This is a genomic window from Novosphingobium chloroacetimidivorans, assembly GCF_014204535.1.
GTDB lineage: Bacteria > Pseudomonadota > Alphaproteobacteria > Sphingomonadales > Sphingomonadaceae > Novosphingobium > Novosphingobium chloroacetimidivorans.
In genome coordinates, this window is record NZ_JACHLR010000009.1 from 1 (window position 1) to 55,553 (window position 55,553).

Below are 55,553 nucleotides of genomic sequence, written 5' to 3' on the forward strand. Positions count from 1 at the left end.
CCACCCGCTACGACAAGCGAGATGATAACTTCCTCGCGTCAGTCCAACTTGCATCCATACGGATTTGGCTGCGACATAATGAGTCGGTGGCCTAGAGCGCCTTCACCATGAGTGCAGACGCTCTAGTTTTTTTGATGCCGCATTTTCCGAGTCACTGACGTGAACGGTCAACTTGAAAATGCTCTAGCCGGAAACGTCGCGTTCTGACGAGAATCCCCTCCGTCACGCGCTACGCGCGCGCCACCTCCCCGGCTCGGGGAGGACAGCTAACCCGGAGCGCCCTCGGCGTCCTCTCCCGGAGGCGTCTCGATCGGCGCTTGCGGCCGCCTGGCCGTGCGCTTCAGGCCGATCAGCGGGCGCAGCGGGCCGATCGCGCGTCCTGCGAAGTAGAACGCCAGCGACCCTGCCGCAGTGCCGAGCACCAAGGCCGCGAACTCGACGAGAGGTGACGGACGCAGCGCTCGCAGCCAATAGCCGATGAGCAGGATCAGGCTCTGGTGGACGATGTAGAAAGGGAACACCGCTTCGGCCAATGTCGTGCGCCATCTGCCCTCGCGGTTCCAGAAGCGGTCGGCTATGCCGAACAGGGCGATGATCGCGCCCCATGACTGCGTCGCACGCGCGATGCGGAACGGGTCCTGCCATTGGTCGGGGATGGGCGTGTCCCCCGGATAGCTCCACTCGTACGCCGAGACGCCCAGGTAGCCGAGCACGGCCAACACGGCCGCCAGCTTCCATTGCCGGGCAATCGCCAGCCGCACCCCTTCCGACTTGCGGAGCAGCACGCCGAACAGGAACATCGGCAGGTAGGCCGCATGGGCGTGCAGATCGTTGACGAAGTCATGGTTGTCAGTCCAGCCACCCGGCAAGCGGCGCGCCAGATAGATCCAGCCGATCCCAAGTGGCAGCAGCCACCAGCCCTCCAGCGCTCGCTCGACCGTGTCGTGCAGCCAGGTTCGCGCCCTCGCCGGCAGCAGCCTCAGCAAGCCGAGCACCAGCGTGTAGGCCAACAGGTAGACCACGAACCACAAGTGCATCCAGCTGGGCACGACGATGCCGTCGAGGTTGCGGAAGGTGAAGTAGTCGTGCGCGAGGAACCACAGGTACGAATGGTCGTAGCCCTTGGCCATCGTCAGCCAGACCCACGGCTGCGGCGGCACGATCACCGCCATGCCGAACAGCAGCGGGATGCCGAGCCGGGCCAATCGGCCCCGCAGGAACCTGGCCGTCCCCCCCGCCCGCGCGAACACCGCCGCGCTGGCATAGCCCGAAATCGCAAACAGCAGCGACAGGCGCCAGGCGTTCAGCGCGAGGAGCGGATAGGCCACCCACTCGAACGTCCGCAGCGCCTTCAGCTCGTACGGCCATTTCGAGAAGACGAGCCCGACATGGTACAGGATCAACAGCGCAAAGGCGCCGATGCGCAGCCAGTCCATCCCGTAGTGCCGTGACGACATCGGGCCTGCAGGCGTCGCGTAGTGAGCTGACATCGCGCTCCGATCCCGGGCCGGTTCAATCGTGGGCCGCCCAAATCCTGAAGCGGCGCTGCTAGCAGCGCGCGCCCGCTGCTGGAATAGCGTTTCCGATCAGCCGTGCCGAAGCCGCCGCGCCTTCGTTCCGGAGCCGGTCACTGGCTCAGCCAGCGCCGGGGCTGCCCGCCTCGCCGCTCCAGCTTGGGTATGCGCGGAGCCCGAACAACAGCAGCGAGCTCAGCAACGTGATCCCGAACCCGCCCCAGAGCAGCACCTCGTAGCTTCCCCAGGTGTCGTGGATCCATCCGCCGAGGACTGGGCCGAGGCCCGAGCCCGCAGCGATCAGGCTGGCCATGGCGCCGAAGATCGTTCCGAACTTGCGCATGCCGGTATACGCGGCGGTCAGGTAGCCGACGAGCTGGAGCTTGGTGCCGCCCGCATAGCCGTTGATCATCATGGCGAGGACGATCACCGCCGTCGGCGCGCCGGGCCAGAGCAGCAGGACATACGTCATCGATGTCGCCGCGATCGTGATCCCGCCAACCCAGCGCGCCGGATAGCGGTCCAGCAGCACGCCGGTGACCAGCTTGCCCAAGATCCCGACCAGCCCCGCCAGCCCTGCGTAAAACGCAGCCGTGGTGCGACCGACGCCGACTTCCTCGAGAATGGGTATCTGGTGGACGATCAATGCGACCGTCGCGGTCATGATCACGAAGGTCGAGATCGCGATGCGCCACAAGTCCGGATTTCGCCAGGCTTCCGACACACTCAGCCCGGGCACATCGAGCAGCGACGCGCTCGCACTGCAGGCGGGTTCGGCCATGCGCTTGCGCCGGCTGATGTCGTAGCCATCGCGCAGCCAGACGACGCTTAGCAGCACCGCCAGGGCGCCCCAGCCGAGCCCCAGCCACACGTAAGCACCGCGCCAGCCGAACGCGTCGATCAGGTAGTTGGTCAGGGGCGGCACAATTCCCTGCGCAAGCGCCGAGCCGGACAGCACGACTCCCAGCGCCAGCCCGCGACCGGCATCGAAGGTGCTGTTGACCGCCGCCGTCCACACGGTCGACTTGGTGGCGAGCGCCGCCAGCGCGTAAAGCGTCCAGATCGCGAACCACTGGATGCGCGAACCGGTGAGCAGGCTGAGCGAGGCGATCACTCCGGCCATCAGGATCAAGCCGGGGATCGCCATGCGCCGCGTCCCCCACTTGTCGATGAACACGCCGAACAGCGGCGAGCCGAGGAAGGTCAACACGGCCGTAATCGACACGCCGGACGACACCAGCGTACGGCTCCAGCCGAACTCGCGGCTGAGCGGCTCGATGAACAGGCCGGTGGAGGCAGTGATCACGGCGGTGAAGGAAAAGCCGATCGACGCCGCCGCCATCATGCGCCAGTGCTCGCCGAATTCGCGCCGCGCACCCTGGTTCCCGACCGCCAAACCCTGCTCCTCGCACCTTGCGCTCTATGCGGCGCCGGCAGGGCTTATCCGGATTTTGGGCGACTGCCAAATATTGGAGCCGTGGTCAGACCCGCTCGCGTGCCCCTCCCAGCGCATCACTCCCTGACGCCATCCCCTCCCTTCGTCATTCCCGGGAAAGCGGGAATCCATCTCCAACGCTCGCTGCTTCCGCAGGTATGATGGGACCATCAAATCCTTCGCATTCGGCATGCTGCCAACTGGCATCGAGCTAATCGCATCTTACGCAGACGGATGCCTGCCTCAGCGGGAACGACGAGGAACAGGAACGGCCCGGCCATCCGCGGCGCGGACGACCGGGCTGTTCTTCACGGTTGCGTCGCGCCAGCCTTTTCCTTGGGCGTCGTGACCTCGTGCTCCCTGGAGATCACCGGCTTCTCGCCCCGCTCCTTGTAGATCGACATCGAGTGCGACGTATCCGCGCCGTTCTTGCTGGCGCGGCTGCGAGACATGGCGCGGGCGCGTTCATCTTCGTCGCGCGCGGTCGCGGTGGTCCGCTGGCTCGCGGTGTTCTGGTTGAAGGTGGCGCTGCCCTCGGTCGTCGCGGTGCCGCCGTTCGCGGCGCGCGCATCGCCGGTTCCCGAAACGCCGACGCTGTCGGGCGTGCCCGTGGCGCTGCCGCTCGTCGAGGCGGATACGTCGCCGGTGGTCGGAGTGGACGCGGAAGTGCCGGTAGTCGGCGCTTGCTGCGCCTGTGCCGCCGCGCAAATGCCGAGCGCGAGAGCGGAAGCGGTAAGGATGAGCTTGTTCATGGCGATGTCTCCCATCGATGTTTTGTTATGGACCGGCGGGCGAGCGCCGCTCGTCGATCAAGATCGTGCAGCCACTCTCGTCGCGGTTGACAGTGATCGAGCGCTGTCCGTCCGAGGACGATGCGCTGCTGGACCGTGTGCTGCCGCTTCCCCGTGCCGAGACGGAGCTATGCGAGTTGACGCTGACATTGCCGGCGCCAGTTCTGCGCACGCTGCTCGCGTGCGTGGAGCCGTCATCCTTGACCCACGCCTCCTGCCGCGTTCCATCGGCAAGATAGTGAATGCGATGACACTGCCCGGCCGGCGCCGGACCGTTCGCGGACGCTGCAGTTGCAAGCATGAGCAGGAAGGCCGGCATGACTGTTCTCCGCGAAAGCTCGGGGGCGGGCAGACCCGCCCCCTGCTCTTCGCCCCTCGTTCAGCGAGGCGTGGTCGTGCCGGTCGGCGCAGTGGGCGCGGTCGGGGTGGTCGAGTTCGCGGTCGCGTCTCCGTAGACTTCACCGGTAGAGCCGTTGCGATCGGTCGAGCCATACGCGTCGACGGTGGTCGAGGTGGACTGGTCGCCCGTTCCGGTCGCGGTGCCGCCGGCGGTCACGCCGCCTGTCGCGCGGTTGCGATCGGTGTAGACCGTGCCCGAGCCATGCGTGCTTGCAGAGTTCGTCGCGTCGGAGTTGGTGCCGCGCTGGCGGTCTGCATGGTTGCGGTGCTTGCCGCGGGTCTGCGCACCGGCAGAAGCGCCGCCTGCGGCCGACCCTGCGGGCGTGGACGCACTTGCCCCACCGCTTGCCGTGCCAGTCGTATCCTGCGCCATTGCAGGAACTGCCGCGAGACCAAGAGTCGCAGCCGAAACAATCAGAAGCTTACGCATGGGTACTCTCCAAAATACGCCGCCTTATGCTGGCGATGAGAGCCGCCTTCGTTGGCGGCTGCGGAGAGTAAGCGTATGGCCGAGCACTAAGTTCATGCGCTCGTCGACCGCCAATACCGTCTCGACCCCGTCTTTCACTCGGCTGAACGGAAGTGCCGACAAGTGTTCAGCGATTTCGCGATTGCAGATCGGCAGGGGTGTGTCTTCGGCCGACACACCCCGCCTATATCAACCCTCGTCAGGCTCGACCCATTTGGTGCGCGTCACGCGGGGCGAGAGATACTTCGTCGCGGTCCACCCGCCGTCCACCACGATCGACTGCCCGTTGATCATCTCGCTGCCGGGTAGGCACAGGAATGCGATCACGCTGGCGATATCGTCAGGCTGCGCCAGCCGCGGATATGGCGTCGTCTCTACATTGGCGCGCTTGAAGCCCTCGTCCTCGAAGCGATGCGCGACCATGTCGGTCATGGTGACCCCCGGGGCGACGCAGTTCGAACGAATGCCACGCGGGCCGTACTCGCACGCCATGTGCTCGGTCAGCGACTTCAAGCCGCCCTTGGCCGCCGAGTAGGCGCCGCCGCGACGACCGCCGATGTGCGCGAAGGTGCTGGTGACGTTCACCACGCTGGCGCCGGCGCCCAGGTGCGGGATGACATCGCGGCAGAGCCGGAACGGCGCCACCAGCATGATGTCCAGGAAATCGTCCAGCGTCGCGTCGTCGGTTTCGTCGAGCGGCTTGGGGCTGCCGACGCCGGCATTATTCACCAGCGCATCGATGCGGCCGAAGCGCTCGATCGCCTGGCGTACGATCTCGCCCGGCGCTCCAGGATCGGTCAGGTCGGCGCTGATCGCCAGGACGTGGTCCGCATGGCCGATCTCGGCCTCGAGCGTCGCCAGCTTGTCCTTGCTGCGTCCAACGCCGACAATCGACCAGCCCTCGGCATGGAGCAGCTTGGCGGTGGCGAGCCCGATGCCGCTGCCCGCGCCGGTGATGATGGCGACCTTGCGGCCGTCTGCGTGCGTGTCGGTCATGCGTCTCTCCTGATCCTTGTCGAGCGGCGTGATAACGGCAGCGGGGTGCAGCGTCGAGACGGCAGTGAACAACAGCGTTGGGTAGCAGCCCTCTTCACCCGCGCCTCTGCTGCGATTAGGGAGTAGGCGAATCCGAACACAGGAATGGCGGCGGGGATCGATGATGGACGGCAGCGCAGGCTCGGCAACGACAGGATCGAAGATCGCGGAACCGACGGGTGCGGAGCCGAAAGGCGCTCTGGCCGGCATCCGCGTCATCGATATGAGCCGCGTGTTCGCAGCGCCCGTCGGCGCGCAGATCCTGGGCGATCTTGGCGCAGACGTCATCAAGATCGAGCGCCCGGGCGTGGGCGACGACGGGCGCGGCTACGGCTTCAGCTGGGTGCCCGGCAAGGACGGGATCGAGACGCGCCACTCGAGCTTCTTCACCGTCTCCAACCGCAACAAGCGATCGCTGACGCTCAACCACTCCAAGCCCGAGGGGCAGGAGGTGATCCGCAGGCTGGTCGAGACGGCGGACGTCCTGATCGAGAACTACAAGGTCGGCGACCTGAAGCGGTTCGGCCTCGACTACGAGAGCCTCAAGGCGATCAACCCGCGCCTGATCTATTGTTCGGTGACCGGCTATGGCCAGAGCGGACCGATGGCGGCGCTGCCCGGCTACGACGGCCTGTTCCAGGCGATCGGCGGCATGATGGCGGTGACCGGCATCCCCGAAGGCCAACCCGGCGCCGGACCGCTCAAGACCGGGCCCAGCCTCGTCGACTTCGTCACCGGCCACAACACCGCCCTCGCGATCATGGGCGCGCTGATGTACCGCGAGCGCACCGGTGAGGGGCAGTTCATCGACATCGCCCTGCTGGACAGCTCGGTGGCGATGGTCAGCCACATCATGCAGGACTACCTGATCAGCGGCACCGCGCCCCCGCGCCTGGGCAACGGGGGCAACGGCGGCGGTCCGGCCGACCTCATCTACTGCAGCGACGGGATCATCTACCTGACCGCCGGCACCGACGAGCACTATCGGCGCTTGACCGTGCTGATGGAACAGCCCGAGCTCAACACCGATCCGCGCTTCGACAGCAACTTCAAGCGCGGCAAGACCAACCGGGCCGAGCTGATGGACATCATCAACACCTGGAGCCGCCAGTTCACCGCCGACGAGGTTCAGGCAAAGCTCGATGGCGCGGGCATCCCGGCCGCGCGCTACAACGAGCTGGCCGACGTGTGGAACGACCCGCAGGTCCAGCACCGCAACTTGCGCGCGACGACCCCGCACGCCTTTGCCGAAAGCGGGACGGTGGACCTGATCCAGAGCCCGCTCGCCCAGATGTCCGCCAGCCCGGCGACGATCCGCATGGCGCCACCGATGCTGGGCGAGCACAACGACGAAGTGCTGCGTGAGCTGGGCTACGACGACGCCGCGATTGCCGCGTTGAAGGACGCCAAGGTGGTGTGAGCCCTTCCACCTTCCCCCGGGTCGGGGAAGGATAAGCAGGCTTGCGAGCCTGCTCGCTAGCCGGAGTTGGATGGGGGTGCAGGCGCCTGCCGGCCAGCTCCGGAAACCGCCATCCAAGCTACGCTAGCGCCTGACGGCGCATGCTGGGCTATCCTTCCCCCGGCCCGGGGGAAGGGGAACTTGCCGGGCAAGTCGGACGCCATTAGGACAGCGCGACCATGAAGCGCACCCACCTGCCCCTGAACGCCCTGCGCGTGTTCGATGCCGCAGCGCGCCACCTCTCGTTCACGCGCGCCGCGGACGAGCTTGCCGTCACCCCCGCGGCGGTCGGCCAGCAGATCCGCGCGCTGGAAGACGTACTGGGCGTGGTACTGTTCCGCCGCACCAGCAAGGGCCTTGAACTGACGGAAGAAGCCGGCGCCGGCCTGGAAGCGCTGCGCTCTGGCTTCCTGCATTTCGAGGGCGCGGTCCAGGCGATGCAGGCCGGCCAGTCCAGCCACGTCTACACCATCGCCGCCCCGCGCGAGTTCTTCGCCGCCTGGCTGGCGCCCCGGCTCGCGGCTTTCCGCAAGGACAATCCACAGGTGCGCTTCATCATCGTCGACGGCGAGATGACCGACTTCACCGAGGCGAACCTCGACCTTGCCGTGCGCTGGACCGAGGGACCAGGCGACCTGGAAGGCGTGGCGCTGGGTGCGGCGGAGCAAGTCGTGGTGGGCACCGGCGACTGGATCGGCTGGCCGGGCGACATCAACCCTGGTGATGACACCGAAGCCCCGGCTATCGTCGTAGGCGATGCCGGACAGGCCATGTCCGCCGCGATCTCCGGACTAGGCCGCGCGCGCGTTCCGCTGTTGCTGGCGCAGGAGATGCAGCAGACCGGCCGCATCGGTGCGCTCGATGCACCCGAACCGGCCCGTCGCGGCTACTGGCTGGTCGCTCCTGCCCCGCAATGGCGGCAGAAGAAAGTGCGCGCACTCGTCGCGGCGCTGACCGGCGAAGGCTGACAGCTTGCACCACGTCGTCCCGGGCTTGACTCGGGACCGGTCACGCAAGTGACGAGCCTTTCGTCGGGGCAGAAGGAAAACGAGCTCGCAAGATGGGCAACCGGTCCCGGGTCAAGCCCGGGACCGGTTGCCGTCAGCTAGGTACGGTTCGGCTCAGAACCCAAGATCCTCAATCTTGCCATCGAAGTTGCCGCCCAGCAGGTTGTTCGCCTTGGCCAGGTTCTCTTGCGGCACGCCGGCCAGATAGCCGTCGATGATCCGCTGGTAGTTGCTGATCAGGCCTTCGACATTCTTCGACAGGCGCATGAACTCGAAGCCCTTGGCATGCACGCCCTTCTGCTGGAGGGGAATGTTGGCATAGTCCTGCCGCGGGATCGGCGGGAAATCCTGGCTGTCGAACGGCAGCACGATCGGCTCCATGACCGGATCGGGCTCCTGGCCTTCGGGGAAGAAGGTGAGCGACCATAGCTCGAAGAAGCAGCTCTCCGGCCCGAGCGGCCGGATGCGATAGGCCGACATCGAGCTGAAGTACGGCAGCAGGAAGTAGTGCGGGAACAGGAACTCGACCGCATGGATCGGATCGGTCTGCGCCACGGTGCAAAGATCGGGGATCGGCTCGCCCTTGGCCTTCAGCCGCTCGGTGACCTGGTGCATCACCGTGCCCAGCCACATCATGATCGCCATGTTCTTGTCTTCGGGCAGCCCCTCGGTCGCATTCCGAAGCGTCTTGGCAATCTCCACCTCCTTGGGGTGGAGCATGCCGGCCATGCCTTCGCTCAACAGTTCCATCGACCGGATCTGCATGTCGATGTTTTCCTGCACCGTCAGGTTCGGGTCGGCCAGCATAGGTCCGCCGGCCGAGGCCGTCACGCCCTCGGGACGCGCGACCTTGTACATCGTATCGTACATCATCGGCGTGGCGTGTTGCAGCTGCGGATGCGTCTGCATCACGTGGTAGCCTTCCATGAAGGCCTCCATCGCGATCTTCCAGTTGGCCGGCAGCACCGTGCCGTAGCACCATTCGGCCTTGAGATGCTGGACGTTGTGCGCTTCCAGCCGATCGGCGACCGGACCCAGGCTCTCCTTGACGGACGGCGCATCATCGTCGTGATTGATCCACACGCAGCCGCCCCAGACTTCGGCGCGGCACGGGATCAGGTTGATGTCGTCTGCGTCGAGCTGGCGATCGGAGAACAAATGTTTGCCGTAGACCAGCGTGTTCTCGCCATCCATGTTCCAGCGCCAGCCGTGGAACGGGCAGACGAAGCCGCTCTTGGCGCAGTTGCCATGGGCGACCGCGTGCGAGGCGCCGATGGTGGTGCCCCCGGCGATCGGCACGCCGCGGTGGCGGCATGCGTTGTGGAACGCCTTGACGCCGGAAGTCGTCTTGACGACGATGACCGACTTGCCGACGTTCTCGTACTCGATCCAGTCGCCGATATCCTGCAGCTGCTCCTCGCGGCAGGCCATCTGCCACACGTGCGGCCACAGATGCTCGACCTCCGCATCGTAGAACGCCTGGTCGTAATAGCGGGGCGCCGGGATCCGCTCGGGATCCTCGATCGGAAAGGGCACGGACCGCAGCCCGCCTTCAGGTGATTTGAGCACTCCCGGACCTCATCGTTTGCGAGTCATGTTTTGCTGGACGACTGTATAGCACGAGTGCCGCGAAACAACGTGTCTTCGCATGGATCATCGCCCCCGCGCTCGCTTCCGACCCGCAGGCATGCCCGGGGGCGCACCGACCGAGTTCGGGCTTGCAGCAGGGCCATGCTGCGGACAAAGGCTGCCGGACGGCGCGTAACCGTGGCGAGGGAGGCAAGAAGCACAATGGCGTTCAAGACCCGCATCACCGAGCTGCTCGAGATCGAGCATCCGATCGTCCAGGGCGGCATGCAGGGCGTCGGCTATGCCGAACTGGCCAGCGCGGTGTCGAATGCCGGTGGCCTCGGCACGCTGACCGCCCTCACACAGCCCAGCCCCGAGGCGCTGCGCGAGGAGATCGAGCGCTGCCGGTCGATGACCGACAGGCCGTTCGCGGTGAACATCACCGTGCTGCCCACGATCCTGCCGCCCGACTACGCCGGCTATGCCCGCGCGGCGATCGACGCCGGCGTGAAGGTGATCGAAACCGCCGGAACGCAGCAGGTCCGCGAGATCTGGGAGATGGCGAAGCCGCACGGGATCAAGATCCTGCACAAGTGCACCGCGGTGCGCCATGCACTCTCGGCCGAGCGCGGGGGATGCGACGTGATCTCGATCGACGGCTTCGAATGTGCCGGGCACCCGGGTGAGGACGATATCCCCGGCCTGATCCTGATCCCCGCCGCCGCCGACAAGGTGAAGATCCCGCTCCTCGCCAGCGGCGGCATCGGCGACGCGCGCGGCTTCCTGGCCGCACTGGCGCTCGGCGCCGAGGGCGTGAACATGGGCACCCGTTTCTGCGCCACGCAGGAAGCGCCAATCCATCCCAACGTGAAGGCCAAGTACGTCGAGAACGACGAGCGCGGCACCAACCTCATCTTCCGCAAGTTCAAGAACACCGCGCGCGTCGGCAAGAACTCGGTCTCGGACAAGGTGGTCGAGATCTCGAACCGGCCGGATGCGACCTTCGAGGACATCCGCCCCTACGTCGCGGGTGCGGTGGGGCGCGAGCTGCTGCAGAGTGGCGATCTCGACAAGGGCATTTTCTGGGCCGGCATGGTCCAGGGCCTGATCCACGACATCCCCACGTGCCAGGAGCTGATCGACAGTATCATCGGCGGCGCCGAGGCAATCGCGCGCGAGCGCATTGGAGGAATGCTGGTCTAGAGGCAAGCAGCCCCATCTCCGTTCGTGTCGAGCGAAGTCGAGACACGCCAGCGCTGTTTGAGCGTGTCTCGACTTCGCTCGACACGAACGGAGCTAAGGTCATAGAGCCTTTTCGAGTAAACAGGAGCCGAAATGACCTACCAGCACATCCTGTTCACCATCGAGGACGGCGTCGCGCGGCTCTCGCTGAACGACCCCAAGACCATGAACGGCGTGACCGAAGCGATGGGGACCGAAATGGTCGACGCGCTCGACATCGCTGCGGCGCAAGCGCGCGCAGTGCTGATCACCGGTGAGGGCAAAGGCTTCTGCTCGGGCGCGAACCTCTCGGCCGCGCAGGACATGCTGGCCGATCCGCGCCGCGATATCGGCGGCCAGCTCGACCGCGTGTTCAACCCGGTGCAGTTGGCGATCAAGCGCATGGAGCAGCCGGTGATCACTGCCATTCGCGGCCCCGCTGCCGGCTATGGCGCAGGCCTGGCCGCAGCGGGCGACGTGGTGCTGATGAGCGACAACGCCTTCTTCTTCTGCGCCTTCGCCCATGTCGGGCTGGTGCCGGATGGGGGCGCGACCTGGCTGCTTGCCAAGGCGGTCGGCCGGGTGCGGGCGATGCGCATGATGCTGCTGGGAGAGAAGATCGACGCGCAGACCGCGCTCGATTGGGGCCTCGCGACCAATGTCGTGCCGGACGATCAGCTCGATGCCGAGGCGATGAAGCTGGCGCGGCAGCTCGCGAACGGGCCCAAGTCGCTCGGGCTAATCAAGCGCATGGCGTGGGATGCACTCGATTGCGATTACGAGACCGCATTGCAGGCCGAACGCCGCGGCCAGCGCGATGCGGGCCGGACGGAGGACTTCCTGGAGGGCGTCGCCGCGTTCGTCGAAAAGCGCAAGCCGAGCTTCAAGGGGCGGTAGTTCCCTACCTTCCCCCGGGTCGGGGGAAGGATACGAAGCCTTGGTCGCGCAGCGGCCTAGGCGAAGTTGGATGGGGGGCCATGGCTATCGTGCGCGCGAGAGGCCCTTACCCCCACCCCACTTCGGCTAGGCGGCAAGCCGCCAAGCCTGCGTAACCCTCCCCCGACCCGGGGGAGGGAGTAGCGCTACTCCCCGCAGTCCAGCGATAGTGCAGCAGTCTTCACCTGCATGCGGAACCGCGCATGGAAGGTCAGCTTGCCCGCACAGCCTACATCGCGCAGCCACAGCGCGTTGTGCAACGCGCCCTGATACGGCACCAGCAGGTTCGTGATCGTCCGCTTGGCCAGCGTCTTGCCGGCCTTGTCGGTCACCCAGATCTCGAGCGGATCGTCCACCGATTGCTCGTCGACACCGCTGCCGGTGAGCTTCACATCGACCAGCAAATCCGACGCCGCATCGTCGACCGGCCCTTCGCCGATCACCGTGTTCCAGCCGACGAACGGCTCCTTGCGCGCGAGGAGATCGTCCGACAGCTTGCCACTGGTCTGGTAGAACAGCCGAGCCTCGATCCCGCCGATGCGGACGGGCCTGGCAGGTGGCCCAGCCGCGCTGGCGGAGGCAAATAGCCCCAGCGCCAGCGCGGCGAGCACTCGCATCAGTATACGCGGGCCTTGGGCTTGATGTACTCGACGTCGTCGGTCAGCGTGTATTCGTGGACCGGACGGTAGTCGAGGCGGACTGCGCCGCCCTTGCCGCCCCAGCCATCGAACCAGGCGGCGGTGTGCTTCATCCAGTTGGCGTCGTCGCGGTTGGGGAAGTCCTCGTGCGCGTGGGCGCCGCGGCTTTCCTTGCGGTTGTGCGCGCCGTGCATGGTGACGGTCGCCTGGCTGATCAGGTTGTCGAGCTCCATGGTCTCGACCAGGTCCGAGTTCCAGATCAGGCCGCGATCGGAGACGTGGACGTCTTCCATGCGCTTGTAGGTGGCGGCGAGCTTGTCCTTGCCCTCGGCCATCAGCTCGTCGTTGCGGAACACCGCCGCGTGCTGCGACATGGTGCGCTGCATCTCGGCGCGGATCTGCGCCGTCGGCGAGCCGCCCTTGGCGTTGCGGAAGTGGTCGAGGCGGGTGAGCGCCAGGTCGGCCGAGTCCTTGGGCAGTTCCTCAAAGGCTTCGCCCGGCTTGATGTTGTCCTTGAGGTAGAGGCCGGTCGCGCGGCCGAACACCACGAGGTCGATCAGCGAGTTCGAGCCGAGGCGGTTGGCGCCGTGCACCGAGACGCATGCCGCCTCGCCCACCGCGAACAGGCCCTCGACCGGTGTCTCCGGGTTGCCGTCCGGACCGATCGTCATCACGCGGCCGTTAAAGTCGCACGGGATGCCGCCCATGTTGTAGTGCACGGTTGGCACGACGGGCAGCGGCTGGCGGGTCAGATCGACGCCGGCGAAGATCTTGCCGCTCTCGGTGATGCCCGGCAGACGCTCGGCCAGCACTTCGGGCGCGATATGATCGAGGTGGAGGAAGATGTGGTCCTTGTTCGGACCCACGCCGCGGCCTTCGCGGATTTCCAGCGCCATCGAGCGGCTGACGACGTCGCGGCTGGCGAGGTCCTTGGCCGAGGGAGCGTAGCGCTCCATGAAGCGCTCGCCTTCGGAGTTGGTCAGGTACCCGCCCTCGCCACGCGCACCCTCGGTGATGAGAACGCCCGCGCCGTAGATGCCGGTCGGGTGGAACTGCACGAACTCCATGTCCTGCAGCGGCAGGCCGGCGCGCAGCACCATGCCGCCGCCATCGCCGGTGCAGGTGTGGGCCGAAGTGGCGGTGAAATAGCAGCGGCCATAGCCACCGGTCGCCAGCACCACGGCCTTGGCGCGGAAGCGATGGATGGTGCCATCGTCCATGCACAGCGCGATCACGCCGACGCACTTGCCATTGTCCATGATCAGGTCGATGGCGAAGTATTCGATGAAGAAGTCCGCCGCGTACTTCAGGCTCTGCTGGTACAGCGCGTGGAGCATGGCGTGACCGGTACGGTCGGCTGCGGCGCACGTGCGCTGGACCGGCGGGCCCTCGCCCATGTTCTGCATGTGGCCGCCGAACGGGCGCTGGTAGATCGTACCGTCGGCATTGCGGCTGAAGGGCACGCCGGCGTGCTCCAGCTCGTAGACCGCGGCAGGCGCCTCGCGCACCATGTACTCGATCGCGTCCTGGTCGCCCAGCCAGTCCGACCCCTTGACGGTGTCGTACATGTGCCAGGTCCAGTGATCCGGCGTGTTGTTCTTGAGGCTGGCGGCGATGCCGCCCTGCGCCGCGACGGTGTGCGAGCGAGTGGGGAACACCTTGGTGATGCACGCGGTCTTCAGCCCGGCCTCGGCCGAGCCCATGGTGGCGCGCAGGCCCGAACCGCCGGCACCGACGACGACGGTGTCGTAGGTGTGGTCGATGATCTTGTAGGCGGGCTGGGTGGTGGAAGCAGTAGCCATCTTATGCGCCTCCCAGCGCAAGGCGGATGACGCAGAACAGGCCGAACGCGGCCGCTGCGAAGCAAACGAGGTTGAGGGCGATGAGCGAGGCGAACTTGTTGCCTTCCTCATGCACGTAGTCTTCGATCACCACGCGCAAGCCCTGCTGCGCATGCCAGACGTTGACGACGATGAAGAGCGCCAGCGCCGTGGCCGCGAGCGGCGAGGCCAGCCACTCACGCAAGGCGGCATAGCCGAAGTTCGGCAGCATCAGCAGCGAGGCGCCGAACCACAGTGTCAGCAGCAGGCTGCCCACCGAGGTGTAGCGGAATGACAGCCAGTGATGCGCGCCGTTGTGTGCCGAGCCCTTGCCGCGCACGCGGCCGATGGAAGTTCCGTTGCCCATGTCTTGTCCTTCCTCAGCGCAGCAGCAGCGCGGCCCAGAACACCGCGGTCAGGATCACGCCCAGCGCGGTGCAGATGGTGGCCCAGCGCTTGTTCGTGTCCAGCTCGTAGCCGGCGCCGGTATCGAGCACGAAGTGGCGGATGCCGGTAATGCCATGCGCGATCACCGAATAGCTGATGCCCAAGAGGATCAGGATGCCGAGCGGCGAATCCGCCAGGTCGACGAACTTCGCGTATGCCGCGGGTCCTGCGACGAGCGCGCCCAGCCACCAAAGCAACACGAAGATCCCCACGCTCGCGGCGATGCCGGTGGCGCGGTGGAGGATCGAGGACAGCATCCCCGGGCCCCAGCGCCAGATCTGCAGGTGCGGTGAGAGCGGACGGTTCCTGGTCCCGGCTTGCTGAGCCATGCTTGATCGAGTCCCCTGTGTCATGGGTGTCATGCCTTAGGGCTTCACCGGCCCTTATTGCCCCTCCCCTTAGCCGAATTGCTGCACTGCGCAAGGCTTGCGGACGCGGATTGCGGTCGGGTCCGGCCGCCACTCTGGCCAATGCCGATGGGCGGCCCTAAGGGGCAGGAAACGCACCCCGAAGACAACGATAAAGAAGACACGTGAGTCGCACCCACAAGATGACCCTGCTCGCAGGCCGGCATGCCGTCGAGGCGGCGTTGGTCGCGCACGAGGACCGCGCGGACTGGGATGCCGAGATCGTCCTGGCCGGCACCGAGATCGCGGAGAACCGTCCCGACGACTGGAAACTCGAGGCATGGCTGCCGCGCGAGCCCTCCGATGAGGACCGCGCCGCAGTACTCGGGCTGTTCGCCGGCACCAAACCCGAACTGACCATCGAGCAGCTCGAGGACGAGGACTGGGTCGCCGTCAGCCAGTCCGACCTGGAGCCGATCCGCGCCGGTCGCTTCGTGGTCCGCACGCCCGAACACCCGGCGCAAGAGGTGCCAGGGACAGTCGAGTTCGTGATCCCCGCCAGCCAGGCCTTCGGCACCGGCCATCACGAGACGACCGCCGGCTGCCTCGCCATGCTCGACGCGATGAAGCAGCGCGGCGTGGTTGTGCGCAACCATCTCGACGTCGGCACCGGCACCGGGCTGCTCGCGTTCGCGGCGATGGCGCTCTGGCCGCGCGCCAGTGCGACCGCGAGCGACATCGACGCGGTCTGCGCGGACGTGGTGGACGACAACGCGGCGGCCAACGGCATACCGCTTGGCGCCCGGCCGGGCGCGCTGGTGATGACGGTGGCGGACGGCCTCGACCATCCGCTGATCGCGGCGCGAGGGCCTTATGACCTGGTCATGGCCAACATCCTCGCCGGCCCGTTGGTCGAGCTTGCGCCGGACTTCGGCAAGGCCCTGGTGCCCGGCGGGAACCTGCTCCTCGCCGGTCTGCTGAGCACGCAGGAAGCCGCCGTGCGTGCCGCCTGCCGCCGCGCCGGACTGCGGCTTGCCGCGCGCATCGTCTCGGGCGACTGGTCGATCCTGTGGCTGCGACGCCGGCACAGCGCCTGATCCGGCGCGCCGCCCACTGGCTCGGCTGGGCGATCGCCGGGCTTGCGCTCGCGGTCGTGCTCTATCTGTTGGCGGCCTGGCTCGGCTCGTCGATCCCGCGCAACGGCGACTGGCGGGAGCCGACATCAGGTGGAGTGTTGATTGGCGTCGAAACCAACGGCGTGCACACCGCCCTCGTGCTGCCGCTGGTCACCCCCGCCAAGGATTGGCGGCGCGACTTCCCGCTATCGGACGTGGCACGGCCCGATCGGCCCTATACGCACGTCTCGATCAGTTGGGGCGAGCGCGCGGTGTTTCTCGATACGCCGACGTGGTGGGACTTGAAGCCAAGCACCGTGCTTCGCGTGCTCACTCGCGGTGGCGACGGGTTGGCGCACATCGCCTTCTATGCGCGCCCGGCCGCGTCGGAGGAGCTGCGCCCGATTCGCCTCTCCGCTAACCAGTATGCGCGGCTGGTCGCATCGATCGAGGCACAGTTGCCGCGTTCCCGACCGATGCGGCGCCACGCGGGCTATGGTGCGTCGGATGTGTTCTACGAAGTCGGCGGCCGGTACACGGCCGTTAACACTTGCAACCAGTGGACCGGCAATCGGCTGGCGGATGCTGGCGTGCGGATCGGTCGTTGGACCCCGCTCGCCAGCGGCGTGATGAAGTGGGCCGCGCGGCCTGCCCTACCCGACGCGCTGGTCGCCGATCGCGCCGTCAGCGGCACGGCTCGAGCACGATGGCCTTGACCTGCACCGAGTGACTGGCGAGCTCGGCCAGGCTGCCGGCGTCGAGCGGCTGGTCGAAGGCGAAGCCGATCCGGTCCTCCACGATCCACCGGACGACGCCGCTTACCGCCGGGTTCGAGCTCAGCAGGCACCTCAGTCGACATCCCGACTTGGGTGTCGGTCCCGTGGTGACGAACTGACAACCGTCTTCCGTGACATGGCGCGCTATGCCGTGGAGCGTGCCGGCCGCGTCTCCACGTGTCGCCGCCTCGCCGACGGGAGTCGGTCTTCGCGGGAAGTGGTGGGTGGCGACGGTCATCGATTGCGGTTCCTTGCTGCGGAAACCGGTAATTAGGACAGGTAAACGCATCGTTTACATCTTGGCGGCTTTCCACAGCAATCGCTGCCCGCAGAAATCAGCCGAAAACCGTAAAGACAGTAAACGTGCGTTAACTGTGTGAAACAAGCGCACGTTAACCTTTTCAGCCAATTCTATGCGGGATTTCCAGGGGGCTGGATCTGAGGCTGAAGAGGCATGACAATGCTGGATAGCGCAACCGACAAGCCCGTGTCCGTCATCGGGCCGCTGGGCGAAGAACTGAAGAAGGATGACCTGCCGCCGCCCGAGACTTCGCGCTGGGTGGTGCGACGTAAGGCGCAAGTCGTCGCGGCCGTGAACGGCGGCCTGCTCACCATGCGCGAGGCCTGCGAGCGCTATGGGCTGACGCTGGAGGAGCTGGCGTCCTGGCAGCGCGCGATCGATCGTGAAGGCATGCCGGGCCTGCGCGCGACGCGGGTGCAGCACTATCGCCAGCTGCACGAGCGCGAGAGCCGCAGGGCGTAAAGTCTGATCCTGCGAAGCTGGATCAGGCGCGAGCCGGTGCCGCATCCACGTTAGTGGATCTAACTCGAAAGTCCCCCCGGCGCGCGGCGTGGGTAGGCTGGCAAGGCTTGCCCGCGCCGCCGCAAAGGACTAAGCGCGCGAACATTCCCGTCATTGGGGAGTAGCCGACCGCTGGCGGCAGCGGGCCGCACGTCAACATACTTGGCCGAGAGGTCATGGCGTGCGAAGGGTGGCGCAAAGGTCGAGGGTTCGACCGGCGCCGTTCGGGCGAGACCAATGGCATGGTGCCTTCTGCCGGCCGGGCGGGAGGCGCGATGCCATTGTATTTGTCTCACGCCCGGCCTGGAAAAACGCCCTCCCATGGAAGCCCTCCTCACATCGACCCTGGTGGTCGCCCTCGCCGAGATCGGCGACAAGACGCAGCTCCTCGCCATCGTCCTCGCAGCGCGGTTCAAGCGGCCGATGCCGATCGTGCTGGGCATTCTTTGCGCCACCCTCGCCAACCACTTCCTCGCCGCCCTGGTGGGCGAGCAGGCCGCTTCGTTCCTGGACGGCCTGTGGTTCCGCTATGCGGTCGCCGCGTCGTTCATCGCCATGGCCTTGTGGACGCTGATCCCCGACAAGCTCGACGAGGACGCGGAGAAGCCCGCACGCTTCGGAGCCTTCCTGACCACGCTCGTCGCGTTCTTCCTGGTCGAGATGGGCGACAAGACGCAGATCGCTACCGTGGCGCTGGGCGCCCGCTTCCACAGCGTGCTGCCGGTCATGCTGGGTACGACGCTCGGCATGATGATCGCCAACGTGCCCGCGGTGTTCTTCGGCCACGAACTGATCCGCCGCGTGCCGCTGCACGTGGTGCGCTGGGTGGCGGCGGGGCTGTTCCTGCTGATCGGCGTGTGGCTGCTGGTGCAGACGCTGGGTTGGGTTTGAGGACACAACTTGTCCTCCCCGGCGCGGGGAGGGGGACCGCGCGAAGCGTGGTGGAGGGGAGTCTCGCCATCTCCGGACCTTGCCGGCAAGCATGCGTAAGGACCCGAGTCCCCACCACCCCTCGCTGCGCGAGCGGTCCCCCTCCCCGTGCCGGGGAGGACAAGGTGCTCTTAGACCCTCCCCTGCAAGGGGAGGATCTGCCTCCCCCTCCTGTTCAGAGGAAAAGGCCGACGCCAGTCACCCCGCCGCCGCGACGATCTGCGCCCACTCCGCCTCGTCGATCACGCGAATGCCGAGGTCCGCCGCCTTCTTCAGCTTCGATCCCGCGCCCGGTCCCGCCACCACGAGGTCGGTCTTGGGCGAAACGGTGCCGGCAGCCTTTGCCCCCAGCTTCTCGGCCTGAGACTTCGCCTCGTCGCGGCTCATCGTCTCGAGCTTGCCGGTGAACACCACGGTCATGCCGGCGACTTCGCTGTCCTTGGTCTCCACCACGTAATCGGGCGGAGACACCTCGCTCAGCAGGTCGTCCCAGACCTCTCGGTTGTGTTCCTCATGGAAGAACTCGCCCAGGGCCTCGACCACCACTGGCCCCACGCCTTCGATCGACAGCAGCTCGGTGCGTGCTTCGGCAGCCTGATCGGACGGCAGTTCGCCCGCGGCAACAAACGCCTTCTGCGCCGCATCCCGCAGCGCAGGCAAAGTGACGAAACGCTTGAGCAGGTCGCGCGCGGTGACGGCGCCGACGTGGCGGATACCAAGGCCGAACAGCAGCCGGGCGGCATCCGGCGAGCGCTTGTTTTCCACCGCTGCCAACAGGTTGTCCACAGACTTCTCCTTCCACCCCTCGCGACCGAGAAGCTTTGCCCGGTGCAGGCGCAGGCGGAAGATGTCGGCCGGGCTTTCCAGCCAGCCGAGTGCAAAGAATTCGTCGATTGTCTTCTCGCCCAGCCCCTCGATGTCGAGCGCGGCACGGCTGACGAAGTGCTTCAGCCGTTCGGTTCGCTGCGCCGGGCAGATCAGCCCGGCAGTGCAGCGCACGTCGACCTCGCCCTTCTCGGCCACCGCCTCGCATCCGCACTGCGGACAGTGGTCGGGGAAGGCGTATGCCGCCCGTTCCTGCTCACGGGTGAGATTGTCGACCACTTGCGGGATTACGTCGCCGGCGCGCTGAAGCACCACCCGGTCACCCGGGCGCACCCCCAGCCGCGCGATCTCGTCGCGGTTGTGCAAGGTGACGTTGGTGACGGTGACGCCGCCCACCAGCACTGGCTTAAGGCGGCCGACCGGCGTGAGCTTGCCGGTGCGGCCGACCTGGATGTCGATCGCCTCCAGCACGGTCTCGGCGCGCTCCGCCGGGAACTTGTGCGCCAGCCCCCAGCGCGGCGCCTTGGCAACGAAACCCAAGCGGCTTTGCCAGTCGAGCCGGTCGACCTTGTAGACGACGCCGTCGATCTCGTAGGGCAGCGTTGCGCGCGCGGCTCGGATCGCCTCATAGGCCGCGAGCATGTCCTCCAGCGACTGGCAAAGCCGAAAGTCGGGCGAGACCGGAAGGCCCCACTCCGTGATCTTGCCGATCACCTCGTGCTGCGTCTCACCCGGCACCGCGCTTGCCGCACCCCAACCGTGCGCCCAGAACCGCAAGGGGCGCTTCGCAGTGACGCTCGCGTCCTTCTGGCGTAGCGACCCGGCGGCGGCGTTGCGCGGATTGGCGAACTGGCGAACCTTGCTGTCGTCGAACGCCTCGCCCCTTGCCTCGGCTACGGCGCGAGCCTCGTCCATAAGCGTGGCGTTGAGCGCCAGGAACGCGGCCTTTTCCATGTAGACTTCGCCGCGCACCTCGAAGATCTCCGGCACCTCGCCGGTAAGCTGCTGCGGAATGTCGGCGATGTGCGCCACGTTGGGCGTCACGTCCTCACCCACCTGCCCGTCGCCGCGCGTCGCCGCGCGCACCAGCTTGCCGCTTTCGTAGCGCAAGGAGCAGGACAGGCCGTCGATCTTGTCTTCCGCGGTGACCGCCACCGGCGCGTCCTCGGGCAGCGCCAGGAAGCGACGGACGCGCGCCAGGAACTCGGCCACCTCGTCGGGCGAGAAGGCGTTGTCGAGGCTCATCATCCGCACCTCGTGCCGCACCTTGGACAGCGGCGAGGCGGCGACTTCGTGGCCGACCTTGCTGCTCGGGCTGTCGGCACGGATCAGGTGTGGGTAGGCGGCTTCCAGCTCGGCATTGCGGCGCACCAAGGCATCGTATTCGGCATCGCTGATCTCGGGCGCGTCCTCGGCATGATAGAGCCAGTTCGCCCGCGCGATCGCCTTAGCCAGGCGCATCAGTTCGTTGGCGGCTTGCGCCTCGTTCGCTTCGGCCATCAAGCCCGCTCCAGCAACCGATCCGCCTGCGCCCGTGCCTCGTCGGTGACTTCGGCGCCGGACAGCATGCGGGCGATCTCTTCCTTGCGCTGCGCCTCGCTCAGCAGCGTGACCGAGGTGCGGGTGACGGTGCCCTCGCTCGACTTGGCGATCATGTAGTGCCGGGTGCCGCGTGCGGCGACTTGCGGGCTGTGGGTGACCGCCAGCAATTGGCCAGCCGATGCGAGACGAGCCAGGCGTTCGCCGATGGCGCTGGCGACCGCGCCGCCGACGCCGCGGTCGATCTCGTCGAAGATCACCGTCGCCGCGCCGCCCTCCTCGGCCAATGCCACCTTGAGCGCCAGAATGAAGCGCGAGAGTTCGCCGCCGCTGGCGATCTTGGCGAGCGGGGCGAAGGGTGCGCCGGGGTTGGTGCTGATCAGGAACTCGACCTGGTCCATCCCGTGCGCGCCCCAGCGGTCTTCGGGCATTTCAACAACCGCGGTGCGGAACCGGGCGGCATCCAGCTTCAGTGGAGCGAGCTCGTTTGCGACCGCCTCGTCCAGGCGGACCGCGGCGGCGACTCGCGTGGCGTGCAGCGCCTCGGCCTGGTCGCGATAGGTCTGGCCGGCAGACGCGGCGGCGGCTTCGAGGCGCGCGAGTTCCTCGCTGCCGCCCTCGATCGCGTCGAGCGCCATCCGCATCTCGGCAAGCTTCGCCGGCAAGTCGTCCGCCTGGCAACCATGCTTGCGGGCGGCAGCGCGCAGCTCGAACAGGCGGGTCTCGATGCGGTCGAGTTCTGCGGGATCGAACGAGAGCGCCTCGGCGGCGGCGCGCACCTTTTCCTCCGCGTCATCGGCTTCGATCACCGCCCGGTCGAGCGCGGCGAGCGCCTCTTCCAGCAAGGGGTGCTCCGAGGCGATCCGGTCGAGCTTGCGTGCCGCCGTGCGCAGCGACGCGAGCGCCGAATCGGAGCCCTGGAACAGGCGATCGAGATCGGCCATGTCCTCGGCCAGCTTTTCGCCCTTCTGCATCGTCGCGCGGGCGAGCGCGAGTTCCTCTTCCTCCCCCGGCTCGGGCGCGAGTGCGGTCAGTTCTTCGACGTAGGCGACCAGCAAGTCGCGATCTTCGGCTGCCTGGGCCACGCGCGCCTGCGCCGCCTCCAGAATGTCGCGCGCCGTGCGCCACTCACGCCAGGCGGCAGCGACGCCCTCGCCCTCGCCGCCGGCGAAGCGGTCGAGCAGCTGGCGGTGCCCGCGCGCGTTGACGAGGCCGCGATCGTCGTGCTGGCCGTGGATCTCCACCAGCGTGGGTGCGAGTTCGCGCAGCAGCGCCACGCCGACGGGCTGGTCGTTGACGAAGGCCTTGCTGCCACCGTCTGCCCGCAGCTGACGCTTGAGGATCAGCGGCTCGCCGGGTTCGATCTCGATCTCGGCCTGGTCGAGCGACTGGCGCAGCGAGCCGGGCCAATGGGCGAACTCGAAGCTGGCGGTGACGCTGGCGCGTTCCTCTCCGCTGCGAACGAGGCCGCTGTCGGCGCGATTGCCGAGGACGAGGCCGAGCGCGTCGAGCAGGATCGACTTGCCCGCGCCGGTCTCGCCGGTGAGGACGCCGAGTCCGCCTGCGAATTCAAGGTCGAGCGCCTCGATCAGGACGATGTTGCGGATGGAAAGCCGGGTGAGCATGTTCGCTTCGCGTTCTAGCGCGATGCGCGCCATGCGTCACCCGGCTTGTCTCCGGCTCGCGGCAAGGGGATGCACGGCCGGAACACTCCTACTTAACGCCTCGACATAACATAAGATGCATGGTGTCGAGACCGCCAGTTCGCCCCCGGCATCCCCGTTCTACGAAGTCACGGTGAATGCAGGGGAAAAATTTGCCTCCGGATTCCTACGGTCAGAAGCTGTACTTGATCGTACCGCCCCAGGTGCGCTGGTCCCCGGGCTGACCGGCGATCAGGCCGGTGTTGCCGGGCGCGACTTGCAGCAGGTCGATGTAGTCCACGTCGAAGGCATTGCGCACCCAGCCGAACACATCGAAGTCGTCCGCCCGGAAGCCGGCGCGGAAGTTGGTCAGCGCATAGCCCTTCACCTCGGTGTAGATCGAGGGCGAGGCGTTCGAGTTCCACTTCGAGCGGTAATTGCCGTCAACGCCGAAGTAGATCTGCCCCTCCTTGCTCAACAATTCGACCGGCGCGTTGACTTCGGCGCCATAGGAGAACGCCCACTTCGATACGCCGGGCAGGCCCTGCCCTGAGATGTCGCACTGACGCGGGCTGAGCGCGCCGGGAACGCCTGGCTGCGAGTAGTTTGCCGGAGCGCCCGCAGGCTGCAGCGTACCGCCCGAGAGTTCCGGCGGGCACGGCGCGTTGGTGAACTTCTTGTACTTGGCGTCGGTGTAGGCGCCATTGGCGTAAGCGGTGAAGCGATCGCTCGGGCGCACCTTGAAGTCCGCCTCGATACCTTGTGAGCGCACCTTCTCGGCATTGGCGAGATAGCCGCGCACGGTGCCGAACTGGCCGCCGTTCACCGTCGCCTGGAAGTTCTTGATCTCGGTGCGGAAGGCGGTGAGGTTGAAGGTCGCACGGCGATCCCAGAACTGCGTCTTCAAGCCGACTTCGAAGTGGTGGACCGATTCGGGCTTAACCGTGCCGGCATCGTAGTTGACGGTGTTGTCGGCGTTGAGCGGCAGGCCGTTCTGGTTGATGCCCAACGTCTTGAAGCTCTTGGCATATGTCGCGTAGGCCAGCACGTCACGCGCGATTTTGTAGTTGACGTTGAAATCGTACGTGAAGTTCCAAGCGCTGTCGGACGGCGCGCTGATCTGCGGCTGGTACACACCGCACTGCGCCGCCAGCACCGAGCCAGCCGCCGGGGCGGGGCTGCAGCTGATCACCTGGCCTTGGCCGTTGGTCACGACGCGCTGGTAGAAGCCGGACTTCTTGTCGTAGTTGAGGCGGACGCCCGGCTGGATCGTCAGCTCGGGCGTCACGTGCCAGGCCACCTGGCCGAACAGCGCCGCGCTGGTGCTCTTGAGGTACTGAGTGTTGCTGGCGGTCAGACCCTGGAGGATCGCCGGCTGGCTCGCCTGCGCGCCGGTCAGGCTCCAGCGGCTGGCGTCGGCGCCCTGCTGCTCGGTGCCCTGCGTGTCGATGCGCTGCTTGAAGCCGAACAGGCCAGCGACGAAGTCGAACTTGTCGCTGCTGTAGTTGTAGCGGAACTCCTGACTGTACTGGTCCTGCTGCGAGGGGTTCTGCGACTTGGAAACGATCGACAGGCCCGTGAAGTCACGGTCGTTCTCGGGCTTCCAGTCCCAGAAACGCCAGGCGCTGACCGAGGTGAAGGTGCCGCTGCCGGTGTCCCAGACCACGCGGGCCGAGGCGCCGCCGATCTTGTTGCCCGCGTTCAGGCTGCTGTCGAGATCGGACAGGCGATCGTACGGGTTGCGGCTGGGCACGGCGTAGGGCGCGACGCCGCGCGCGGCACGGTCAACGTTGATCGCCGCGACCAGCGCGTCGTACTGGCGATTGAGTGCGCGCTGCGTGCGGCCCACGCGCACAAAGACGGTACCGACGCCCTCGGGGTTCTGCTTGCTGTAATCGCCCGAGAGGGTGATGCTGACATCGTCGTTAGGCTTGAACAGCAGCTGGCCGCGCAGGCCCAGGTTGTCCTGCTCGTTGATGTAGCGGTCGGTCGTGGTGTTGAAGTAGATGCCACGACGGCTGGTGGTGGCGAGCGCCAGGCGGGCGGCGATCTTGTCGGTCAGCGGGCCGGACACCGCGGCCTTGGCCTGCCTGTAGTCGAGGTTGCCGGCCGAGACTTCGGCGCGTGCCTCAAAGTCGAAGGTCGGCTGGTTGGTCGTGATGTTGATCGCGCCGGCGGTGGTGTTCTTGCCATAGAGCGTGCCCTGCGGACCGCGCAGCACTTCGACTTGCGCGACGTCGAGGAAGTCGAACACGGCGGCGGCGACGCGCGAGTTGTAGACGTCGTCGATGTAGATGCCGACGCCCTGCTCGAAGCCGTCGCTGGTCAGGCCGAACGGCACGCCGAGACCACGGATGTTGACCGAGGTGTTGCGCGGGTTGGAGCTGTAGACCTGGAGCGTGGGCGCCAGCTGCTGCAGCTTCTGGACGTTGAAGTTGCCCGTCGCCTCGATGCTGTCACCCCTGATGACGGAAATCGCCAGCGGCACCGCCTGCGCCGTTTCCTGACGGCGACGCGCGGTGACGATGATGACGTCACCAGACGCGGCGCGGGAGGACACCCCGCCGTCCTGAGCCGGCTGCTCGGCCGGCGCGGCCTCTGCGGCAAAGGCCTGGACCGGCGCGATAAGCGCGGTCGATGCAATCAAGCTTAGGCGAACGAACGCTTTCATGTTTCCAAATCCTTCGTAGGAAATTGGCAGCCCCGGTCTTTCTCCGGCCCCCACCGTTGAGTTGAGATCTTGCATTGTCGGGCACGCCCCCCCGCCCCCGCAGGCAGGCGCGCGCGTCAGGTGAAGCGCTGGCGCTCCGTGACGTCGAGCTGCACCACCTTTCCGTCGTGAACGGTGAGGTGGACCGCACCATATCTCAGGCGCGACAGAGCATCGGCGACCGCTGCCAGGGTGGCGTTGTGCGCGGCCTCGCCCCGCGTCGCACCATTGGCGCGATCTATCCTGGTGGGTTCAGTGGTGTTCGGCAGTCCCATGAGTCGCTCCCTTCGGCGACCCGTCTAACTCTACTTTGAAGATAGACAACGCAAGTTGATGTTGCATGCGCCCAAGCGAAACTTTGTTGAGCCAACTCGAACGGTAGAGTTTTCCTGAGCGTCTCCGAAAGGGCTAGCTCCGGCAGATTGCGCGCGCAGGCAGGCACCCGCCACCAAGTGGTTCATCGTTGCCGGAACCGGTCCCGGGTCGGGCCCGGGACGACGATGCATTCAGGCTTCCGGCTCACCCACAAACGGCGGCTCGGGCACGATCGGGTCGGCCAGGGACATGCGGTCGAGCATCGTGGCCATTTCGTCGCGCAGCAACAGCATCAGGCCGCGCAGGCGGCAGTCGGCCTCTGGCAGGCAATTGGCGCAAGTCTCGTGCGCGTTGCGGCTGGCGCAGGGAACCAGCGCGAGGCTGCCGCGGGTAATGCGGATGATGTCGCCATAGCGGATGTCGACCGGGGGCAGCGCCAGCTCGTATCCCCCGGACCGCCCACGGTGGGAGATCACGATGCCTTCGCGCACCAGTTCGGACAGGATGACGGTGAGGAACTTGCGCGGGATGTTCTGCGTGGTCGCGACTTCGTCGAGCCGGACCGGACCCTGCTTGTAGCGGTCGGCCAGGTGCTGGAGAGCGCGGATCGTGTAGCGGGTCTTCTGCGAGAGCATGCCCGCAGACTCAACGCCTGCGGAACGCGAATGTCAACTTCGTAGCTTGATGGCAGCGCAGTTAAGCGTGCACCTCAGGACGCGATCACCTCGGGCGCATGGCGGCCGAGCAGCTTGTAGGCGCGCTCATACCAGACGCTGCCGGGATAGTTGCGCTGCAGCACGGCGGCCGCCTTCTGCGCCTCGTCCGGCACGCCGAGCGACATGTAGCCCTCGACCAGGCGATAGAGCGCTTCGGGTGCGTGGCTGGTGGTCTGGTAGTTGTCGACGACGTTGCGGAAGCGCAGGCTGGCCGCGAGCCACTTGCCGCTGCGCTCGTAATAGCGGCCGATCGTCATCTCCTTGCCCGCCAGGTGATCGTTGACCAGGTCAAGCTTGATCTTGGCGTCGGAGGCGAAGCTGGTGGTGGGATAGCGGCGCACCACGTCGGTCAGCGCCTGCTTGGCCTGCAAGGTGATCTTCTGGTCGCGCGTCACATCGCTGATCTGCTCGTAGTAGCACACCGCGATCAGGTAGTAGGCGTAAGGCGCGTCCTTATTGCCCGGGTGGATCGAAAGGAACCGCTCGGCCGATTGCACCGCCTTGTTGTAATCGCGCGCGACGTAGTAGCTGAACGCGCTCATCAGCTGGGCGCGGCGGGCCCAGGGCGAATAAGGGTGCTGGCGCTCCACCTCGTCGAACAGCGCTGCGGCCTGCTTGGTCTGGCCTCTGTCCAGCCGGTCCTGCGCTGCGGTATAGAGCGTATCGACATCGCGCGCGACGTAGGCAGTGTCCTTCTTGGCACCACCGCGCCCCGCGCACCCGGCCGTCAGGATCATCGCTCCTGCAGCGGCGGCGAACAGGACGGGCTTCAATCGCGAATGGTCGAGCATGGCGGGTCTATAGCTAGGGTGCGGCTGAACGCCAAGTGAAAGGCGGGGCGGCTTTCAACAGGTTGGAAGCAGGTTAGCGACCGGGTCGACGCGGTCCTTCATGCGTAGGCGAATGCCTCTTCGCCCTCAAGCTTGGTGCGGTGCATCATGCGGCCGCAGGTCGGGTCGTAGGATTCGGCGCGGTGCATGGTGCCGGTGTTGTCCCAGATCACCAGGTCGCCGATCTCCCATTCATGGCTGTAGGTGAAGTCGGGCCCGGTCGCCCAGTCGCGCAGGCCGTGGATGATCCTGGCGCTCTCCATCGGGCTCTTGCCCTCCACCGCGACGGCGGTGCAGCCGATCACCAGGCTCTTGCGGCCCGACTTGTGCTTCCAAACCAGTGGCAGCACTTGCTCGCCGATGCCCATGTAGCCCTGCAGCTTGGCCAGGCTTGGCTCCGGCTCGTAATAGAACAGCGACTGCCAGGGGCCGTGGATGACCTTGTACTTTTCGTACTCGGCCTGCTTGTCTTCCGGCAGAGCCTCGAAGGCGCTGTAGGTGTTGGCAAAGCCGGTGTTGCCGGTGCCCTTGGGCGAAGGCTTGATGCAGGACAGCAGCGAGGCAAGGATCGGCACGTCGTTGCGAGTGCCGTCGATGTGCCAATAGAGCGAGCCCTTCAGATACTCGGCGGCGGACGGGTTCTCCTTGGCGTCGAGGGTGATCTTGGTGATCGTCTCGCCATCGTCGCCCTCGGGCGCGAACGTGCCGAGGGTCTTGGTGAAGGCCACCTGCTCCTCGCTGGTGAAGCCGATCCGTGGGAATACCAGAACGCCGCGCGCTTCGAGCAGATCGCGGATCTCCCCAGCGATCTCGCCGGAGAGCAGTTCATCCTTGGTGTTGAGCACGCGCGAGCCGATCCTGGGCTTGATCTCTTCGGCGCGAAGGACGGTTTTGGTGGTGACGGACATGAACGTTCTCTCCCGGGCGACCTTATGGGAACACTGTTCTTGCGCTATAGCGCGCCCAGACCCGTCTCGTCCAGCGACGTCATGGCGATCAGGTAGATCGCGGCGGCCGCATGCGGCTCAGGCCTGCTGGTTGTCCTCCTGCGGCCTGGTCCGCGCGCGATCGGTGAGCCGGCCGAGCCAGTCGCGCACGAAATCCAGCGCCTCCTGGTGGCCCGATTGCACCCCCAGGTTCTCTTCCATGACGATCGCTCGGCCGATGCCGGCGAGAACGACGCTGAGGCCGGCCGGCGGACAACCGTCCGGACCCAGCAGGCGATCGCCGAGGACATGGCTCAGGATCTCGACCTGCCGCCGGCGCATCGCCTCGCTGTGCTCGGCCATCGTCGCGCGCAGGGCTTCGCGGTGATTGGCCATGGCCATGAATTCGAGCGCCATGGCGGTGCGGCTGGTATCGACGAAGAAGCGCCACAACGCCGCCACGGGATCGTCCGAGGCGAGCGCCTCCTCGATCATCCGGTCGCTCTCCGCCGCGCCCTTGCGGGACACCTCGATCAGCAAGTCGTCGGTGGTGGGGAAGTAGTAGTGCACCAGCGAGGGCTTGAGCCCGGCGCGTGCCGCGATGCGCCGCGTGCTGACGGACGCGGAGCCTTCGTCACGGATGAGATCCTCGGCCGCCTTGACGATGAGCGCCCGCGTGGCGGACGTCTCTGCTCCAATCCTGCGCGCTGCGACCGCCATGGCAAATCCTTCCTCGCCACGCGTTGCGGGAGTGTGTCGGCCAAGTCAACTCGGGGGCGGGCGCGGGGTGGCTCGGTCGCTTGCAGAGGCCCTGCCTTCACCAAGCTTCAACGCTATCCACGTACACACGCCCGCTACGAGGCTGGCGGAGGATCGCTCGGGTGGACGGATCAAGGGCGGATCGGCACGCCAGGTGGGTGCGGGCCTGGCCGCTGCTGCTGGGCGCGCTGGGCTTGCTGCTGGTGCTGCATCACCTCGCCGAGTTCGCGCAAGTGCTGCGCGAGGGTGTCGGGCAGGCATCGCTGACGCTCGACTTCCGCACCTACATGTGCGGCAGCGCCGACCTGATCCGTCCCTACGACATCTGTCACAACGACGAATTCGTCAGCGGCTTCGTCTATCCGCCGCCATCGATCCTGTACTTTCACGCGCTGTCCCGCCTGCCGATCCAGACCGCGTTCCTGATCCACTCGGGCATCGTGGCGCTGTGTCTCGCCGCGGCCTGTGCGATGATCGTGGCGCTGCTGCCGGAGGGCCGCCGGCACTCGTGGACGGCCATCGTCATGGGACTGGGGATCGCACCCATCGGCACTTGCCTCGCGGCCGGGCAAGTCAACGTGCTGCTGATGGTCAGCGCCGTTGCCGGCGTGTGGTTCGCCTCGCGCCAAATGCCGGGCCGAGCCGGCGTCGCGATCGCGCTGGGCTTCTGGCTCAAGATCTACCCGGCGCTCGTCCCGGCGCTGTTCCTGACCCGCGCCAAGCTGCCTGCCGCCGTGGCCACGGTGCTGTGGACGATCGCCATCGGCCTTGCCGGGTTGCTGTGGGCCGCGCCCGAGCTCTACCGGCAGTACTTCGTGGAGCTGTTGCCGCACGCGCAGGGCTACACGATGCCCGGCGTCGCCTACTCGATCGCGGGGGCCGCAGCGTATATTGCCGCCGGCGGCGGCGCGCCGGTGCAGCACTTCGTGCCGATCCCAGAGGCGGTCCAGTGGCTCTCGAAGGCCGTGCTCGGCGCCGGCATCCTGGCCGCCATGGCGCACCAGCGGCTGACGCAGGACTCCCGGCCGCTCGACAGCCTCAACGTCCTGCTGTGCGCCTCGCTGATCGCCGCGCCCAACGCCTGGGGCTATCACTACGCGATGATCCTGCCCGCGATCGTCGCCGCCCTCGCCCGCGAATTCGCACGTCCGACCTGGGCGCTGCCGCTGGTCCTCGGCTGCTGGCTGGCGCTGGTCGTGCCGGGCTGGACCGACCCGCCCGGCCTGATCGCCAGCCAGCCGCTGCTGAACGTGCCCTTCCGCGAACGCTACGCCTTGGCGGCGGCGGTGCTGCTGGTGCTGACGATGCTGCAACTAATGCCGGTGCGACCCGCAGCTCGATCGCGGCAAGAGCGCTCGTAACCGGCCTGGGCTAAAAGCGGGAGAACCTGCCGGACCCGTCCCGCCCCCGCGCAGGTGGGGCCGCTGCTCTAAAAAAGCGCTGCGCAAGATAGAACAAGCGAGTTACCCGCCTTCGCGGCCGACGGGATCGGGGTGGAAGCCGCGCCCCCAGCAACCGAGGCCTCCCAGCCTCAGGCGACGCAAGCGGGCAACCCTTGCCCTTCCTATCCGCCGATGAAGTCTAGTATCTGCGGCACCAGCTTGGGCCAGCTGCGGAACAGCGTGTGGCCTTCCGTGCCCGCCATCGTCTGGCCCGAGCGGTAGTTCCACTCGTTGTCCTCCCACGGCGGATCCTGCATCAGCGAGTGCGGCACCAGGCGATGCACCCACTCGCTGGTGGCGCGGGTGTGCGACAGGTCGCTCTTGCCGCTGCGGAACACCAGCACCGGCATCGTCAGACGGGCGAAGTCGCGCGGCGTCATGCCCGGCACCGGCGAGACTTCGGACGGCACGTAGGCCGCCGCCCAGCGCTGCATCACTTCGATGAACTTGGCGGGATCCTGCGCCTTGATGAATGCGCGCGATTGCTCGCTCTTCTGGAAGTTCTCGGCCCAGGAGGTCGCCTTCATCACTGCTTCCATGCCACCCACGCTGGCCAGCGTGCCCGCCTCCCCGCAGTAGTAGGTCGCCAGCTGCATGAGCCCGATCGGATCGCCCGAGATCCACCACAGCACCAGATGCGAGCAGATCTCGGGATCGCGCGCCGCCGCGAGCATCGACACCCGCGATCCGCCCGAGCCGCCGGCGATCACCGTGGGCCCGAGATCCAGCTTGCGGATGAGCCCGGCGAGCGCCTCTGCCTGGGTTTCGGACTCGCTCGCGCCCAGCAGTGTCGCATCGGAGTAGCCGCAGTTCGGGCGATCGTAGATCAGCACGCGCTTGCCCGCCTTGACGAACTCCTCCGCCATTTCGCGCAAACCGGGCACGTCCATCGTGAAGCGACCGCCGGGGGTCAGCGCGACGGCGGGATCGCCTTCCTTGCCGAGCAGCTCGTAAGCGATGTTGATCCCGTTGACGTCGATCTTCTGCATGGCGCTCTCCCAAACCTGTTTGAAGTACCGTTCAATGTCGGCGCCGGGTTGGCAAGTCCCCACGGGCGGATATCGTCGTACCGGGCTTAACCCGGAACGACGCTACGCCAGATAACTGCGATCCAGGTCGTGGAGCCGATTTACGCCGACCATTGCCATCGCCACGTCGATCTCGTTCGCAAGCAAGGCGATGGCGTGCGAAGCGCCCTCCTCTCCGCCGGCAGCGCAGCCGTAGAGGGTCGCGCGGCCGATCAGCACCGCCTTGGCGCCGATGGCCAGCGCCTTGACGATGTCGGCTCCGCGCCGCACCCCACTGTCGAACAGCACGGTGAGGTCCTTGCCCACGGCATCGACGATCGCCGGCAGCACCGTGATCGCCGGCGGCGAACTGTCGAAATTGCGCCCACCGTGGTTCGAGACTGCGATGCCATCGACGCCATGCTCCACCGCGAGCCTTGCGTCCTCGACGCTGAGAATACCCTTCAGCACCAGCTTGCCCTGCCAACGCCGGCGCAGCTCGGCGACATCGTCCCAGCACACCGACGCCGAGTTCGCGACGCGGCTGACGACCCCGGTCAGCTTGCCCCCTACCGCCGCGGGGTAATTCGCGAACTGCGGCAGCCCACCGTTCAGGTAGTAGCGCGCGATCACCGAGGCGAACCAGCTCGGGCGCTTTAGAAAGTCGCCGACCAGCGTGGCATTTGGGCGGATCGGGTTCGACATGCCGGCGCGCTTGTTGAACTCGCGCAGCGGCCACATCGGGGTGTCGACGGTGAGCACCAGCACGTCGGCGCCGCTCTCTCCAGCGGCATCGACCACGCGCCAGGACAAGTCGCGCCGCTCCCACAAGTACATCTGCATCCAGTGGCCGGACGTGGCGCACCGGGCGATGTCGGCGAAGCTGGTGGTCGAGCTGGTGGTCTGGGTGAAGGGGATGCCCGCCCTGGCTGCCGCCGTCGCGATCGCCCGCTCGCCTCGGTATGACAGCAGGTCGGACACACCCGTAGGTGCGATGACGATAGGCAACGGCTGCTTGCGGCCGAACAGTTCGATGGAGGGATCGCGCTCGGCAACGTTGCGCAGCGTGCGCGGGATCAGGTTGATCGCCTGAAGCGCGGCGACGTTGCGGGCGATCAGCAGGTCGTCTTCCGTGCCGCGTTCGATGAACTCGAAGATGGCGCGCGGCAAGCGACGCCGCGCCAGCTCGCGCAGTTGCGCGATGTTGTGCGCCTTTGCCGCGTAAGTTCCCACGCGCGCTGCGTCAGTTCAGGCCGAGGTTGGCGCGGAAGGTCGTGCCTTCGTACTCGGTGCGGTAGACGCCCTTCTGCTGCAGGATCGGCACGACCTGGTCGACGAAGTCCTCGACCGAGGAGGCCATGACGGTGGGCGTCATGTTGTAGCCGTAGCAGCCCGTTTCGCGCCAGATCTGCTCCAGGCGATCCGCCACCTGCTCGGGCGTGCCGACGATCTGCGGCTTGCCGACTGCAAGCCCCCAGCGGATCGCCACTTCGCGCAAGGTAAGCGGCTTGTCGCCAGCGATGTTGGAGAAGGCCTTCATCAAGCCTTGCGAGGCCTGCGTCTCGATCTCGGCCAGCGGCTGGTCCAGGTCCATGCCGGCGAAGTCCACGCCCATTGTGCCCGAAAGGCGCGCCAGGCAGCCGTCGATCGGCAGGCGCTCGACCAGATCCTGCAGCTTGCGCCTGGCCTCCTCCTCCGTGCCGCCGACGATCGGCTGGACGCCGAAGCTGACGGCCGGCGTTGTCTTCCCCGCGGTCCGGGCCGCTTGCGCCAGGTCGGTCATGAACCGCTTCATGCCCGCGACGTTCGGCTGGATCGAGAACACCACGTCGGCGTGGCTCACCGCGAACTGCTGGCCCCGGCCCGAGCTGCCCGCCTGGAACAACACGGGATGGCCCTGCGGCGAAGGCAGCACCGGCGAGACGGTCTGGCAGGAGAAGAACTCTCCCTGGTGGTCGATGAACTCGACCTTGTCCGGGTCGGCATAGATGCCAGCTTCCCGGTCGGCCACAACGGCGCCCGGCTTCACCGAGTTCCACAGCTTGTAGCAGACCTCCATGTACTCGTCGGCGCGGTCGTAGCGGCGGTCGTGGTCGAGCTGGTGCAGGCCCAGCGCGCGATGCTCGCCGCGCAAGTGCCCGGTGACGATGTTCCAGCCGACCCGCCCGCCGGACAGGTAGTCCAAGGTGCCCAGCTGACGCACGATGGTCCACGGCTGGTACGAACTGGTCGACATCGTCGCCGCCAGGCCCAGGTGCGTCGTTGCCGCGGCGAGCGCGCTCAGCAGTACCACCGGATCGAAGCATGGCCAGCACACGCCGTACTTCACCGCATCCTCGTGGCTGTCGCGATAGCGGTCGAACACGCCGGGGGTATCCGCGAAGAAAACACCGTCGAACTTGCCGCGCTCCAGAGTGCGGGCCAGATCCTGCCACAGCTTCAACTCACCAAGCGCTTCGAGGCGGTTGTCGCCCGGCGCCGCCCAGCTCAGCAAAGTGTGGTTGACCGGCGAATTGATCAGGAAGCTGACGAGGTGGATGTGCTTGTTCATGCGAACGGCCGATCTGCTTGTGGATCCTCTCGTCCGGGTCATGTGCGCTCAGCAAACCGGCAGCAAGCGAAATCGGCCGTAATGTATCCAATCAGTGTGAATTTGCTGTGGCCGTCCAGTCCGGGTACCTACGCCCGAGACGAAGCTGGCGGGATCGATGGGCTGATAGACCGACAGTCAATGCGACGAGTTGCACGAGCGACGCACAGGCATCGATCCACTCACACGCCGCACGAGCTTCCCTTCCCAACACCTGCAGCAACACATGAGCGGCGATGGCGATGATCTGGCCTCCGCCAAGCCACAGGGGATACACCCGATTGGCTCTCAATGCGACTGCACAGAACAAAATCAGCAGGCTCAACTCCAGCGCGAAGTAGACGCTGAAGTGCTCGGTTGAAAATTCGCGGCCGATCAGCACGGCGCAGCCCTCCTCCAATAGGAGATTGCCGAGGAACGCCGTCGTGAGAACACGTTCCGGAGCCGAGCCATAGCGGGTCGCGAGCGCGCAGGTGGCGGCAGCGGCCAGCAGCAACAGGTCCTGGAACATCACGATCGCGCCGGCACGCGCAAGACAGCTTGCCGCGGATGGTCAGCCATCGCCCGTCAGCGCCCGCGCCACGCCGAGACTGGCCAGCGCCACCAGCAACAGCCCTGCCGCAATCACCACCATGGCGGCGAGACGGTTCAATCCGGCGTTCGGCCCCACCATCGCGCCTGGCAGGATCCAATCGGCCGCGTACCTTTGGAAGGCTCCGACCAGCGGGTCGGATTGTAGCGCGTCCACGCTGGGCGGGATCGGCGTGCAATCGAAGAAGCCGCTTTCGAGATAGCGGCGGTAGGCGCGGGCAAGCTCCGCGCGTGGCGGATAGCCGGCCCGATTGCGTACTGTCTCGATCCGCTGCACGATCGCACTTTCTGAGACCTGCAATCGCACCGCAATTTCCTTGCTTGTACGATTTTCAGCCAGGCACGCAAAAACTTCATGTTGCTTGGCAGTCATCCTGCTGAATACTTCATGGTATGACTGACTGTGCAAGTGCTCAACAGGCACTTCGTCTTGAGCCGCAGTATCATTCATCTAACGCCGTTGCCCCCCAGTCCGGGCGGCAGCGTCGCGCTGCCCTGTTTTACCTATGTTTACAAAGGGGCTGCGGCGTCAAGGGCAAACGCTACCTCACCGCCAACGGCTCATCGTAATTCTTCTTTTTACTTCGCCACACAGGTGGGGATGCCGACAGGATGAGCCCGCGCCGGCATCGGCGATCACAGCTCAGGCGTCGTCCTGCCAGCTGCAGTCCTTGATCTCCAATCCCATCTCCGCAGCGGCTTCGCGGAAGCCGAGGATGTCGAAGGGACGTTCGCCCGCTTCGATCCGTGCCCGGATCCCGACCTCGGCCCGGGCGCGCTTCTCCGCGCCTTCGACCGCGTGCCGCAGCAGCGCGCGAGGGATGATCAGCACGCCATCGGTGTCGGCACAGACGACATCGCCGGGCTCTACCAGCACGCCATCGACCGTGAGGGGCACGTTCACCGCCGCGGGGCCGCGCTTCTCCGGGTGCTCGACCGAAACCGCCGTCGACCAGATCGGAAATCCGAGCTCGCGAATGGCATCGATGTCACGGGCGGCGCCTTCGACCACCGTGCCGACAAGACCCTGTTTCTTGGCGAAGCCGCAAGCGACATCGCCCCAAAGCGCGCCCTGGTGACCGCCGCCATTGGTCAGCACCAGCACGTCACCTGCCTGCGCGACTTCCAGTGCGCAGTGGATTGCCAGGTTGTCGCCCGGGTAGTTCCAGGCAGTGATCGCCGGTCCTACGACCGTGCCCTGCCCGTTCTGGCGTGCCTGCATGCGCGGGCTCATCAGGCACATCCGGCCAGCAACCGCGCCGAGGCCCTCGTGGAGGTCGGCGATGCCGAACTTGCGGGCGCGTTCGATCAAGGCAGGGTCGGGGCGAGGTATACGTTTGTAGACGACGGACTTGAGGGGACGCATGGCACTCTCCGCATGGCTTACGTGCTTATCAGCAAGCCATTCTCTCGCACCTGAGCGCCACCCGCACAACGCCAATATATACATTTGCTGCGTCTAGCTGCTCTCCTTCACAGCAAAGATCTGCAAGAGATCAGACCAGTTGTGCCACCGCACGCGCCTCGGCCTCGCCATAGAGGGTGGTGCGCCGCTTCAGCGGTCGACCTGCCATTGCCGCCGCCGCTCGCAAGTCGTCGACGCTGACGTCCTGGCCATGGCTGGCGCCCGCGGCGCGGCTGATGCTCTCGTTCATCAGGACACCGCCCAGGTCGTTGGCGCCGGCCGCGAGAACCGCCGCGGCACCTTCGACGCCCAGCTTCACCCACGAGCACTGGATCGAGGAGATCGACCCATGCAGGGCGAGCCGCGCGACCGCGTGCATCATCACCGCCTCGCGCCACGTCGGACCCTTGCGGCTCTGGCCGCGCCGATAGAACGGCGCTTCCATGTGGACGAGCGGCAGCGGCACGAACTCGGTGAAGCCGCCGGTCCGGTCCTGCTGGCGACGCAGCGCGAGCAGGTGCCGCGCCCAGTGCTCGGGCCGTTCCAGGTGGCCGAACATGATCGTCGAGGTCGTCGGCAGGCCCACCTGATGCGCGGCGCCGACCACGTCCAGCCACTCCTGCGTCGTCAGCTTGTCCGGGCAGATCTGGGCGCGGATGTCGTCGCACAGGATCTCGGCGGCCGTGCCGGGGAGCGAGCCGAGGCCCGCGTCCTTCAGCATGCGCAGGTAGTCCGACACTGCCATGCCCAGCGTACGCGCGCCTTGGCTGACCTCCAGCGGCGAGAAGGCGTGGACATGCAGGTCGGGACACTCCGCCTTCACCGCGCGCAGGATCGCCAGGTAAGTCTCGCCTGTATACCGCGGGTGGATGCCGCCTTGCAGGCAGACTTCGGTCGCGCCGCGCTCCACCGCCTCACGCGCGCGGCCCGCGATCTCGCCGAGATCGAGATCATAGGGTTTGTCGCGCAGGCCGCCTTTGCTGCTGGTCTTGGAAAAGGCGCAGAACGAGCAGGCGTGCGTGCAGATGTTGGTGTAGTTGATGTTGCGGTTGATGACGTACGTCACCGCCTCGCCGCTCACTTGCGCACGCAGGGCATCGGCGGCGTCGACCACCGCTTGCGCCGCCGCATCGCGCGTGGCGAACAGCGCGACGATTTCGTCTTCGCCAAGCCCCTCGCCCGCAGCCGCGCGGTCGAGGATGCGGTGCAGTTCGATGGCGACCGGACCATCATGGCGCGCGCCCAGGGGCCAACTCGGCGTGCCTGGCGCCGGATCCGGAACGCCCGGGCTCCAGCGGCTGTCGCGGCCCAGCCCTTCGCTGTCGGACAGCTTCAGCACGGCAGGACGCAGCGCCGGATCGATCCACGAGCGGTCGTCGGTAGCGACGAAGCGCGGGTAGACGGTCAGCCGCTCGACCAGTGGCAGGCCTGCTCGCGCGCAGATCGCGGCCAGGCGCTCGACCTCCGGCCATGGTGCCTCCGGGTTCACGTGGTCCTGCGTGACCGGCGAGATTCCGCCCCAGTCGTCGATGCCGCAGTCGATCAGCTCGGACAGACGCTCGTCGTTCAAATTGGGCGGCGCCTGCACCGAAACCTCGTCGGGCAGCACGATCCGCGCGGCTGCAATGACGCGCAGGAAGTCGGACTCGGTCGCCTCGGACGCCTCGGCCATCTTCGTGCCGGGCTTGGGGCAGAAGTTCTGGACGATCACTTCCGCCAAATGGCCATGCTCGACATGAAGGTCGCGAAGGGCCAGCAGCGCCTCGATCCGCTCCTCCGCCGTCTCGCCGATGCCGATCAGGATGCCGCTGGTCATCGGCACGCGCGCGCGACCGGCGGCGGCGATAGAGGCAAGGCGTACCGCGGGCACCTTGTCGGGCGAACCGTGGTGACAGGCGCCTTTCTCCAGCAACCGGTCCGACGTGCTCTCCAGCATCAGCCCGCCAGAGGCCATGACGGGACGCAGCATGCTCCAGTCGTCCTCGTCGAGCACGCCGGCGTTGACGTGCGGCAGCAGGCCGGTTTCCTTGAGCACCAGCTCGGCGCAGTGGCGCACGTAGTCGATGGTGCGCTCGAACCCATGCTCGGCCAACCATTCGCGCGCCACCGCGTAGCGGCGCTCGGGTGCATCGCCGAGCGTGAAGAGCGCTTCCTTGCAGCCCGCGGCCGCACCCTGGCGGGCGATCTCCAGCACTTGGCCGGGCGTGAGGTACGGCGCTTCCAGCCGCGAGGGCGTGGTCGCGAAGGTGCAGTAGTGGCACACGTCCGTGCACAGGCGGGTGAGCGGGATGAAGACCTTGCGCGAATAGGTCATCCGCATGGGGCGGGACCGGTCGCGGCGCATGCGGGCCTCGGCCTGAAGCTCGGCCAGCGGAGCGGAAAGGAGTCGGTTCGTCAGTGCACGGTCAGCGGGCGCCATGGTCTTCCAGTTCGATGCGGGCAGCTGCCAGTGCTACGCGCGCAAGCCTCTCCCGATCATTGGCTTCGCACATGACTGTTCCCGTTATCGTGACCGAAAGGCCAAGCGCGCGCAACCCCTCTGCGTCGCCCGCGTCGGCTTCGTCGATGATCAGGTGGTCGGCCAAGCCGCTGTAATGCCGGGCGATGGCCAGGTTGTTCGCCTCCGCGCCCAGTTCGGCCAGCAGCTTCCCGAGCGGCCCTTTCAGCGCCTTGCCGCCGACCAGCGGCGACACCACGACCAGCGGCACCGAGCGGTTCCGCAAGGCCTCGCGAACCCCGTCAACCGCCAGGATCGGGTCGACGCTAAGGTAGGGATTGGAGGGGCAGACGATCACCGCGGCTAGGTCCGGCCGGGCCAGCGCAGCGGCCAGCGGGCGCGAGGGCCGCGCACCCGGGACGCCGTCGAAGCGGATCGCGCGGGCGACCGGACGACACTGCTCGCGCACGAAGTAGTGCTGGAAGTCCAGGATGCCGTCTGCCGTGACCACTTGCGTGCGGACTGGATCGTCGCTCATCGGAACGATCGCGTGCGCGATGCCGAGCCCCTGCGTAAGCCGCGTGGTGACCTGAGACAGCGTCTCGCCCGCACGCAGCCGCCAAGATCGGGCCAGATGCATGCCGAGATCGCGATCGCCGAGGTTGAACCAGTCCTCCTCGCCCAGTGCGCGCAGCATCGCCATGGCCTGCCACGTCTCGCCCGCGACCCCCCAGCCGCGCTCCGTGTCGTTGAGACCGGCCATGGCATACGTCACCGAGTCGATGTCCGGGCAGATGGTGAGGCCCAGGTGTTCGAAGTCGTCGCCCGTGTTGACGGCGATGGTCAGGTCCTCGGGCGAGAGCACGGCCGCCAGGCCCGCCGCCAGCTTTGCGCCGCCCACGCCGCCGGACAGTGCCAGGACGTGGCCGCTCATCGGAACATGTCCTGCGCGATCGGTCGCAGTCCGCTGGCCGCGCCCGGGCCGTCATCTTCGCCGACCCACGCGCCACACCCCCGCACCAGCGCCGCGGGCGTGCCCTCGTCGCTTTCACCCATCGCCAGCGCGGCGATCGCGGCAATCGAATCCGCCACTGCGATCTGCGTCGCCTGCAAGGTGCGGCCGAACAGGTCGACGCCGGTGCCGCGCCTGTCCTCGACCACGGTGAGCCCGGCGCAGCCGATCGCCGTCCCCACCGTGCCCACCCGCCAGGCCCGGCCCATGCTGTCGGCGATCACCACGGCGGGCCGCACGCCGGTCAGCGCGGCGATCTCGGCTCGCAGGGCGCGGGCGGACGCATCGGGGTCGACCGGCCAGAGCAGCACGGTGCCGCTATCCCCGCCGTCCACGTTCGAGGCGTCGATCCCGGCGTTCGCCAGAACGTGCCCGGTACGGTGGCGGGCAACGATCGCGACGGGCGTGGTGCGCAGCAGTTCCGTGCTCTCATCCAGGATGAGCTGCACCATCTCGGGCTCTCGCCCCGTCTCCGCAGCGATCCGGCGGGCCTCCTCGCCCACCTCGACCGTCGACAATGCGACGAGCCGCCCCTCGCGCTTCGAAACGATCTTCTGGGCAACGACCACGATATCGCCGGACGCCAGCACTTCGCCGGCGCGATCAATCGCCGCGCAGACCTCTCGTGCGACGTCTGTGCCGGCTGCGAAAAGCGGCATGCCGTGCAGGGAAATGGCGCGGATCGCAGTCACCGGGCCCGCCTTGGCTGAGGATGTCCCGATTGCATCGATGCTCCCAAACGTGGACTATTCGTTGGCATCGCCAAGCCGCTATCGGCAATGCCCATGGCCGCGCAACAGGCAAATGGACGGGAGACGGACGAGACATGGCATCCATCGCGGTAATCGGGGGAACCGGCGCCCTCGGCAAGGGCATCGCGCGCAGGCTGGTCAAGGCCGGGCACGAGGTGACGATCGGCTCCCGCTCTGCCGAGAAGGCGCAAGCCACGGCGCAAGAACTGGGCGCGGCCGGTTTTGCCGCCAATGCCGAGGCAGCGCAGGGCAAGGACGTGGTCATCGTCACCGTGCCGCACGCCTCACAGGGCGACACCCTGGCGCAGATCCGGCCGCACGTCGGCAACGCGATCGTAGTCGACACCACCGTTCCGCTGGTGCCGCCCAAGGTCATGCGCGTGCAGCTTCCCGCCGAGGGCAGCGCGGCGCAGCAGGCGCAGGCACACCTGGGCGCCGACGTGCGACTGGTGACCGCGTTCCACAACGTCTCGGCCCACCATCTCGACAGCGATCATGCGATCGAGTGCGATGTGCTCGTGTTCTCCGACGACGTCGAGGCGCGCAAGACGATCGTCGACCTGTGCCCGGGCATGGGCCTGCGCGGGCTTGCGGGTGGAGCCCTGGCGAACTCGGCCGCGGCCGAGGCGCTGACTTCGATCCTGATCTACATGAACAAGACCTACAAGGCCGACGGCGCCGGCATCCGCTTCACCAACCTGACGGAGGCTCCGGCGATCCCGTGACGCCGTCGGCGCCTCTCTGCTGGGCGGTCATCGCGGTCAAGGCACCGGGAGAGGGGAAGACGCGCCTCGCCGGCGTGCTGGATGCCAGCGCGCGCGAGCGGCTGGTCACGGCGATGCTGAAGCGAGTAGTGGACGCGGCGCAGGGCTGCCACGCGGTGGAGCGAGTGTGCCTGGTAGGGCCCTCGAACCACGGGCTGGCGGTCACCTTGCTGAACGATGAGGGCGCCGGCTTGAACGAGGCGTTGTCGTCGGCGACGCAGCAACTGCAAGGCGCGTACGGCAGCGACGAAGCTGTCGGCGAAAGCGCGCGAGATGGCGCAACCGATCCTGTATCAAGTCCGGGACGACGTTGGCCGGCACCGCAGCGCGTGATCGTGCTCGCAGGAGATCTGCCGCAGGTCGATGCGGCCGATCTCGCCATGCTCGCCGACGTGCCGGACGATGCCATCGCGATTGCCCCCGATCGCCATGGCACCGGCACCAATGCGCTGTCGCTGCCCGCTTCCGCGATCGCCGATTTTGCCTTTCGGTTCGGCACCGGCAGCTTCGCCGCGCACCGTGGCGAGGCCTGGCGGCTTGGATACAAGGCGAACGTCCAGCTCAGCGCCGGGCTGGAGAAAGATATAGACGAGCCGGCAGACTTGCCGGATGCGATCGACTGCCTGGAAGAAGCATAGCCAAGAGCCGAGGGAGAGAATGGATACAAACGACATCAAGCTCACTGGCATGGCCGCATTCGTCACCGGCGGCGGTGGCGGCATCGGACGGGCCTCGGCGCTGTGCCTTGCCGACATGGGCGCGGACGTCGCCGTGGTCGACATCATTCCAGAGCGCTGCGAGCAGATGGTCGCAGAGATCGAGCGCCGCGGCGGCAAGGCCCTGGGATTGCCGGTCAACGTCATGGAAGTCGGCCCGCTGCAGGATGCGGTCGCCCGCGCCGCGGACGCATTCGGCCGCATGGACGTGCTGGTCAACAATGCAGGCGGCGTCACCCGCCGGCCGTTCCTCGACCTGCAGGAGAAGAACTGGCGCCGGCACATCGATCTCAACCTGATCAGCAACCTTGCCGCCACGCAAGCCGCGGTGCCGGTGATGATCCGGGGTGGGCGCGGCGGGTCGGTGATCAACGTCAGCAGCATCGAAGGCTCGCGTGCGGCGCCGGGCTACGCCGTCTATGCAGCGTGCAAGGCCGGCATCAACAACCTGACGCGCACGCTCGCGCTCGAGTTCGCCGAGCATGGCATCCGCGTCAACACGATCGCGCCCGACTTCACCCGCACTTCGGGCACCAATGGCCAGTTTACCGGCCCCATCGACGAGAGCCAGTGGCCCCCGCTCAGCGAGTCCGCACTCGACTCGATCCGCCGCCGCATCCCGCTCGGGCGCACCGGGCTGGAGGAGGAGTGCGGCAAGGTGGTCGCGTTCCTCGCCTCCTCGCTCGCCAGCTATGTCACCGGCACGATCATCCCGGTCGACGGCGGCTCCTGGGCCTCGAGCGGGTGGGTGCGCAACGCCAACGAAGACTGGGTGCTGCCACCGGAAATCGCGCGCTGACCCTTACGCCATCATCAGGAACCCACTCATGACCTTCACTCTCAGCACCACCCTGCCCTTCGACCACATCCAGCATCCCGACGAATTCGTGTCGATGGATGCGGTGCACCAGTGCGCGAAGGCGATCGAGCAGGCCGGCTTCTACGCCGGCACCGTCACCGACCATCCAGTGCCATCGGCACGCTGGCTCGACAGCGCCGGCCACTATGCGCAGGACCCCTTCGTCATGCTCTCGATGGTCGGCGCGGTGACGACCACGCTGCGGCTGCAGACCAACATCCTGGTGCTGCCCTATCGCAATCCCTTCATCACCGCGCGCATGGTCTCCTCGCTGGACCGCTTCACCAACGGCCGCGTGATCCTGGGGCTCGGCGCCGGATACCTGAAGGCCGAGTACAAGGCGCTCGGCGTGGAGTTCGACAACCGCAACGACCTGATGGACGAGTACATGCGAGCCATGAAGCTCGCCTGGACCGGGGAAGACTTCGAGTTCGAGGGCACCGGCTACAAGGCTCTCGGCAATCGCATGCTGCCCACCCCCGTGCAGACGCCGCACCCGCCGCTGCTGGTAGGCGGCAACTCAAAGCGCGCGCTGCGTCGCGCCGTCGAACTGGGCGATGCGTGGCACCCGTTCTTCGTCCCCAAGCAGGTGACCGACACCGCGCGCACCGCGAACCTGTCGGAGGACCAGGACATCGTCGACGCCATCGCCTACATGGCCGAGCACGCCGCAAAGATCGGGCGCGAAACGCCGCCCAAGGTCATCGCCTCGTCCACGTTCACGCTCCAGGGTAATTGGAGCGCACAGGAAGCGCTCGACCACTACGCGCAGCTGAAATCGCTCGGAGTCGATGGCTCGGGCGCCAGTATCTACACCGACAATCGCACCGAATATTGCGAGCAGGCGCTGAGGTTCGGCGAGGACGTAATCGCCAAAATCGACTTCTGATCGGACGTGTGTCTATCACCGGCAAGCGGATAACAAGCACGCAGCGCCACGAGGGGGTGTCGGGATGGAACAGGCGCTGACGGCACGGACCGAGTGGAAACGATCGTGGCCGACCGTGCTTGCGGCCATGATCGGCATGTCGTTCTATTCGGTGATCACCTTCTCGCTGAGCACCTTCATGGGGCCGCTGGAGCGTGAGTTTGGCTGGAGCCGCACCGCGCTGTCTTCCGGACTGACGATCTTCGCCGGCATTTCGATGCTCGGTGGCCCATTCGTCGGTGCGCTGCTGGACCGCTTGGGAACGCGCAAGATCGCCATTGCCGGCCTGGCGCTGTGCGGCTGTATCTTCGCCGCCTTCGGCACGCTGACCGGTGCGCTCTGGCAGTGGATCACGCTCTACGTCGCCTATGGCCTGTGCGCGTTGCTGTTCAAGTCGACGGTGTGGAGCGCGGGCATCTCCAGTGTGTTCACCCAGGGCCGCAGCCTGGCGCTGGCGGTGATGCTCAGCGGATCGGCGATCGGGCAGACGCTAGCACCGATGATCGCCCATGCGCTGATCGATGCCTTCGGCTGGCGCATGGCCTACGTCGCCATGGGCCTGGGCTGGGCCGGCGTGTCGCTGCTTCTGGTGGTGCCGCTCTACTTCGACGCCAAGGCGCGCATCGCTCGCGGCCCCGCTGGAGACGGCGTCCCTGCCGCGAAGATCGTGCTACCCGGCCTGACGATCCGCGAGGCGAGCCGCGACAGCCGCGTGATCCGCATCGGCGTGGCGGCCCTGCTCGCCTCCGTGGTCGGCTCCGGCGTAACCGTCCACCTCGTGCGCATCGTCTCGGAAACGGGCATTCCGATGAACCGCGCCGTGGAGATCGCGGCCCTTGCCGGAGTGGCGGGGCTGGTCGGCAAGCTCGCGGTCGGCTGGCTGCTCGACAAGGTGCAGGGCAGCGTGCTGCCATTCTCCGGCTTCGCCATCGGAGCTTTCGGTCACTTCCTGCTGATCGGCTTGTTCGAGGGGATCGCGCCCAAGATCGTCGGCGTCATGTGCGTCGGCTTCGCCGGCGGCGCGGGGCTCCAGATCGCGACGTATCTCGCCAGCCGTTATGCCGGGATGCGCAACTTCGGCGCCATCCTCGGCACGATCAGCTCGGCGATGATGGCCGGCACCGCGCTCGGCCCTCTCTTCGCCGGCATGGTCCACGATGCGACCGGCAGCTACGACATGCTGGAGTCGATCGCCGCACCGGTCATGCTGCTGGCCGCGTTCCTGTTCGTCGGGCTCGGCCCCTACCCGGTGTTCCGGAACCCGGAGGACCAGGTCGCCTGATCAGGCGCGCGCTGCTCCGATGGCCTCGTGGAAGGCCCTGACTGCCACGGCCTCGTCTCCGTTCCACACCGCGCCACTAACCGCCAGGAAGTCCGCGCCCGCCCTCACCAGCGGCGCGCAATTCGCGGGCGTGATGCCGCCGATCGCGACGCAGGGCAGTTCGAACACAGCTTGCCACCATTCGAGCAGGTCGAGGCCGGCGGTGTGCTTCACGTCCTTGGTTGTCGTCGGATAGAAAGCGCCGAAAGCGACGTAGTCGGCGCCCAGATCGCCCGCCTCCATCGCCATGTGCCGGCTGTCGTGGCACGTCACGCCGATCTGGGCGTCACGGCCGAGTTCCTGGCGCGCTTCGACCGGGTCGCCGTCGTCCTGGCCCAGATGGACGCCATCGGCGCCGAGGCGCTTGGCGAGGCTGATCGAATCGTTGACGATGAAGGTCACGTCACGCGCGGCACAGATCGCCTGCAGCGGCTCCGCGAGGCGCGCGGCCTCATGCTGGTCGATATCCTTGACCCGAAACTGGAATGCACTGACCGGCCCCGCATCCAACGCCCGGGCAAGCCGATCCGGAAAGCCGCCGCCGACCTCCAGTGGCGATATCAGGTAGAGGTGGCACTCGGGCGGCGGATCGTCTTTGTCGAACATCACCGCGCTCTAGCCCGAGCGAGCGAGCCCGCCAAGCGTTCGGCATCCATTCAGCCGGCAAACTGGACCGAGGGTGCATGAGAACGAAGCTCCTTGCCGCGATGGCCCTGACCCTGACCGGCTGCGCTGCCACAGTGCCGCCATCCCCATCCGTCGGGCAAGCGGACGGGCTCACCCGCGCCGCGCTCGGGCAGACGGTCGGAGTGGGCGGCCCGAAGGTGACGCCCCTTGCGTTGCTGGAGGACAGCCGCTGTCCTGCGAACGTCCGGTGCGTGTGGGCCGGGCGCGTACGCCTGAGCGTCCGCGTGGATCTTGGCAGCGGTAGCCAGGTGCGTGAACTGACGCTAGGCGCACCCGTTCCGGTCGCGGATGGAACTCTGGAACTGGTGGAGGTGTTGCCCGAGAAGGTCGCAGGCACCATCGCACCACAGGATTACCGCTTCGGCTTCCGCTTCATGGGTGGGTTGTAGGCGCTCCTCTCCCGGCCGGGGAGCAACGCAACGCAAAGCAAACGGGCCGGAAGCTCACGCCTCCGACCCGCTCGTACTACTCGCAATAATAAGCCGAAGATCAGCCCTGCAGCGCGGCGACCTCGGCCGCGAAGTCGCTGACCTGCTTCTCGATGCCTTCGCCCAGCTGGAAGCGCACGAAGTCCTTCAGGACGATCTTCGTGCCCGCTTCCTTGCCGGCCTGGTCCACGACCTGCTGGATCGGCGTCTTGTTGTCGATCACGTAGATCTGGCTGAGCAGCGCGTTCTCCTTGGCGTACTTCGCCACGGCGCCATCGACCATCTTCGCCTGCACGGCCTCGGGCTTGCCGCTCTCGGCTGCCTTCTCGGCCGCGACCTTGCGCTCGCGCTCGATCAGGTCGGCGTCGAGATCGTCGGCGTTCAGCGCCAGCGGGAATGCCGCGGCGATGTGCATCGCGATCTGCTTGCCCAGCGCCTCGAGCACTTCGACCGATGCCTCGGATTCAAGCGCGACGAGCACGCCGATCTTGCCCAGGTTCGGCGCGGCGGCGTTGTGCATGTAGGGCACGACGAGACCCTTCGACACTTCGACGGTCTTGATGCGGCGGATCTGCTGGTTCTCGCCGATCGTGGCGACGTTGTTGGTCAGCGCATCGCCGACGGTGCCGCCGGTCGGGTAGGCTGCGGCCTTGAGAGCCTCGACGTCATCGCCCGACACGTCGAGCGCGGCCTGCGTGGCGTTACGCACGAAGTCCTGGAACTGGTCGTTCTTGGCGACGAAGTCGGTCTCGGAGTTGACTTCGACGGCCACGCCCTTGGTGCCGGTCACGGCGACGCCGACCAGGCCCTCTGCCGCGGTGCGGCTGGACTTCTTGGCGGCAGCGGCCAGACCCTTGGAGCGCAGCGCGTCGACTGCGGCTTCGAAATCGCCGTCCGTCTCGGTCAGCGCCTTCTTGCAGTCCATCATGCCGGCGCCGGTGCGCTCGCGCAGGTTCTTCACGTCAGCGGCGGTGTAAGCCATCGCTCAAATTCCTCTTGCTTGAATGGGCAGGCGCGCCGGGCCCTGTGGACCCGGCGCGCGACATTTCGATGACGAAGCATCGGCTCGCGTCGGGCTTGCGCCCAACGGCTTACGCCTCGACGGTTTCCTCGACCGGCACGTCCAGCGCGCCGATGTCGACGCCCGAATCGACCACGCCCTCGCGGTGCCCCTTGGTCGCGGCCTGGGCAACGGCTTCGCAGTACAGGCGCACGGCGCGGCTGGCGTCGTCGTTCGCCGGGATCGGAAACGCGATGCCCTGCGGGTTCACGTTGGTATCAAGGATGGCGACGACCGGGATGCCGAGCACGTTGGCCTCCTTGATCGCCAGGTCTTCCTTGTTGGCGTCGATCACGAACATCACGTCCGGAATGCCGCCCATGTCGCGGATGCCGCCGAGCGACAGCTCGAGCTTGTCACGCTCGCGGGTCAGCTGAAGGATTTCCTTCTTGGTCAGGCCGTGGGTGTCGCCCGAAAGCTGCTCTTCCAGCGACTTCAGACGCTTGATCGAGCCAGAGATCGTTTTCCAGTTGGTGAGCATGCCGCCCAGCCAGCGGTGGTTGACGAAATGCTGGCCGCACGAGCGCGCGGCCTGGGCGATCGGCTCCTGCGCCTGGCGCTTGGTGCCGACAAACAGCACCTTGCCGCCGGCCTGGACCGTCGAGGAGATGAAATCGAGCGCGCGGGCGAACAGCGGCACGGTCTGCGACAGGTCGATGATGTGGATGCCGTTGCGGGCGCCGAAGATGTACGGCTTCATCCGCGGGTTCCAGCGGTGGGTCTGGTGGCCGAAGTGCGAGCCGGCCTCGATCAGTTGCTGCATGGTGACGACAGGTGCCGCCATAAGTATTTCCTTTCCGGTTGAAGGCCTTCGCGATGGAAAGCCGGCCTCTGGGATGCTGGAACCGTGCGGAGACCCCGCTGCGGCACCGGTGTCGGTGCATCCCATGTGGATTCGCTGCGGCCCTTGCCACCCGTGAATCGGGAGGAAAGGCCGCGGCGCGCTGCCTCTACAGGCTTCGGCACGGCAAATCTACCGTCATCTCGTCGCGCCCGCACTTCATCTCGCCTCAAAGTGGATGATTATCGCACCAGTACAGGAACTTATCATGGTTAATCCGTATTTGACGGGTATCGACCAAGATCAGCGCGCTCGAAAAAGACGGAGCGGGCGATCTACCGGCCGGGAAGATAACAGGTCGAACGACCTGTCCGGAGACGCCGTATGAGCATCATCGCCCCGATCCTGTTCGCCCTTGTGGGTCTTGCCGCAATGCTTGTGATCTCGCGTTGCGTCGCGTCCAATGTCGACGCGGTTCTCGAACTCAAGCGGCAGGTCGCGATGGCTGCATACGGCAGCGAAGTGATCGTCAATTTCCGCGAGCCAGAGCTGGACCTCGATCCGATGTCTAACGTGCGCCGCCCCCGTCAATCGCGCCATGCCCTGCCCAAGCCCATCACGCACCGCCTGCACCAGTTCGCAAAGCCGCGTTCCGTCGCTTGAGGGCATTGTGCGACCAACGCGAATGGCTTTTCTAGCGATGGTCGGATACGACTACGGTTACTAGCGCTTGCGAGGCGTGGTTCGTCCGACTGCAATTGGATCATACCAGCTCGAATTTCTCGGCGTCTGATGGTGAGCTGGCTCGGATCAGGTTTTGATCCCGGTAACACATATCCTGGCGATCAGTCGGTAGCCAAAGTTCGGCATCACCTTTCCGCCAAACACCGCGCCTCGCAAGGCCGTGACCAGTAAGCGCGCTCGGTTTGTGAGAGCAACGCCAGCTATCCCCGCACGTCTTTGATCCATCACCGTTCCTCGCTGCGATCACGAATCGGTTGACGAGCCGAACAAACCATGAACATTGTTCCGTTAGAACATCGATAGAACGGATATGGCTGATCCACAAGCTATCCACAGCTTCTCAGCAGATCCGTCCATCAAGGAGACAATGCCATGCTGACCAGTGCGTGCGCCTTCCTTTTCGCGCTCGGAGCGTTTGCCGCGCTCGCCGCGATCGCAGCAACGCTGCATGACTTCGCGCCCGATGTCGCAGCGCTACGCGTGCGTCGGCTGACCGGGGAGCGCCCGCTGCTCGTCACCTGGCGAATACTGTCGACGCCGGCGATCGGATCGCCAGTCGTTGCGCTCAGGGCCTCGGGCCCGGGGCGGAAGGCTGCTGGTCATGCTGACCTGCATGCGAAACCGGGCTCGCTGAGGCACGCCGCCTGATCTTCAGATAGCGCAGAACGCCAAGCGGGATGAGCGCAAGATAGGCGAGGGTAATTCCGGCCAGCGTCAGCCAGGGCTCGGTCAGCAGCGCTGCCATCAGGAGGCCGATCAGTGCCAGCAGGCCGATGCGCAAGTGATTGGGCGGGCGCACACGAGACCAGCTGAACGTCGGCAAGTTGGAGATCAGCAGGAACGCGACCAGCAGCATCCAGATGCCGACTCCGCCAGGATGGGCAAACTCCTCGCGGCCACTTGCCAGCCAGATGTAGATCGGCAGGAAGGCAAGGCCCGCACCGACCGGAGCCGGAACCCCGGTCAGGAAGCCGGCTTGCTTGTGCGGCTGGTCAAGACTGTCCAGCCGGGCGTTGAAGCGCGCGAGGCGCAGCACGCAGCAGATCGCGAAAGCCAGCGCCGCGATCCAGCCGAAACTGGGCTGCTCGCGCAAGGACCAGAGATAGACGATCAACGCCGGCGCCACGCCGAACGAAATCGAATCGGCCAGACTGTCGAGCTCCGCACCGAAGCGTGACTGCGCCTTGAGCAACCGTGCAGCGCGGCCGTCGATGCCGTCGAGCAGACCCGCAAGGATCACGGCTTGCACCGACTTCTCGAAATCGCCGGCGATGGCGAAACGAATCCCGGTCAGGCCCGAGCAGAGCGCCGCCGCGGTGATCGCGTTGGGCACGAGTGCGCGCAGGCTGAGGCTGCGAGCCAGCCGCCGCTCCGCGCGCTGGTGGTCGCGATCGATCATGGCCGCACTCTCATGGGCATGGACAGGGCTGTGCTCATTGCGCGATCCCCTCGATGACCCGCGCGTCACCCAATTCGGCCAGCACCGTCTCACCGGCGATGACCTTCTGGCCCAGCAGAACGCGCGGTTCGGTGCCTAGCGGGAGGTAGACATCGACGCGGCTGCCGAACCGGATCAGGCCCACCCGCTGCCCGCCTGCGATCATGTCGCCCGGCTTGACGAACGGGACGATGCGCCGTGCGATCAGTCCGGCGATCTGGGTGAAGCACAAGGTCACGCCATCGCCACGCTCGATCATCACGTGCTGGCGCTCGTTCTCCTCGCTCGCCTTGTCGAGATCGGCGTTCACGAACTTGCCGGGAATGTAGACCACGCGCCGCACCGTGCCGCCGATCGGCGCGCGATTGATGTGGACGTCGAACACACTCATGAAGATCGACACCCGCGTCACCGGCTCTGGATCGAGCGGACGGGTGCCGCTGCCATCGTCCATGGTCAGCTCACGCGGCGGCGGGACTTTCCGGATGAGGGTCACCAGTCCATCGGCCGGCGACACAATCGCACGCTCATCCTGAGGCACCACCCGCTGCGGGTCGCGGAAGAAGGCGAGCACGCCCAGCGTCAGCACGGCCAGGGGCCAGGCAAGCCACGACCAGCCCAGGATGACCGTGAACAAGCACACGCCGGCCACGATCGCGCCGAACTTGCGTCCTTCGGAATGGATCGACGGCCAGCGCCACGACGCTTCGCCGCGTCCCTGATTGTCTAGGATTTCGCCGGGCATTCCATCCATCTAGGCTGTGCGCCCTCCCACCGCAATGACGCGAAGGGAAATGCCCCGGGGTCATGGTTGTTTCTGGCAGAGCGCGATCGACACCGTCGTCTTGAGTGCGCAGTGGCCGACGTTGAGCGTTGCAAGTTTGCGATAACGGAAAGGCGGGTGGTGGACAGGGCTGGATTCGAACCAGCGTACGCTTGCACGGGCAGATTTACAGTCTGCTGCCTTTAACCACTCGGCCACCTGTCCACACCGTTTCCGCGGTTGGCGGGAGACCCGCCGTACAGTGCCCGAAGGCACCGCGTCGCCGAGAGGTGGCGCCAATGCCCAAGCGAGCCTTGCCTGTCAATGGGGTGACTGGCAGGGAGCGCCGCATTCGAGAAATTGGCGCGGACGATCGGCGCCGGGTTGGAAGGACCAGGACATGGCTAAGGGCGGCGACTCCACAGGAGCAGGAGGCAAGGCGCTACGCGGCCGCGCGGGCCGGATGAAGAACGGGCGCGGCTCGGGCCGGGCCTCCTCGGGCGCGGTTCGGCTGTGGGGTCGGCACGCGGTAGAGGCCGCGCTGCTCAACCCTGACCGCGTCCACCGCAAGCTGTGGGCAACGCGCGACGGCGTCGAATCGCTGAACGGCGACCTGCCTCCCGATTTTCCCGTAGAATGGGCCCAACCCGCCGATCTCGCGCGCCTGGTCGCGCGCGACGCACCGCACCAGGGGCTGGTGCTCGAATGCGAGCCGCTCGACGACGTGTTCCTCGCCGACGTGCTCGAGGGAGAGGCGCAGCGTCCGATCCTGGTGCTCGACCAAGTGACCGACCCGCACAACGTTGGCGCGCTGATGCGCACGGCCGCCGCCTTCGATGCCGTCGCCGTGGTGACGCAGGACCGACATGCTCCGCCCGAATCGGGCACGCTGGCCAAGTCGGCATCGGGGGCGCTGGAGATCGTGCCCTGGGTGCGGGTGGTGAACCTCGCTCGTGCTCTGGAGGAGATCGCAGAGGCCGGGTACTGGCGCATCGGGCTTGCCGGCGAGGCACAGATGACCCTGGCCGAGGCGCTGCCGGCCGGTCCGGTCGCGCTGGTCCTCGGCGCCGAGGGCGAAGGCATGCGCCACAACATCGCGCAGCACTGCGATTCGCTGGCGCGGCTGCCGATCCACGAGGCGATGGAGAGCCTCAACGTCAGCAATGCCGGCGCCATCGCGCTCTACGCCGTGGCGACGCGGGTCGTGTAGGCAATCGTCTGGAACGCCCCGGACAGAGAGAGCGTGAGTCAGTAACGACGCCGGATCGCTGCAGCGCCCGCCTCGCTCTGCTTGCTCTTGCTGGCCGTGCCGGCTGGTCCCGGGCTAGTTCGTCTGGGACCTCGGCATGCGGCACGACGGCACCTTCTCGTCGGCGCGCGCACGAACGCGGCGCTCAGCGCATTGCTGCGGCATCAGCTCTGAGCCGAGCGTGCGAGGCTCGCCCTGGATTTTCGGGCCGGTGTCGCGTTAACCTTTAGACTGCTTCAACGGGACGCGTCGCATCACACTGCGTGCGCACTCGCGCGCAAAGCCGCAGTCGGCGCAGCATTCTACTTGCCTCACCGCCCCCGCACTTACGCGACATGGTTAATCGCTTCAGCTTTCTTGGGCCGTTGTCCCTACACCGCGCCAAGCGTCGCCTTAGCCAGAATGTCCGCATAGCGCCCTTCGCCGGGCAACGCACACGCCGCGGCGGATCTTCAATCTCGAGAGTGGCCCGCACGTCGGTCATCGGCGGCGGTCAGCGCGCTCACGAGTCCTTTTCGGGGCGCAAAGATGAAATACGGTGTAAAGTCGAAGTCGATGATCATGTTGCTGCCTCTGCTGGCGGCCTGCTCGGGGTCGGATGGAGAAGCCCCGGTTGCTGCGGCGCCGGAGCTGGGAACCGCCGTCGCGGCGCAGAGCGTCACCCAGCCCTCCGCGGCCATCAAGCCGTTGAGCGACTTCGACGTCTGGGCCCGGCGCCTGATGGCAGACCGGATGAGCCCTATCGTCGCTGCGGCGGGCGACCTCTCGCAGGCATGGGTCGGCGCCGATAGCCGCACCGCCAACGTGGTCGTGCGCGCACCGCGTACCGCCGGCAAGGCGACCGTTGCCATCAGCGCTCCGGCTGCGGGCGGCGACGCCACGCCGGTGTTCCAGAACGCGATCGCGCAGCTCAAGAAGCAAGGCGGCGGCGTGCTGAAGGTCGCACCCGGCGAGTACGTGTTCCGCACGCTTAACACGATCAACAACAGCGCGCACCTGCTGCTCACCGGCCTCGCCGACGTCGACATCCAGGCGACCGACGCCAATTTTGTCTTCCAGAACAACGCCGACGGCATTTTCATCCAGGATAGCCAGCGCGTGCGCATTTTCGGCGCCAAGATGCGCGATTCGCGTTTTCTTTCCGGCACCGGTCGCATGAAGCTGGTCAACGGCGAGATGCGCCTGATTCTCGATCAGCCCCTGCCCGACGGCGTCAGCATCGTCGGGGTTGGGCCGATGAACGAAGGAAGCCGCACCTGGCCGCAGACGCAGAAGCGCTCGGTGTTCTTCCCCGGTGGCAACCAGGCCGTGCGAATCGACAGCCGCACTTTCACCGGTCCCGAATTCAAGGTTATGCCGGACGGTCAGTTCGTTTCGATCAAGTACACATACTACGGCAACCGCGCGGTCTACATCCGTGACAGCTACACCGGCACCAACGAGGACATCGTGCTCGATGGTGTGCGCATCGGCTCGATCGGCGGCATCGGCGTTCTGATCAAGTCGCGCGGCCGCGGCTTCGCGGTCCAGAACTCGTCGTTCGCCGCGGACGCGGGCCGGCCGATGAGCACCAACTTCGACGGCATCCACGTGATCTCCGCCGCAGGCGACATCCTGATCCGCGGCAACTCGATCCTGCACACGGGGGACGACCCGATCAACTTGCGCTCGATCATCCACAAGGTGACCGCGCTCAACACCAACAGCGTCACCATCAACAACGACGCACGCATGGTGCGCAAGGCCGACGAGCTGGCGTTCTTCAACAAGAGCGGCGAGTACCTGGGTCGCCGGGTCGTCACCAGCGCGCCGGTGATCGGCAATAGCGACACGGTGACATTCGGCCTCGCGGCCGGCGAGCCTTACGGGGAAGCCGCCTATGCGCGGGACATCAACATGACTCCGCGCCGCTTCGCGGTGGTCAACAACACCATCGCCGAGACGGTCGGCCGCGGCATGCTGATCCAGGTTGCCAATGGCTTGATCCAGAACAACACGCTGCGCAACCTGCCGCGCACCGCGATCCGCCTGCTGACCAGCTTCGATCCGTGGCTGGAAGGGGCCGGTGCGATCAACGTGCGGATCAGCAACAACACCATCGAGGGCGGCCGTGCGGAACAGGGCTTCAGCTTCGTGACCGGCATCATCACCTCGATCGGGGAAGTGGTTTCGGCCAAGATCCCGACCAACATGCACAACGGTCCGCTCAGGATCGACGGCAACAAGTTCATCGCGCCGAACACGGCCTGTCTGGCGCTCTACAACGCCAAGGACGTGGTGCAGCAGAACAACACCTGCGGATGATCGAGCACGCCGGCCACTCACTGGGTGGCCGGCCTATCGTCCTGGAGCATGGAACCGGCGCGACGCTCCGGAAAGTCGACCTTCGCGTTCGTCCGATGGCGGGAAATTGCGATGTTAATGATCGGCCACGCGAACTTCACAGTGATCGCAAAGTTGCTAAACAGTACCACATGTCTCCGCGTGTCATGATCGAACACAGCCCGCTCGCGGCTGTCATCAGCAACCCCCGCCTCCCCGACAACCCCATCATCGAATGCAACGTGCCCTTCCTGGAACTCACGGGCTACAGTCGAGACGAGGTTATCGGCCGCAACTGCCGCTTCCTGTCGGGTCCGGACACCGAACCGTGGCTGAGCGACAAGATGCGCGAATCGATCCATGCGCAAAAGCCGGTGCTGGTGGAGATCCTGAACTATCGCAAGAACGGCACCTCGTTCCGCAATGCAGTCATGGTGGTGCCGCTGTTCGACGAGGATGGCGAGCTGCAATACTACCTCGGCTCGCAAGTGGAGGTGCCCAAGGGCGCCGGCTATCTGAACGGCAGCGCCGAAGGGCTGTCCTCGTCCAAGGGCAAGGTCGAAACGCTGACGGCACGCCAGCGCGAGATCCTGATCCAGATGGCCGACGGCAAGCTGAACAAACAGATCGCATTCGACCTGGGCCTGAGCGAGCGCACCGTAAAGATGCACCGCGCCGCCCTGTTTCGGGCGCTGGGCGTGAAGACCAGCGCCGATGCGATCCGGATTGCGGTAGAGGCGGGGCACTGACGGAGCATCGCGCGGCTGGCTGACAGCACTCCGTTGCGTTCGCGTTGAGGCCGGCAAGATCAAGCTCGAGTTTATCGGTTAAGGCCCTGCTCGACTTGGTCGTCTATGCCGACACGGCCGTTGTCACCGGCGTTGATCACCTCGGCGACACCGCCTTGGGCCAAAGGCAACATGAGCTTGCGCTCCACCGACGGGCTGATCCATCGCGAAGGGCGCTGGCAGCGGATGCTGCAACAGGCGACGAAGACGTCGAAGTTCTGAGGCATGCCAGCATCGTCTCGCGCGCGAACTTTGACAGGTTTCGCCCAATATCGGACGTCACAGTGGGTGCGGTGACCGTGCACGATGCACTTCACTATAGGCCGACATTGCAAGCCGGACCGCTTCGTCGCAGATAGCACTGATGGCTGAGCAAACTGACGTTGTTGATGTCGGCGATCAGGCTCGTGCCGAGTTGGCAGACCTAATCGACCGGCAGATGAGCCCGCTCGGCTTGGCCGCAATGCATGCGCTTGCCCCCGAGCCCGGCCATACC

The 55,553-nt window shown here is 66.5% G+C and carries 55 protein-coding genes, 1 tRNA gene and 1 riboswitch (1 of these 57 running past the window's edge); of the genes, 20 read left to right on the plus strand and 36 right to left on the minus strand.

Annotation, left to right across the window (positions count from 1 at the left end; all coding sequences use genetic code 11):
- Window positions 1-266 precede the first annotated feature (266 nt).
- From HNO88_RS11180 to HNO88_RS11205, 6 genes are all read right to left on the minus strand, one after another.
- Window positions 267-1,490, minus strand: coding sequence for an acyltransferase family protein (locus HNO88_RS11180; protein WP_246381609.1), 1,224 nt, complete (start codon window positions 1,488-1,490; stop codon window positions 267-269).
- Between the two features lie 145 nt (window positions 1,491-1,635).
- The gene (locus HNO88_RS11185; RefSeq protein WP_184245133.1) at window positions 1,636-2,910 is read right to left on the minus strand and encodes an MFS transporter; all 1,275 of its coding nucleotides are present in this window, start codon (window positions 2,908-2,910) and stop codon (window positions 1,636-1,638) included.
- 347 nt (window positions 2,911-3,257) lie between these two features.
- Complete coding sequence (locus HNO88_RS11190) at window positions 3,258-3,701, minus strand: hypothetical protein (RefSeq protein WP_184245135.1); 444 nt, start codon at window positions 3,699-3,701, stop codon at window positions 3,258-3,260.
- A gap of 25 nt (window positions 3,702-3,726) precedes the next feature.
- A complete protein-coding gene (locus HNO88_RS11195) occupies window positions 3,727-4,059 on the minus strand; it encodes a hypothetical protein (protein ID WP_184245137.1) in 333 nt (110 codons plus the stop codon).
- A 60-nt stretch (window positions 4,060-4,119) separates the two neighbouring features.
- Window positions 4,120-4,569 (minus strand): hypothetical protein, encoded by a 450-nt coding sequence (locus HNO88_RS11200; protein WP_184245139.1) that lies wholly within the window; start codon window positions 4,567-4,569, stop codon window positions 4,120-4,122.
- A 228-nt stretch (window positions 4,570-4,797) separates the two neighbouring features.
- Window positions 4,798-5,604: an SDR family NAD(P)-dependent oxidoreductase gene (locus HNO88_RS11205; protein ID WP_184245141.1), complete on the minus strand. Its 807-nt coding sequence runs from the start codon at window positions 5,602-5,604 to the stop codon at window positions 4,798-4,800.
- A 163-nt stretch (window positions 5,605-5,767) separates the two neighbouring features.
- Between HNO88_RS11205 and HNO88_RS11210 the strand changes: the two genes are divergently transcribed.
- Window positions 5,768-7,063: a CaiB/BaiF CoA transferase family protein gene (locus tag HNO88_RS11210; RefSeq protein WP_246381612.1), complete on the plus strand. Its 1,296-nt coding sequence runs from the start codon at window positions 5,768-5,770 to the stop codon at window positions 7,061-7,063.
- A gap of 218 nt (window positions 7,064-7,281) precedes the next feature.
- Entirely contained in the window at window positions 7,282-8,070 is a 789-nt protein-coding gene (locus HNO88_RS11215; RefSeq protein WP_184245143.1) for a LysR family transcriptional regulator, read from the plus strand.
- 153 nt (window positions 8,071-8,223) lie between these two features.
- Here the strand turns inward: HNO88_RS11215 and HNO88_RS11220 are convergent, their stop codons facing one another.
- A complete protein-coding gene (locus HNO88_RS11220; protein ID WP_184245145.1) occupies window positions 8,224-9,678 on the minus strand; it encodes an aromatic ring-hydroxylating oxygenase subunit alpha in 1,455 nt (484 codons plus the stop codon).
- 222 nt (window positions 9,679-9,900) lie between these two features.
- On the opposite strand from HNO88_RS11220, the gene HNO88_RS11225 reads away from it, so the two are divergent.
- Both HNO88_RS11225 and HNO88_RS11230 read left to right on the plus strand, forming a co-directional pair.
- Window positions 9,901-10,881 carry an NAD(P)H-dependent flavin oxidoreductase gene (locus HNO88_RS11225; protein ID WP_184245147.1) on the plus strand — a complete coding sequence of 327 codons (981 nt, stop codon included), beginning with the start codon at window positions 9,901-9,903 and terminating at the stop codon, window positions 10,879-10,881.
- Between the two features lie 132 nt (window positions 10,882-11,013).
- Window positions 11,014-11,796 (plus strand): enoyl-CoA hydratase-related protein, encoded by a 783-nt coding sequence (locus HNO88_RS11230; protein WP_184245149.1) that lies wholly within the window; start codon window positions 11,014-11,016, stop codon window positions 11,794-11,796.
- Between the two features lie 185 nt (window positions 11,797-11,981).
- On the opposite strand, the gene HNO88_RS11235 is transcribed toward HNO88_RS11230, so the two are convergent.
- The 4 genes from HNO88_RS11235 to sdhC are packed head-to-tail and all read right to left on the minus strand — an operon-like array spanning window position 11,982 to window position 15,069.
- Window positions 11,982-12,452 carry a hypothetical protein gene (locus HNO88_RS11235; protein ID WP_184245151.1) on the minus strand — a complete coding sequence of 157 codons (471 nt, stop codon included), beginning with the start codon at window positions 12,450-12,452 and terminating at the stop codon, window positions 11,982-11,984.
- The gene (gene sdhA / locus HNO88_RS11240) at window positions 12,452-14,275 is read right to left on the minus strand and encodes a succinate dehydrogenase flavoprotein subunit (RefSeq protein WP_184245153.1); all 1,824 of its coding nucleotides are present in this window, start codon (window positions 14,273-14,275) and stop codon (window positions 12,452-12,454) included. Before sdhA ends, HNO88_RS11235 begins: the two co-directional genes overlap by 1 nt.
- A gap of 1 nt (window position 14,276) precedes the next feature.
- A complete protein-coding gene (gene sdhD / locus HNO88_RS11245) occupies window positions 14,277-14,660 on the minus strand; it encodes a succinate dehydrogenase, hydrophobic membrane anchor protein (RefSeq protein ID WP_184245155.1) in 384 nt (127 codons plus the stop codon).
- Between the two features lie 13 nt (window positions 14,661-14,673).
- Window positions 14,674-15,069: a succinate dehydrogenase, cytochrome b556 subunit gene (sdhC, locus tag HNO88_RS11250; protein ID WP_184245157.1), complete on the minus strand. Its 396-nt coding sequence runs from the start codon at window positions 15,067-15,069 to the stop codon at window positions 14,674-14,676.
- A gap of 221 nt (window positions 15,070-15,290) precedes the next feature.
- Between sdhC and HNO88_RS11255 the strand changes: the two genes are divergently transcribed.
- Window positions 15,291-16,184 (plus strand): 50S ribosomal protein L11 methyltransferase, encoded by an 894-nt coding sequence (locus tag HNO88_RS11255; protein WP_184245478.1) that lies wholly within the window; start codon window positions 15,291-15,293, stop codon window positions 16,182-16,184.
- Entirely contained in the window at window positions 16,157-16,918 is a 762-nt protein-coding gene (locus tag HNO88_RS11260; protein ID WP_312857059.1) for a DUF2459 domain-containing protein, read from the plus strand. Before HNO88_RS11255 ends, HNO88_RS11260 begins: the two co-directional genes overlap by 28 nt.
- Here the strand turns inward: HNO88_RS11260 and HNO88_RS11265 are convergent.
- Window positions 16,887-17,216, minus strand: coding sequence for a PilZ domain-containing protein (locus HNO88_RS11265; RefSeq protein ID WP_221419977.1), 330 nt, complete (start codon window positions 17,214-17,216; stop codon window positions 16,887-16,889). The two genes, HNO88_RS11260 and HNO88_RS11265, sit on opposite strands and share 32 nt — an antisense overlap.
- Window positions 17,217-17,438: 222 nt before the next feature.
- Between HNO88_RS11265 and sciP the strand changes: the two genes are divergently transcribed.
- Together sciP and HNO88_RS11275 are read left to right on the plus strand one after the other, a co-directional pair.
- On the plus strand, window positions 17,439-17,741 hold the full coding sequence (sciP, locus tag HNO88_RS11270) for a CtrA inhibitor SciP (protein WP_184245161.1): 303 nt from the start codon (window positions 17,439-17,441) through the stop codon (window positions 17,739-17,741).
- A gap of 143 nt (window positions 17,742-17,884) precedes the next feature.
- Window positions 17,885-18,085, plus strand: a riboswitch (yybP-ykoY riboswitch).
- Window positions 18,086-18,101: 16 nt separating this feature from the next.
- Window positions 18,102-18,671 (plus strand): TMEM165/GDT1 family protein, encoded by a 570-nt coding sequence (locus HNO88_RS11275; protein WP_184245163.1) that lies wholly within the window; start codon window positions 18,102-18,104, stop codon window positions 18,669-18,671.
- A 237-nt stretch (window positions 18,672-18,908) separates the two neighbouring features.
- On the opposite strand, the gene ligA is transcribed toward HNO88_RS11275, so the two are convergent.
- The 8 genes from ligA to HNO88_RS11315 all read right to left on the minus strand — a co-directional run bounded on the left by ligA (window position 18,909) and on the right by HNO88_RS11315 (window position 28,934).
- Window positions 18,909-21,035: an NAD-dependent DNA ligase LigA gene (gene ligA, locus HNO88_RS11280; RefSeq protein ID WP_184245165.1), complete on the minus strand. Its 2,127-nt coding sequence runs from the start codon at window positions 21,033-21,035 to the stop codon at window positions 18,909-18,911.
- Window positions 21,035-22,699 (minus strand): DNA repair protein RecN, encoded by a 1,665-nt coding sequence (gene recN / locus HNO88_RS11285; protein ID WP_184245482.1) that lies wholly within the window; start codon window positions 22,697-22,699, stop codon window positions 21,035-21,037. The genes ligA and recN overlap by 1 nt, the downstream gene beginning before the upstream one ends.
- Window positions 22,700-22,910: 211 nt before the next feature.
- A complete protein-coding gene (locus HNO88_RS11290) occupies window positions 22,911-25,388 on the minus strand; it encodes a TonB-dependent receptor (RefSeq protein WP_184245167.1) in 2,478 nt (825 codons plus the stop codon).
- Window positions 25,389-25,504: 116 nt separating this feature from the next.
- Window positions 25,505-25,702 carry a YezD family protein gene (locus HNO88_RS11295; protein ID WP_184245169.1) on the minus strand — a complete coding sequence of 66 codons (198 nt, stop codon included), beginning with the start codon at window positions 25,700-25,702 and terminating at the stop codon, window positions 25,505-25,507.
- A 231-nt stretch (window positions 25,703-25,933) separates the two neighbouring features.
- On the minus strand, window positions 25,934-26,377 hold the full coding sequence (locus HNO88_RS11300; protein WP_184245171.1) for an RrF2 family transcriptional regulator: 444 nt from the start codon (window positions 26,375-26,377) through the stop codon (window positions 25,934-25,936).
- A gap of 74 nt (window positions 26,378-26,451) precedes the next feature.
- Window positions 26,452-27,249, minus strand: a complete 798-nt coding sequence (locus HNO88_RS11305; RefSeq protein WP_184245173.1) for an outer membrane protein assembly factor BamD — start codon at window positions 27,247-27,249, stop codon at window positions 26,452-26,454.
- Between the two features lie 98 nt (window positions 27,250-27,347).
- Complete coding sequence (locus tag HNO88_RS11310; protein ID WP_184245175.1) at window positions 27,348-28,196, minus strand: TauD/TfdA dioxygenase family protein; 849 nt, start codon at window positions 28,194-28,196, stop codon at window positions 27,348-27,350.
- A gap of 117 nt (window positions 28,197-28,313) precedes the next feature.
- Complete coding sequence (locus tag HNO88_RS11315) at window positions 28,314-28,934, minus strand: TetR/AcrR family transcriptional regulator (RefSeq protein WP_184245177.1); 621 nt, start codon at window positions 28,932-28,934, stop codon at window positions 28,314-28,316.
- A gap of 161 nt (window positions 28,935-29,095) precedes the next feature.
- Between HNO88_RS11315 and HNO88_RS11320 the strand changes: the two genes are divergently transcribed.
- Window positions 29,096-30,334 carry a glycosyltransferase family 87 protein gene (locus HNO88_RS11320; RefSeq protein WP_184245178.1) on the plus strand — a complete coding sequence of 413 codons (1,239 nt, stop codon included), beginning with the start codon at window positions 29,096-29,098 and terminating at the stop codon, window positions 30,332-30,334.
- Window positions 30,335-30,537: 203 nt separating this feature from the next.
- Here HNO88_RS11320 and HNO88_RS11325 read toward each other — a convergent pair whose 3' ends face one another.
- From HNO88_RS11325 to cofE, 9 genes are all read right to left on the minus strand, one after another.
- A complete protein-coding gene (locus tag HNO88_RS11325; protein WP_184245180.1) occupies window positions 30,538-31,404 on the minus strand; it encodes an alpha/beta fold hydrolase in 867 nt (288 codons plus the stop codon).
- 102 nt (window positions 31,405-31,506) lie between these two features.
- The gene (locus HNO88_RS11330) at window positions 31,507-32,655 is read right to left on the minus strand and encodes an alpha-hydroxy acid oxidase (protein WP_184245182.1); all 1,149 of its coding nucleotides are present in this window, start codon (window positions 32,653-32,655) and stop codon (window positions 31,507-31,509) included.
- Window positions 32,656-32,665: 10 nt separating this feature from the next.
- On the minus strand, window positions 32,666-33,973 hold the full coding sequence (locus HNO88_RS11335) for an LLM class flavin-dependent oxidoreductase (protein ID WP_184245184.1): 1,308 nt from the start codon (window positions 33,971-33,973) through the stop codon (window positions 32,666-32,668).
- Window positions 33,974-34,064: 91 nt separating this feature from the next.
- A complete protein-coding gene (locus HNO88_RS11340) occupies window positions 34,065-34,523 on the minus strand; it encodes a hypothetical protein (protein ID WP_184245186.1) in 459 nt (152 codons plus the stop codon).
- 42 nt (window positions 34,524-34,565) lie between these two features.
- Entirely contained in the window at window positions 34,566-34,976 is a 411-nt protein-coding gene (locus HNO88_RS11345; RefSeq protein WP_184245188.1) for a helix-turn-helix domain-containing protein, read from the minus strand.
- A 270-nt stretch (window positions 34,977-35,246) separates the two neighbouring features.
- Window positions 35,247-35,969: an RraA family protein gene (locus HNO88_RS11350; RefSeq protein WP_184245190.1), complete on the minus strand. Its 723-nt coding sequence runs from the start codon at window positions 35,967-35,969 to the stop codon at window positions 35,247-35,249.
- Window positions 35,970-36,099: 130 nt separating this feature from the next.
- Entirely contained in the window at window positions 36,100-38,427 is a 2,328-nt protein-coding gene (cofH, locus tag HNO88_RS11355; protein WP_184245192.1) for a 5-amino-6-(D-ribitylamino)uracil--L-tyrosine 4-hydroxyphenyl transferase CofH, read from the minus strand.
- Window positions 38,414-39,379: a 2-phospho-L-lactate transferase gene (gene cofD / locus HNO88_RS11360; RefSeq protein ID WP_184245194.1), complete on the minus strand. Its 966-nt coding sequence runs from the start codon at window positions 39,377-39,379 to the stop codon at window positions 38,414-38,416. The genes cofH and cofD overlap by 14 nt, the downstream gene beginning before the upstream one ends.
- Entirely contained in the window at window positions 39,376-40,149 is a 774-nt protein-coding gene (gene cofE, locus HNO88_RS11365; protein ID WP_312857060.1) for a coenzyme F420-0:L-glutamate ligase, read from the minus strand. The genes cofD and cofE overlap by 4 nt, the downstream gene beginning before the upstream one ends.
- A gap of 134 nt (window positions 40,150-40,283) precedes the next feature.
- On the opposite strand from cofE, the gene npdG reads away from it, so the two are divergent.
- The 5 genes from npdG to HNO88_RS11390 all read left to right on the plus strand — a co-directional run bounded on the left by npdG (window position 40,284) and on the right by HNO88_RS11390 (window position 44,758).
- A complete protein-coding gene (npdG, locus tag HNO88_RS11370) occupies window positions 40,284-40,934 on the plus strand; it encodes an NADPH-dependent F420 reductase (RefSeq protein ID WP_184245196.1) in 651 nt (216 codons plus the stop codon).
- The gene (locus HNO88_RS11375; RefSeq protein ID WP_184245198.1) at window positions 40,931-41,611 is read left to right on the plus strand and encodes a CofC family guanylyltransferase; all 681 of its coding nucleotides are present in this window, start codon (window positions 40,931-40,933) and stop codon (window positions 41,609-41,611) included. Before npdG ends, HNO88_RS11375 begins: the two co-directional genes overlap by 4 nt.
- Before the next feature lie 19 nt (window positions 41,612-41,630).
- Window positions 41,631-42,488 (plus strand): SDR family NAD(P)-dependent oxidoreductase, encoded by an 858-nt coding sequence (locus HNO88_RS11380; protein ID WP_184245200.1) that lies wholly within the window; start codon window positions 41,631-41,633, stop codon window positions 42,486-42,488.
- Between the two features lie 28 nt (window positions 42,489-42,516).
- Window positions 42,517-43,437: an LLM class F420-dependent oxidoreductase gene (locus tag HNO88_RS11385; RefSeq protein WP_184245202.1), complete on the plus strand. Its 921-nt coding sequence runs from the start codon at window positions 42,517-42,519 to the stop codon at window positions 43,435-43,437.
- Between the two features lie 64 nt (window positions 43,438-43,501).
- Complete coding sequence (locus HNO88_RS11390) at window positions 43,502-44,758, plus strand: MFS transporter (RefSeq protein WP_184245204.1); 1,257 nt, start codon at window positions 43,502-43,504, stop codon at window positions 44,756-44,758.
- Here HNO88_RS11390 and thiE read toward each other — a convergent pair whose 3' ends face one another.
- Complete coding sequence (gene thiE, locus HNO88_RS11395; RefSeq protein WP_184245206.1) at window positions 44,759-45,403, minus strand: thiamine phosphate synthase; 645 nt, start codon at window positions 45,401-45,403, stop codon at window positions 44,759-44,761.
- Between the two features lie 77 nt (window positions 45,404-45,480).
- Here thiE and HNO88_RS11400 point away from each other — a divergent pair, with 77 nt between their 5' ends.
- The gene (locus tag HNO88_RS11400; protein WP_246381615.1) at window positions 45,481-45,873 is read left to right on the plus strand and encodes a hypothetical protein; all 393 of its coding nucleotides are present in this window, start codon (window positions 45,481-45,483) and stop codon (window positions 45,871-45,873) included.
- A gap of 100 nt (window positions 45,874-45,973) precedes the next feature.
- Here the strand turns inward: HNO88_RS11400 and tsf are convergent, their stop codons facing one another.
- Window positions 45,974-46,894: a translation elongation factor Ts gene (gene tsf / locus HNO88_RS11405; RefSeq protein ID WP_184245208.1), complete on the minus strand. Its 921-nt coding sequence runs from the start codon at window positions 46,892-46,894 to the stop codon at window positions 45,974-45,976.
- Between the two features lie 109 nt (window positions 46,895-47,003).
- Window positions 47,004-47,756: a 30S ribosomal protein S2 gene (gene rpsB / locus HNO88_RS11410; protein ID WP_184245209.1), complete on the minus strand. Its 753-nt coding sequence runs from the start codon at window positions 47,754-47,756 to the stop codon at window positions 47,004-47,006.
- A 381-nt stretch (window positions 47,757-48,137) separates the two neighbouring features.
- On the opposite strand from rpsB, the gene HNO88_RS11415 reads away from it, so the two are divergent.
- Window positions 48,138-48,416 carry a hypothetical protein gene (locus HNO88_RS11415; protein ID WP_184245211.1) on the plus strand — a complete coding sequence of 93 codons (279 nt, stop codon included), beginning with the start codon at window positions 48,138-48,140 and terminating at the stop codon, window positions 48,414-48,416.
- Window positions 48,417-49,062: 646 nt separating this feature from the next.
- Here the strand turns inward: HNO88_RS11415 and HNO88_RS11420 are convergent.
- The 3 genes from HNO88_RS11420 to HNO88_RS11430 all read right to left on the minus strand — a co-directional run bounded on the left by HNO88_RS11420 (window position 49,063) and on the right by HNO88_RS11430 (window position 50,923).
- Complete coding sequence (locus tag HNO88_RS11420) at window positions 49,063-49,896, minus strand: CDP-alcohol phosphatidyltransferase family protein (RefSeq protein ID WP_184245214.1); 834 nt, start codon at window positions 49,894-49,896, stop codon at window positions 49,063-49,065.
- A 34-nt stretch (window positions 49,897-49,930) separates the two neighbouring features.
- Window positions 49,931-50,680 (minus strand): phosphatidylserine decarboxylase, encoded by a 750-nt coding sequence (locus HNO88_RS11425; RefSeq protein WP_184245216.1) that lies wholly within the window; start codon window positions 50,678-50,680, stop codon window positions 49,931-49,933.
- A gap of 157 nt (window positions 50,681-50,837) precedes the next feature.
- A tRNA-Tyr gene (locus HNO88_RS11430) sits at window positions 50,838-50,923 on the minus strand.
- A 175-nt stretch (window positions 50,924-51,098) separates the two neighbouring features.
- Here HNO88_RS11430 and HNO88_RS11435 point away from each other — a divergent pair.
- From HNO88_RS11435 to HNO88_RS11445, 3 genes are all read left to right on the plus strand, one after another.
- A complete protein-coding gene (locus HNO88_RS11435) occupies window positions 51,099-51,908 on the plus strand; it encodes a TrmH family RNA methyltransferase (protein WP_184245218.1) in 810 nt (269 codons plus the stop codon).
- A gap of 567 nt (window positions 51,909-52,475) precedes the next feature.
- Entirely contained in the window at window positions 52,476-54,251 is a 1,776-nt protein-coding gene (locus HNO88_RS11440) for a hypothetical protein (protein ID WP_184245220.1), read from the plus strand.
- Window positions 54,252-54,421: 170 nt separating this feature from the next.
- Complete coding sequence (locus HNO88_RS11445; RefSeq protein WP_246381618.1) at window positions 54,422-55,018, plus strand: response regulator transcription factor; 597 nt, start codon at window positions 54,422-54,424, stop codon at window positions 55,016-55,018.
- 71 nt (window positions 55,019-55,089) lie between these two features.
- Here HNO88_RS11445 and HNO88_RS11450 read toward each other — a convergent pair whose 3' ends face one another.
- Entirely contained in the window at window positions 55,090-55,284 is a 195-nt protein-coding gene (locus tag HNO88_RS11450; protein ID WP_184245222.1) for a hypothetical protein, read from the minus strand.
- A 137-nt stretch (window positions 55,285-55,421) separates the two neighbouring features.
- Here HNO88_RS11450 and HNO88_RS11455 point away from each other — a divergent pair, with 137 nt between their 5' ends.
- Window positions 55,422-55,553 carry the 5' end (the start) of a class I SAM-dependent methyltransferase gene (locus tag HNO88_RS11455; protein WP_221419978.1) on the plus strand. The gene runs 663 nt beyond the window's last position, so the window shows 132 of its 795 coding nt (coding positions 1-132); it begins with the start codon at window positions 55,422-55,424; the stop codon falls past the right edge of the window.

Bases quoted from the DNA above. Each gene is read 5' to 3' on its own strand.
- HNO88_RS11180 (WP_246381609.1), bottom strand. From the start codon at position 1,490: ATGTCAGCTCACTACGCGACGCCTGCAGGCCCGATGTCGTCACGGCAC.
- HNO88_RS11190 (WP_184245135.1), bottom strand. From the start codon at position 3,701: ATGAACAAGCTCATCCTTACCGCTTCCGCTCTCGCGCTCGGCATTTGC.
- HNO88_RS11195 (WP_184245137.1), bottom strand. From the start codon at position 4,059: ATGCCGGCCTTCCTGCTCATGCTTGCAACTGCAGCGTCCGCGAACGGT.
- HNO88_RS11200 (WP_184245139.1), bottom strand. From the start codon at position 4,569: ATGCGTAAGCTTCTGATTGTTTCGGCTGCGACTCTTGGTCTCGCGGCA.
- HNO88_RS11205 (WP_184245141.1), bottom strand. From the start codon at position 5,604: ATGACCGACACGCACGCAGACGGCCGCAAGGTCGCCATCATCACCGGC.
- HNO88_RS11210 (WP_246381612.1), top strand. From the start codon at position 5,768: ATGGACGGCAGCGCAGGCTCGGCAACGACAGGATCGAAGATCGCGGAA.
- HNO88_RS11215 (WP_184245143.1), top strand. From the start codon at position 7,282: ATGAAGCGCACCCACCTGCCCCTGAACGCCCTGCGCGTGTTCGATGCC.
- HNO88_RS11225 (WP_184245147.1), top strand. From the start codon at position 9,901: ATGGCGTTCAAGACCCGCATCACCGAGCTGCTCGAGATCGAGCATCCG.
- HNO88_RS11230 (WP_184245149.1), top strand. From the start codon at position 11,014: ATGACCTACCAGCACATCCTGTTCACCATCGAGGACGGCGTCGCGCGG.
- HNO88_RS11235 (WP_184245151.1), bottom strand. From the start codon at position 12,452: ATGCGAGTGCTCGCCGCGCTGGCGCTGGGGCTATTTGCCTCCGCCAGC.
- sdhA (WP_184245153.1), bottom strand. From the start codon at position 14,275: ATGGCTACTGCTTCCACCACCCAGCCCGCCTACAAGATCATCGACCAC.
- sdhD (WP_184245155.1), bottom strand. From the start codon at position 14,660: ATGGGCAACGGAACTTCCATCGGCCGCGTGCGCGGCAAGGGCTCGGCA.
- sdhC (WP_184245157.1), bottom strand. From the start codon at position 15,069: ATGGCTCAGCAAGCCGGGACCAGGAACCGTCCGCTCTCACCGCACCTG.
- HNO88_RS11255 (WP_184245478.1), top strand. From the start codon at position 15,291: ATGACCCTGCTCGCAGGCCGGCATGCCGTCGAGGCGGCGTTGGTCGCG.
- HNO88_RS11265 (WP_221419977.1), bottom strand. From the start codon at position 17,216: ATGACCGTCGCCACCCACCACTTCCCGCGAAGACCGACTCCCGTCGGC.
- sciP (WP_184245161.1), top strand. From the start codon at position 17,439: ATGCTGGATAGCGCAACCGACAAGCCCGTGTCCGTCATCGGGCCGCTG.
- HNO88_RS11275 (WP_184245163.1), top strand. From the start codon at position 18,102: ATGGAAGCCCTCCTCACATCGACCCTGGTGGTCGCCCTCGCCGAGATC.
- ligA (WP_184245165.1), bottom strand. From the start codon at position 21,035: ATGGCCGAAGCGAACGAGGCGCAAGCCGCCAACGAACTGATGCGCCTG.
- recN (WP_184245482.1), bottom strand. From the start codon at position 22,699: ATGCTCACCCGGCTTTCCATCCGCAACATCGTCCTGATCGAGGCGCTC.
- HNO88_RS11290 (WP_184245167.1), bottom strand. From the start codon at position 25,388: ATGAAAGCGTTCGTTCGCCTAAGCTTGATTGCATCGACCGCGCTTATC.
- HNO88_RS11295 (WP_184245169.1), bottom strand. From the start codon at position 25,702: ATGGGACTGCCGAACACCACTGAACCCACCAGGATAGATCGCGCCAAT.
- HNO88_RS11300 (WP_184245171.1), bottom strand. From the start codon at position 26,377: ATGCTCTCGCAGAAGACCCGCTACACGATCCGCGCTCTCCAGCACCTG.
- HNO88_RS11305 (WP_184245173.1), bottom strand. From the start codon at position 27,249: ATGCTCGACCATTCGCGATTGAAGCCCGTCCTGTTCGCCGCCGCTGCA.
- HNO88_RS11310 (WP_184245175.1), bottom strand. From the start codon at position 28,196: ATGTCCGTCACCACCAAAACCGTCCTTCGCGCCGAAGAGATCAAGCCC.
- HNO88_RS11315 (WP_184245177.1), bottom strand. From the start codon at position 28,934: ATGGCGGTCGCAGCGCGCAGGATTGGAGCAGAGACGTCCGCCACGCGG.
- HNO88_RS11325 (WP_184245180.1), bottom strand. From the start codon at position 31,404: ATGCAGAAGATCGACGTCAACGGGATCAACATCGCTTACGAGCTGCTC.
- HNO88_RS11335 (WP_184245184.1), bottom strand. From the start codon at position 33,973: ATGAACAAGCACATCCACCTCGTCAGCTTCCTGATCAATTCGCCGGTC.
- HNO88_RS11340 (WP_184245186.1), bottom strand. From the start codon at position 34,523: ATGTTCCAGGACCTGTTGCTGCTGGCCGCTGCCGCCACCTGCGCGCTC.
- HNO88_RS11345 (WP_184245188.1), bottom strand. From the start codon at position 34,976: ATGACTGCCAAGCAACATGAAGTTTTTGCGTGCCTGGCTGAAAATCGT.
- HNO88_RS11350 (WP_184245190.1), bottom strand. From the start codon at position 35,969: ATGCGTCCCCTCAAGTCCGTCGTCTACAAACGTATACCTCGCCCCGAC.
- cofH (WP_184245192.1), bottom strand. From the start codon at position 38,427: ATGGCGCCCGCTGACCGTGCACTGACGAACCGACTCCTTTCCGCTCCG.
- cofD (WP_184245194.1), bottom strand. From the start codon at position 39,379: ATGAGCGGCCACGTCCTGGCACTGTCCGGCGGCGTGGGCGGCGCAAAG.
- npdG (WP_184245196.1), top strand. From the start codon at position 40,284: ATGGCATCCATCGCGGTAATCGGGGGAACCGGCGCCCTCGGCAAGGGC.
- HNO88_RS11380 (WP_184245200.1), top strand. From the start codon at position 41,631: ATGGATACAAACGACATCAAGCTCACTGGCATGGCCGCATTCGTCACC.
- HNO88_RS11385 (WP_184245202.1), top strand. From the start codon at position 42,517: ATGACCTTCACTCTCAGCACCACCCTGCCCTTCGACCACATCCAGCAT.
- HNO88_RS11390 (WP_184245204.1), top strand. From the start codon at position 43,502: ATGGAACAGGCGCTGACGGCACGGACCGAGTGGAAACGATCGTGGCCG.
- thiE (WP_184245206.1), bottom strand. From the start codon at position 45,403: ATGTTCGACAAAGACGATCCGCCGCCCGAGTGCCACCTCTACCTGATA.
- HNO88_RS11400 (WP_246381615.1), top strand. From the start codon at position 45,481: ATGAGAACGAAGCTCCTTGCCGCGATGGCCCTGACCCTGACCGGCTGC.
- tsf (WP_184245208.1), bottom strand. From the start codon at position 46,894: ATGGCTTACACCGCCGCTGACGTGAAGAACCTGCGCGAGCGCACCGGC.
- rpsB (WP_184245209.1), bottom strand. From the start codon at position 47,756: ATGGCGGCACCTGTCGTCACCATGCAGCAACTGATCGAGGCCGGCTCG.
- HNO88_RS11415 (WP_184245211.1), top strand. From the start codon at position 48,138: ATGAGCATCATCGCCCCGATCCTGTTCGCCCTTGTGGGTCTTGCCGCA.
- HNO88_RS11420 (WP_184245214.1), bottom strand. From the start codon at position 49,896: ATGATCGATCGCGACCACCAGCGCGCGGAGCGGCGGCTGGCTCGCAGC.
- HNO88_RS11425 (WP_184245216.1), bottom strand. From the start codon at position 50,680: ATGCCCGGCGAAATCCTAGACAATCAGGGACGCGGCGAAGCGTCGTGG.
- HNO88_RS11435 (WP_184245218.1), top strand. From the start codon at position 51,099: ATGGCTAAGGGCGGCGACTCCACAGGAGCAGGAGGCAAGGCGCTACGC.
- HNO88_RS11440 (WP_184245220.1), top strand. From the start codon at position 52,476: ATGAAATACGGTGTAAAGTCGAAGTCGATGATCATGTTGCTGCCTCTG.
- HNO88_RS11445 (WP_246381618.1), top strand. From the start codon at position 54,422: ATGTCTCCGCGTGTCATGATCGAACACAGCCCGCTCGCGGCTGTCATC.
- HNO88_RS11450 (WP_184245222.1), bottom strand. From the start codon at position 55,284: ATGCCTCAGAACTTCGACGTCTTCGTCGCCTGTTGCAGCATCCGCTGC.